This is a genomic window from Polaromonas sp. JS666 (assembly GCF_000013865.1).
GTDB lineage: Bacteria > Pseudomonadota > Gammaproteobacteria > Burkholderiales > Burkholderiaceae_C > Polaromonas.
Genome location: NC_007949.1, coordinates 1 through 57,671 on the forward strand (window position 1 = coordinate 1; position 57,671 = coordinate 57,671).

The 57,671-nt window shown below is 57.6% G+C and carries 45 protein-coding genes (1 of these 45 running past the window's edge); 18 read left to right on the plus strand and 27 right to left on the minus strand.

Annotated elements, in window-relative coordinates; genetic code table 11:
* Positions 1 to 802: 802 nt before the first annotated feature.
* Together BPRO_RS24585 and BPRO_RS24590 are read left to right on the plus strand one after the other, a co-directional pair.
* Entirely contained in the window at positions 803 to 1,030 is a 228-nt protein-coding gene (locus BPRO_RS24585) for a hypothetical protein (RefSeq protein WP_041390359.1), read from the plus strand.
* Positions 1,031 to 1,225: 195 nt separating this feature from the next.
* Positions 1,226 to 1,774, plus strand: coding sequence for a hypothetical protein (locus BPRO_RS24590; protein WP_011485769.1), 549 nt, complete (start codon positions 1,226 to 1,228; stop codon positions 1,772 to 1,774).
* A gap of 58 nt (positions 1,775 to 1,832) precedes the next feature.
* Here BPRO_RS24590 and BPRO_RS24595 read toward each other — a convergent pair whose 3' ends face one another.
* Positions 1,833 to 2,609, minus strand: coding sequence for a hypothetical protein (locus tag BPRO_RS24595; protein WP_011485770.1), 777 nt, complete (start codon positions 2,607 to 2,609; stop codon positions 1,833 to 1,835).
* Positions 2,610 to 3,078: 469 nt separating this feature from the next.
* On the opposite strand from BPRO_RS24595, the gene BPRO_RS24600 reads away from it, so the two are divergent.
* From BPRO_RS24600 to BPRO_RS24610, 3 genes are all read left to right on the plus strand, one after another.
* Positions 3,079 to 3,357 (plus strand): hypothetical protein, encoded by a 279-nt coding sequence (locus BPRO_RS24600; protein WP_011485771.1) that lies wholly within the window; start codon positions 3,079 to 3,081, stop codon positions 3,355 to 3,357.
* On the plus strand, positions 3,347 to 3,634 hold the full coding sequence (locus tag BPRO_RS24605; RefSeq protein ID WP_011485772.1) for a hypothetical protein: 288 nt from the start codon (positions 3,347 to 3,349) through the stop codon (positions 3,632 to 3,634). Before BPRO_RS24600 ends, BPRO_RS24605 begins: the two co-directional genes overlap by 11 nt.
* Before the next feature lie 69 nt (positions 3,635 to 3,703).
* A complete protein-coding gene (locus BPRO_RS24610; RefSeq protein ID WP_157045991.1) occupies positions 3,704 to 4,123 on the plus strand; it encodes a hypothetical protein in 420 nt (139 codons plus the stop codon).
* 1,957 nt (positions 4,124 to 6,080) lie between these two features.
* On the opposite strand, the gene BPRO_RS30965 is transcribed toward BPRO_RS24610, so the two are convergent.
* Positions 6,081 to 6,155 carry a hypothetical protein gene (locus tag BPRO_RS30965; protein ID WP_369794724.1) on the minus strand — a complete coding sequence of 25 codons (75 nt, stop codon included), beginning with the start codon at positions 6,153 to 6,155 and terminating at the stop codon, positions 6,081 to 6,083.
* Between the two features lie 2,126 nt (positions 6,156 to 8,281).
* Here BPRO_RS30965 and BPRO_RS30970 point away from each other — a divergent pair.
* A complete protein-coding gene (locus BPRO_RS30970) occupies positions 8,282 to 9,478 on the plus strand; it encodes a helicase-related protein (RefSeq protein WP_369794725.1) in 1,197 nt (398 codons plus the stop codon).
* A 417-nt stretch (positions 9,479 to 9,895) separates the two neighbouring features.
* On the plus strand, positions 9,896 to 10,534 hold the full coding sequence (locus BPRO_RS24620) for a helix-turn-helix transcriptional regulator (protein WP_041390361.1): 639 nt from the start codon (positions 9,896 to 9,898) through the stop codon (positions 10,532 to 10,534).
* Between the two features lie 88 nt (positions 10,535 to 10,622).
* On the opposite strand, the gene BPRO_RS28825 is transcribed toward BPRO_RS24620, so the two are convergent.
* The 12 genes from BPRO_RS28825 to BPRO_RS24685 all read right to left on the minus strand — a co-directional run bounded on the left by BPRO_RS28825 (position 10,623) and on the right by BPRO_RS24685 (position 24,945).
* Positions 10,623 to 11,491 (minus strand): IS5 family transposase gene (locus BPRO_RS28825; RefSeq protein ID WP_086003132.1). Its coding sequence is split into 2 segments (ribosomal slippage): positions 10,623 to 11,071 and positions 11,071 to 11,491, totalling 870 coding nucleotides; the frame shifts between segments, so codons are not numbered across the junction.
* Between the two features lie 135 nt (positions 11,492 to 11,626).
* A complete protein-coding gene (locus BPRO_RS24635) occupies positions 11,627 to 12,829 on the minus strand; it encodes a hypothetical protein (RefSeq protein WP_011485776.1) in 1,203 nt (400 codons plus the stop codon).
* Between the two features lie 11 nt (positions 12,830 to 12,840).
* Positions 12,841 to 13,170 (minus strand): hypothetical protein, encoded by a 330-nt coding sequence (locus BPRO_RS30220; protein ID WP_369794722.1) that lies wholly within the window; start codon positions 13,168 to 13,170, stop codon positions 12,841 to 12,843.
* 11 nt (positions 13,171 to 13,181) lie between these two features.
* On the minus strand, positions 13,182 to 14,453 hold the full coding sequence (locus tag BPRO_RS24645) for a cytochrome P450 (RefSeq protein WP_232291600.1): 1,272 nt from the start codon (positions 14,451 to 14,453) through the stop codon (positions 13,182 to 13,184).
* A 113-nt stretch (positions 14,454 to 14,566) separates the two neighbouring features.
* Positions 14,567 to 15,787: a hypothetical protein gene (locus BPRO_RS24650; RefSeq protein WP_011485779.1), complete on the minus strand. Its 1,221-nt coding sequence runs from the start codon at positions 15,785 to 15,787 to the stop codon at positions 14,567 to 14,569.
* Positions 15,784 to 17,091 (minus strand): glycosyltransferase, encoded by a 1,308-nt coding sequence (locus BPRO_RS24655; RefSeq protein ID WP_011485780.1) that lies wholly within the window; start codon positions 17,089 to 17,091, stop codon positions 15,784 to 15,786. Before BPRO_RS24655 ends, BPRO_RS24650 begins: the two co-directional genes overlap by 4 nt.
* Before the next feature lie 17 nt (positions 17,092 to 17,108).
* On the minus strand, positions 17,109 to 18,176 hold the full coding sequence (locus BPRO_RS24660) for a capsular polysaccharide biosynthesis protein (protein WP_011485781.1): 1,068 nt from the start codon (positions 18,174 to 18,176) through the stop codon (positions 17,109 to 17,111).
* Entirely contained in the window at positions 18,173 to 19,333 is a 1,161-nt protein-coding gene (locus tag BPRO_RS24665; RefSeq protein WP_011485782.1) for a glycosyltransferase family 4 protein, read from the minus strand. The genes BPRO_RS24660 and BPRO_RS24665 overlap by 4 nt, the downstream gene beginning before the upstream one ends.
* Before the next feature lie 261 nt (positions 19,334 to 19,594).
* The gene (locus BPRO_RS24670) at positions 19,595 to 20,824 is read right to left on the minus strand and encodes a glycosyltransferase (protein ID WP_011485783.1); all 1,230 of its coding nucleotides are present in this window, start codon (positions 20,822 to 20,824) and stop codon (positions 19,595 to 19,597) included.
* The gene (locus BPRO_RS24675) at positions 20,821 to 22,152 is read right to left on the minus strand and encodes a TolC family outer membrane protein (RefSeq protein ID WP_157045992.1); all 1,332 of its coding nucleotides are present in this window, start codon (positions 22,150 to 22,152) and stop codon (positions 20,821 to 20,823) included. Before BPRO_RS24675 ends, BPRO_RS24670 begins: the two co-directional genes overlap by 4 nt.
* The gene (locus BPRO_RS24680; protein WP_011485785.1) at positions 22,142 to 23,191 is read right to left on the minus strand and encodes an HlyD family efflux transporter periplasmic adaptor subunit; all 1,050 of its coding nucleotides are present in this window, start codon (positions 23,189 to 23,191) and stop codon (positions 22,142 to 22,144) included. The genes BPRO_RS24675 and BPRO_RS24680 overlap by 11 nt, the downstream gene beginning before the upstream one ends.
* The gene (locus tag BPRO_RS24685; protein ID WP_011485786.1) at positions 23,188 to 24,945 is read right to left on the minus strand and encodes a type I secretion system permease/ATPase; all 1,758 of its coding nucleotides are present in this window, start codon (positions 24,943 to 24,945) and stop codon (positions 23,188 to 23,190) included. The genes BPRO_RS24680 and BPRO_RS24685 overlap by 4 nt, the downstream gene beginning before the upstream one ends.
* Positions 24,946 to 25,139: 194 nt before the next feature.
* Between BPRO_RS24685 and BPRO_RS30615 the strand changes: the two genes are divergently transcribed.
* The 5 genes from BPRO_RS30615 (at position 25,140) to BPRO_RS30975 (ending at position 36,354) form a co-directional block, all read left to right on the plus strand.
* On the plus strand, positions 25,140 to 31,433 hold the full coding sequence (locus BPRO_RS30615) for a calcium-binding protein (protein WP_011485787.1): 6,294 nt from the start codon (positions 25,140 to 25,142) through the stop codon (positions 31,431 to 31,433).
* A gap of 57 nt (positions 31,434 to 31,490) precedes the next feature.
* On the plus strand, positions 31,491 to 32,330 hold the full coding sequence (locus BPRO_RS24695; protein ID WP_011485788.1) for a glycoside hydrolase family protein: 840 nt from the start codon (positions 31,491 to 31,493) through the stop codon (positions 32,328 to 32,330).
* Positions 32,331 to 32,548: 218 nt separating this feature from the next.
* A complete protein-coding gene (locus BPRO_RS29835) occupies positions 32,549 to 34,024 on the plus strand; it encodes a class I SAM-dependent methyltransferase (RefSeq protein ID WP_049764301.1) in 1,476 nt (491 codons plus the stop codon).
* Positions 34,008 to 35,894 (plus strand): polysaccharide pyruvyl transferase family protein, encoded by a 1,887-nt coding sequence (locus BPRO_RS28170; protein ID WP_049764302.1) that lies wholly within the window; start codon positions 34,008 to 34,010, stop codon positions 35,892 to 35,894. The genes BPRO_RS29835 and BPRO_RS28170 overlap by 17 nt, the downstream gene beginning before the upstream one ends.
* A 196-nt stretch (positions 35,895 to 36,090) precedes the next feature.
* Entirely contained in the window at positions 36,091 to 36,354 is a 264-nt protein-coding gene (locus BPRO_RS30975; protein WP_011485791.1) for a tetratricopeptide repeat protein, read from the plus strand.
* 256 nt (positions 36,355 to 36,610) lie between these two features.
* On the opposite strand, the gene BPRO_RS29840 is transcribed toward BPRO_RS30975, so the two are convergent.
* The 13 genes from BPRO_RS29840 to BPRO_RS24785 form a co-directional block, all read right to left on the minus strand.
* A complete protein-coding gene (locus BPRO_RS29840) occupies positions 36,611 to 37,735 on the minus strand; it encodes a hypothetical protein (RefSeq protein WP_157045995.1) in 1,125 nt (374 codons plus the stop codon).
* 31 nt (positions 37,736 to 37,766) lie between these two features.
* On the minus strand, positions 37,767 to 38,927 hold the full coding sequence (locus BPRO_RS24725) for a GSCFA domain-containing protein (RefSeq protein WP_011485793.1): 1,161 nt from the start codon (positions 38,925 to 38,927) through the stop codon (positions 37,767 to 37,769).
* Between the two features lie 104 nt (positions 38,928 to 39,031).
* Entirely contained in the window at positions 39,032 to 40,336 is a 1,305-nt protein-coding gene (locus tag BPRO_RS24730) for a glycosyltransferase family 4 protein (protein WP_041390378.1), read from the minus strand.
* Positions 40,337 to 40,365: 29 nt separating this feature from the next.
* Positions 40,366 to 42,885, minus strand: a complete 2,520-nt coding sequence (locus BPRO_RS24735) for a polysaccharide pyruvyl transferase family protein (RefSeq protein WP_232291607.1) — start codon at positions 42,883 to 42,885, stop codon at positions 40,366 to 40,368.
* Between the two features lie 39 nt (positions 42,886 to 42,924).
* The gene (locus tag BPRO_RS24740) at positions 42,925 to 44,736 is read right to left on the minus strand and encodes a polysaccharide biosynthesis/export family protein (RefSeq protein WP_011485796.1); all 1,812 of its coding nucleotides are present in this window, start codon (positions 44,734 to 44,736) and stop codon (positions 42,925 to 42,927) included.
* A gap of 3 nt (positions 44,737 to 44,739) precedes the next feature.
* Complete coding sequence (locus BPRO_RS24745; protein ID WP_232291601.1) at positions 44,740 to 45,906, minus strand: chain-length determining protein; 1,167 nt, start codon at positions 45,904 to 45,906, stop codon at positions 44,740 to 44,742.
* Positions 45,896 to 46,588 (minus strand): ABC transporter ATP-binding protein, encoded by a 693-nt coding sequence (locus tag BPRO_RS24750; protein WP_011485798.1) that lies wholly within the window; start codon positions 46,586 to 46,588, stop codon positions 45,896 to 45,898. The genes BPRO_RS24745 and BPRO_RS24750 overlap by 11 nt, the downstream gene beginning before the upstream one ends.
* Before the next feature lie 5 nt (positions 46,589 to 46,593).
* Positions 46,594 to 47,340, minus strand: coding sequence for an ABC transporter permease (locus tag BPRO_RS24755; RefSeq protein WP_049764303.1), 747 nt, complete (start codon positions 47,338 to 47,340; stop codon positions 46,594 to 46,596).
* A gap of 179 nt (positions 47,341 to 47,519) precedes the next feature.
* Positions 47,520 to 48,932, minus strand: coding sequence for a mannose-1-phosphate guanylyltransferase/mannose-6-phosphate isomerase (locus BPRO_RS24760; protein WP_011485800.1), 1,413 nt, complete (start codon positions 48,930 to 48,932; stop codon positions 47,520 to 47,522).
* Positions 48,933 to 48,965: 33 nt separating this feature from the next.
* Positions 48,966 to 50,282 carry a capsular biosynthesis protein gene (locus BPRO_RS24765; protein ID WP_011485801.1) on the minus strand — a complete coding sequence of 439 codons (1,317 nt, stop codon included), beginning with the start codon at positions 50,280 to 50,282 and terminating at the stop codon, positions 48,966 to 48,968.
* 93 nt (positions 50,283 to 50,375) lie between these two features.
* Positions 50,376 to 51,243 (minus strand): IS5 family transposase gene (locus BPRO_RS28835; RefSeq protein ID WP_086003133.1). Its coding sequence is split into 2 segments (ribosomal slippage): positions 50,376 to 50,823 and positions 50,822 to 51,243, totalling 870 coding nucleotides; the frame shifts between segments, so codons are not numbered across the junction.
* 192 nt (positions 51,244 to 51,435) lie between these two features.
* Positions 51,436 to 52,020, minus strand: coding sequence for a thioredoxin fold domain-containing protein (locus BPRO_RS24780; protein ID WP_157045997.1), 585 nt, complete (start codon positions 52,018 to 52,020; stop codon positions 51,436 to 51,438).
* Positions 52,021 to 52,187: 167 nt separating this feature from the next.
* The gene (locus BPRO_RS24785; protein WP_011485804.1) at positions 52,188 to 53,528 is read right to left on the minus strand and encodes a hypothetical protein; all 1,341 of its coding nucleotides are present in this window, start codon (positions 53,526 to 53,528) and stop codon (positions 52,188 to 52,190) included.
* A gap of 634 nt (positions 53,529 to 54,162) precedes the next feature.
* Between BPRO_RS24785 and BPRO_RS24790 the strand changes: the two genes are divergently transcribed.
* The 6 genes from BPRO_RS24790 to BPRO_RS24810 form a co-directional block, all read left to right on the plus strand.
* A complete protein-coding gene (locus BPRO_RS24790) occupies positions 54,163 to 54,795 on the plus strand; it encodes a hypothetical protein (protein WP_011485805.1) in 633 nt (210 codons plus the stop codon).
* A gap of 109 nt (positions 54,796 to 54,904) precedes the next feature.
* Positions 54,905 to 56,020, plus strand: coding sequence for a hypothetical protein (locus BPRO_RS24795; protein ID WP_041390387.1), 1,116 nt, complete (start codon positions 54,905 to 54,907; stop codon positions 56,018 to 56,020).
* 308 nt (positions 56,021 to 56,328) lie between these two features.
* Positions 56,329 to 56,598, plus strand: a complete 270-nt coding sequence (locus BPRO_RS29845) for a hypothetical protein (protein WP_041390389.1) — start codon at positions 56,329 to 56,331, stop codon at positions 56,596 to 56,598.
* Between the two features lie 133 nt (positions 56,599 to 56,731).
* Entirely contained in the window at positions 56,732 to 56,860 is a 129-nt protein-coding gene (locus tag BPRO_RS30750; RefSeq protein WP_255349058.1) for a hypothetical protein, read from the plus strand.
* A gap of 124 nt (positions 56,861 to 56,984) precedes the next feature.
* The gene (locus tag BPRO_RS24805) at positions 56,985 to 57,524 is read left to right on the plus strand and encodes a hypothetical protein (RefSeq protein WP_011485808.1); all 540 of its coding nucleotides are present in this window, start codon (positions 56,985 to 56,987) and stop codon (positions 57,522 to 57,524) included.
* Positions 57,521 to 57,671, plus strand: the 5' portion of a protein-coding gene (locus BPRO_RS24810) for a hypothetical protein (protein ID WP_011485809.1). It continues 122 nt past the right edge of the window; only the first 151 of its 273 coding nucleotides appear in the window; it begins with the start codon at positions 57,521 to 57,523; its stop codon lies beyond the right edge, outside the window. Before BPRO_RS24805 ends, BPRO_RS24810 begins: the two co-directional genes overlap by 4 nt.

Genomic DNA, 57,671 nt, shown 5'->3' on the forward strand with positions numbered 1-57,671 from the left:
ACTTATCAGGTCACTGACAAACGGCGAATAGCTAAGCTGCGCCGAAGAGTTTCTGTAACCGAAAACGTCTTGCAACGAAGCTGCCATTGCAGCCTTTAGTGCCTCCAGATTTTCGCGGTCGGCTATGGGACGGCCTCCCTCTTCTGGGCGCCAGGGGCGTGCCAAACGCCGCTGCCCGCCTGCAGGGCGTGAGAATAGAGCAGCTCCTTGTCGTCTATGGCCTCGGCGTCCATCGTCGCCCCTAAGCCTTGCAACGTCCTTAAGTGAAATGCCGCCGCGGTCGGAGCGACCTCAATGCCGTCTTCGGGTACCGTGAATCCAAGACAGGCTAAGATTTGAACAGGGGTAAGTTTCATTGGAATTCCATTCTTGCGGCCCTGGCATAGGACTGCGCGATTTCCTTGTTTGGTGCGATTTTGGCCAGTAGCCTATTTTGCAGTTGATTTAGCGCAAGGGAAGGGGCCCAAGAATTTAAAGTATCGAGCGCCCTGAAAAATGTTGACTCGATCGCGAAGTCGAGCTGCCTGCCGACGGCCAACCTCAAAATCTATAAGCCCGCTTCCGAGCACGTCGGCCAGGGCGTTTTGGGGGCTACGCAATGTTCCACCTGAGTCGCAACACCCTGAGTTAGCTCCAGAAAGTCGCGAACAACGGGCGCACATTTATTGACTAGAAGCTACATTCCGGCAACAATAGAACCGCTTTGCCACCTTGGCGATTCGCGCACTCCATGTGCGCCTTCAACAACCTTGACGGTTACTTCCGTCAAGGCGGTACCTGTCAATTCCTCTTAGGAGTTGGTATGAGTATCATTTCTTGGTTCGCCTTTGTAGCTGCTGCATTGCTGCTCATAGGCATCGTTAAAGGCTCGGCCTCCTCTGGGGGAGGGGCATATGACGAAAACGATCCAAATCAGTTTGTGAAAGATGAGCTAGACCCTAGCAATCCGAACAATCTGATGCTTCGAAATCATCATCACGATGATGGCGAAGACCTTCACATCCATGCGATACGTACCACTGAGGATTAATTCTTCAGCACTGTTGCATGGGTGGAAATTTGACCCTGTTTTGTGTGAAAGCAAAGCAAGTCATTTACTCGGCCGCGAGGCCATTTCATTGCCACCCTCTTGGTGGCGCACGTCAGGCTATCGCTTGGCGAATTTCAACCCGCGGGGAATACTTCCCCTCGGGGTCGCTTCCTGCATTTTTCCTGGAGAATTGTTATGGAAGCGAAAAATAAACTGCGTATGTCCGAAGTTGTGATCAACGTTCTCGCTGTGATCAGCCTCGTGATGGTATTTGGGTATGCCCCCGGTGCTCATGCTCAGTCGGGCAATGTGTACGGTAGCAACCAGGTACAGGCCATGTCCTCTGCCGAAGAAGGCGTGGTACTGCAGGTCTCCCTCAAGAGAGCTGAAGCCTCTTGGCAAGCTCGTACTGGTGGAGCAACTGGTGGCGGTTTGGTGGGCGCTCTCCTTGGCAATAGTCTGGGGGGTAACTATCAAACAAAAGCGCTCTTTGGTGCACTCGGTGCACTTGGTGGTGGATTTGCTGGGGAGCGTATGGCGAACGCCGTGGGCGCCAGCGATGCGCAGGAAATTGTGATTGGGATACGTGATCCTCGTTCCAATTCTCTTACCCGTGTAGTGACTGTGGTTCAACCAGCGCCATTTGATGCAGTAGCACCAGATGACAACGTGCTGATTGTGAATACGAATGGCACCATTCGTGTGATCAAGCGGACCTACAACTCAGCGTTTGTTCAACGGTAATTGAACAAAAAAGGCCGCAAGCATTGCTTGCGGCCTTTTTCTTTTGGACGAATCCTAATCAATCGATACTTGGTTTCGCCAATTCGGAGGCGACATACAGCTCCAGGCTAACTGAGACCTTCAGTGCCCGCGCTTTCTGAATGATCGCGTCGGCCTTTTTCCCCCCCTTCAATTCGAAGACCACCAGCTGGTCGGTGCTCTCCAGCAAGGCGTTCAAGACTGACGCTGACGAGCGCAACTTTGGCTGGCCAACGTATTTGACCGGAATGTAGTGAGACAGAGCCCAGTCGTGAACTCGCCACGCTGTTTGGCTATTGCAGAGTGAGACAAGAGTCCAGCTCGGTTTGTTCTGTACAACTTTGCTGAGCTTCTTCCCGACTATGCCATCCGGCGCTGTCAACGCACCAAAGGTCGCTATACGTGGCCCTTGTCCCCAGGCCTGAAATCGCAAAACGCAGTCAGTGAGAAAACTCGCCGGCGTTTTGAGGCCTGACAGATGGGAAACCAGTGCATCACCAGGTAAGCCAACCAAATTGAGATCTGGTCGGTCAAGACTCAGAAATCCGAGGCCCGCCACAAGAGCGGAATGGCGTACCAAGCTCCAGTCCGAGCGCCATGCGGCTTGCCGGGCCCTGGCAAACTTGCGGGCCTCCTTTGCCGATGGGCAGTGCAGTACCGCATCACGCAGGTCTGGTCGCGCCGGCATGAACTTGGCGCTCTCAAACCAGTGCGCTATGGATAGGTAGTGGTGTTGCACACGATTCTTGGTCCCAGGGATGGGCACCCACGGGCCGAAAAAGGAGGCTTTGAGCAGGTCAATGTCAGGGATTCCCATCCGGACGATGTTACGGGTTCCAGATGTTGAGGCTGATCGCTTTACGCCCTAAAAAGCGTGCGTTGCCCGGTTTACATCGTGCTAAAGGTCCGACATCTGCTGCCCTATTGGTCGGCCAGTGAAGCGCACACCTTCTCCGAAGGTCGCATCCAACCGCTGCCGGAATTTTCGCTTGGGTGGATGATGCGAATGAGAGCTTGCCAGCCTCTTTTTCTTGTTACGCTGGCCAGAATTACGGTAAACTTCATCCACTAGGTCTTCTGACCTTTTGCTGGCGCAATGCCAGCCTTTAATTCTGGCCAAGCCAGGAGACTTCTAGCAGAAGTCTCAACAACCCGAAGTCCATCCTGGACTCAGATCACGCAAGTGGCCTGCCTCGGGTAACCAACCACCCCAAATAGACCCATTGGCCCGACAGCCTTTGCTCGGTCGCATTTGGCGTATTCACAAGCGCTGCGAAAGGCACGACATGAAATTGGACTGCTTTGAGGTCGTCTATTCGGTGGCCAATGAGTTATTCCTCAAGGGCGAGTCGTTGGTATGCGAGCGTGATGGATCCACCGTTGTCGTTCGTCACATCGAGACTGCAGAGCAGGAAATCGAGGTGATGTACCTGACTGCTGGAACTCACAACCATCAGACCAAGCGATTCAACGCAAGTAACTACCAAACCAGTGGGCTCGCACAGATGCAAGTAGCAAGCAGCTACCTGCCGCTGCTCACACAGGGAGAAAACAATGGCAAATAGCCTATTTCAGATTGAAAGAAGTAGGAAGGTCGAGATCACGATTCCTGGGTATGACCCGGTGCTCGAGACACAAAAGCTCGGCAAGCGATTCAAGCGGCTTCGTGACAGGCAAAAGAGCAAAGAGGCTCTGGCCGTCAAAAAACAGCAGGAGGCCCTGCGTACGGAGTTGAAGGAACAGGAGGCCGCCCTTGATGAGCTCAATAAAGGCGCGGGCCTGGCACAGGCTGTGCCCGAGCAGAGTCGGCAAGGTGACACAGAAGACAACTTGTTTGAGTAGGCGGCAATTCGCCGCAAGCAAACAAAGCTCCCATACCCCGGGATGAAAGTCGGGACTGGAGTCTAAATCATGGATAAAGGAAGAATGAGAGCCAACCATTTGAACTTCGGGCCGGCATCCGCACGGAGAGACCCGCCAGTTCAAGAACCATTTGGCGCAATGATCGCCAAGGGCAACGCAGTCGATGTCACCGTCCTTGCGGGGAGCCACTTCCCTCAAGACCGTGTAGCCATCGAAGCGTCAGTCTACGAACAGCACGTAGCCTGGCCCAACAGCGCCATGCGCCAGCACATGATCTACCTGGAAGAAATTGCACGCCTGAACGAACTTCTACGAGCAGCTTCTGACGTTACACGTCACGAGTCACCCGCAGAGTTTGTTCACCGCGGCGTGGCCTGTGATGCCAGGATCGACAAAGACGTTCGGCACAGCTTTGTGTTGGAACGGTTTGACCTTCCTGCGTTCACAGGCTGGCTAATTCGCCAGTAGGAATCTTTAAACACGGGCCCCTCGATGAGGGGCCTTTCTCAAGGGCTTCAATAGTCTTTGCGAAAGGTCGATAGGCCAAAAAAATCGAAAGGGAGTCTCTGACTTCCACGATGCGTAGCGACGGGCTAGCCCTGTTGGCTGCGCCTTAACATTTTTCCACCAAGCGGGGACACGCAAATCCCCGCAAGGGGAAATGCGTGCTCCTTCAATTCCCTACTGAATTGGAGTAACACGATGGGTAATACCCAAATTGCAAACAATGCCAAACAGGCTTCGGTCTGGTTGGACGGTTTCAGCATCAATGACTTCATGGCACCGTCTGCAAAGACGGAGATTGCAGAGGTCACCAGTGCAGTAGCCACCGTTGTCTTTGAAATGGAAGCCAGCATCACTGCCGGCGCAAGTTTCACCTCTGAGGAAGCAAACGAGCAATCGTTTGGCATGGATGAAATCCAGGAATGGGTTTCCACATCCAACAATCTGTCTGACTGGACTGACCGCAAGGTTGCCTGGCCACTGATTGATCCTGAAGACTATTCAGCGGAAGCATCGGCAGAAGCACGGATCGCTGACAACCTCATGGCTGTTAGATTGCTCCGTGAGCTGCAGAGCACCAGGCGGGAAGTCACTGATGAAGATCGCACCACGCTGTTGAAATACTGCGGATGGGGCGGGTTGGCCCGGCTGTTCACACCAGACGGATCGAAACGTCACAGTCTGGCAGACCAACGCGACGAACTGGAATCGCTCACAAGCGAAAAAGAGTTCACAGGGATGCGTTCTTCGATTACTTCGGCCTACTTCACAGACCCGGCCGTGGTGACAGCACTCTGGCAAATTGTTCGGCACCTTGGATTCCAGGGCGGCCGGATTCTGGAGCCAACCGCTGGCGTTGGCCACTTTCTCGCAGGCATGCCCTCGGAACTGGCCATGAAATCGGATGTGACTGCGGTTGAACTGGACACAATCAGTGCCGGAATGCTGGAGGCCTCGTTTGGCCCCCTCGGTGTTCAGGTGCACGCAAGCGCGCTTGAAAAAGCCCGTTTGCCGGTTGCGTTCTATGACCTGGTGATAGGCAATGTTCCCTTTGGGGACCATCGCAGCCTGGATACAACTACGGCCGACTATGCAAATTGGTCGATTCACAATTGGGCGATCGGCAAGTCAGTCGACCTGGTTCGTCCGGGCGGATTGATCGTTCTGATCACTTCACGTCACAGCCTCGACAGCAAAACCGATAGCCACCGCAAGTGGTTGTCGGCGCATGCTGAACTGGTCGGATCCTACCGTTTGCCGACAATGGCCTTTAAAAGCCAGGCGAACACGGAAGCCGTGACAGACATCCTAGTGCTCAAGCGTCGGGAAACACCTGACTACCGAGCCGGCGGATGGGTCGATCTGGGCAAAGCAACACCAGAGATGATCAAAGCGGGCCAGGAACTGACCACGGTCGGCCGCGCGTATGGCAACCGTATTGAGCGTGACCGCTCGATCAACAGCTACTACGTGCGGAATCCTGAAAACGTGTTGGGCAGGTTGGTGTTTGAATCAACCCAGTTCGGTGAGTCAATGAACCCTGTGTTCAACGGCACTCCGGCTGATCTACAGGAGCTGCTGCAAAAGCGGATTGAGAGTCTCCCTGCCAACGTCTATACGGCGAAGGCGGACGATTCGACGTCCACCAGCCGCACAGCAATGCAGCGCTACGAAATGGATAACTACGTGGCGCCTGGATCGATGGTCGTGAAGGACGGACGGATCTGTGTCTCTGAGGGCGATGAGCTCTTGGATATTGATTCCCTGTACACCGGAACTGCGCGCAAGCGTGTTCTGGGAATGATCGAGGTGAAGAAGCACGCTGAGGCTGTGATTGAGTTCCAGGCAAAGTCGCAAGACGATGTGAAGCTGCAGCAGTTGCAGACAGTGTTGAACGGCACCTATGACGCCTACGTAGCGTCTATGGGGTATTTGAGCACCAGCGCGAATTCAAGGCTGATGCGATCAGACCCTTCATGGCCGTTGATGTTGGCACTGGAAATGTGGGATGACGAAGATCAGAAGGCCGTCAAGGCTGACATATTCTTCAAACGTACCGTCGGTCACCGCAAGGTTCCGGACCGGGTTGACAACGTCAAGGACGCAATGTTGATCAGTTTGGCGGAGTTCGGGAAGATCGTTCTCAAGGATCTTGCAACGCGCACTGGCATGCCGGTGATGCAGGTTGTGAAGGAATTGGGAGCACAGGCGATTGCATTCCGTGACCCGGAGCTGGGTCGTTGGGTGCCAGCGGATGAATATCTGTCAGGGCATATCCGCGACAAGATTGCAGCAGCGAAAGCCGCTGGACCGGCCTACGCTGAGAACGTGCCGGCACTGGAAGCCGTGCTGCCCAAGGATCTAGGTCCTTCGGAAGTCGAAGCTCGGATGGGTGCACCGTGGATTCCGGTGGACGTGATTGAACAGTTCGCGTGTGAGCTGGTTACTGCCAAAGACGATGCCATTACGGTGGAGTTTGAAGCGCAGTCTGCGACGTGGAGTGTGAAACACACGGGCTGGAAGATTGAGTCGGTGGGCGATCGGGTGTTGCAGACATCGCAATGGGGAACGGCCAAGCGCTGCGCCCTAACGCTGGTGGAAGCGGCCTTGAACCAGCAACCGCCGAACATCACCTATGAAGTCGATGGCCGCCGCGTTGTAGACCGGATGGCAACATTGGCCGCCAGAGAGAAGTGGCAGGCAATTCGGGATCATTTCCGAAAATGGGTCTACCAAGATCCCGCCCGCCGGGACAGGTTGCTGCGCATCTACAACGATGCCTTTAACCAGATCGTCAATCGAAAGTTTGACGGTTCGCATTTGATGCTGCCTGGGATGTCGTCTGCGGTGGTGCCTTACAGCCACCAGAAAGATGCCATATGGCGTGTGGTGGTCAATGGGAATACCTTGCTGGCGCATTGCGTTGGTGCGGGAAAGACATTGGTCATGTGCGCTGCGTCGATGGAACTCCGTCGATTGGGAAAAGCGGTGAAGCCGGTGCACGTGGTTCAGAATTCGTGCCTCGACCAATATTCGGCCGAGTTTGTTCGTCTGTACCCGCAAGCTCGGGTGCTGATGGCAAGCAAGGACGATCTACACGGTGATAACCGCAGAACCTTTGCAGCGCGCGTAGCGACAGGGGACTTTGATGCTGTGGTCCTCACGCAGTCAACCTTCGAGAGATTGATGCTGTCGCCAGATGTTCAGCAAGAGTTCATCCGCAAGATGCTTGCTGAAGCGCGTGTAGCGGAAAGTATGGCCAGCGATACAGGTGCAAAGCGGTCTCTTAAAGAGATCGAAAAGCGCATGAAAGACTTGGAAGCGCGATTGGAACGGCTGGCAGCAGCCGGGAAGAAAGATGCAGAGAATGTGTGGTTCGATGAACTGGGAATTGACTATTCGTTCATTGACGAAAGTCATTCGTACAAAAATTTGGCGAGGATCTCAAAGATGCCCCGCATTGCCGGCCTGCCGAATGTTTCGTCACAACGGGCGTTCGACGTCTTCATGAAGACGCGAGTCATCATGGAGAAGCATGGAGGCAGAGAGGAAGGCGTCGTGATGGCGACTGCTACGCCGATCAGCAACAGCCTGGCTGAGCTGCACACGTTTCAGGTTTTCCTGCAGCCGAAGACGCTCAAGAAGTTCGGCTTGTACGAATTTGATGCATGGAGCGCAAGCTACGGCGAGAGCGTGACAGGCATTGAGTTGGCACCTGATGGTGGAGGATATCGCCTGAACACCAGGTACAGCCGTTTTGTGAATCTACCCGAGCTAATGGGGATTTTTCGTGGGGTTGCAGACATTCGCACCAAGCGGATGTTGAATCTCCCAACTCCTCAGATCGAGGGCGGAAAAGCACAGACCATGGTTGCGAAACCCAGCGAGGAATTGCTGGCTATCGTGGCGGGGCTGGTAGAGCGCGCCGAGAAGATTCGCGCGGGATCAGTTAGACCAGATGAAGACAACATGCTCAGCGTTACCAATGACGGCCGCAAGGCGGCATTGGATGTTCGGCTCTTGGACGGCTTCTTGCCGTTCGATCCAACAGGGAAGCTTGCGCTGGCTGCTGACAACATGGTGCGCGTTTGGAAACAGGCGCATGCCATCAAGGGAACGCAGATGGTGTTTTCCGATCTGGGAACACCGAACAGCAAGAACTTCAATGTCTACGATGAGGTCAGACGACTTCTGATTGACAAAGGGGTTCCATCCGAGGAAATCGAGTTCATTCACGACCACGGCAGCGACAAGGCGAAAGCCAAGTTGTTCAAGCGGGTAAGGGATGGCTCGGTGCGGTTCCTGTTGGGCTCTACGTCCAAGATGGGGACTGGCACCAACGTGCAGAAGCGCTTGAAGGCAGTCCACCAGCTGGATGCCCCATGGGTGCCATCTGCAGTGGAACAGCGTGACGGCCGTGCGGATCGTCAGGGCAACCTGAACGAAACAATCGAGTTATGGCGCTATGTCACAGAAAAAAGCTTTGACGCCTACAGCTGGAACCTGCTGACAGTCAAGGCCAACTTCATCGAACAGGTGATGACGGCCGAGGCTGGACTGCGGACCGTAGAGGATATTTCGATGTCAGCGTTGAGCTACGCGGAGATCAAGGCAATCGCCAGTGGTAACCCACTGGTGATGGAGAAAGCCACGATTGACGCTGATGTGCAGAAGTTTTCGCTTCTGCGATCGCAATGGGAAGATGAGCGTTGGGCCCTGGGCCGTCGCGAGTCGAACCTTGTGAGCCGCTTGGCGTACATCGATAAGAACATGGCCAGCATGGAGGTGGAGGCAAAGCTCGCTGAAAAGGCACTTGCTTCAAACCTTGTGTTTGAGCCTGCGACATCGATCGGTGATAAGGCAGTTGATTCGCTGGGCAATGGTGCTCAAGGATTGGCAGGATCCTTCAGGGCGCACTCCCACAGGGGGTCAACTGGAGGTGAGGCAGTGGTGCTCGGAAAGTTTGGCGGTTTTACCGTCCAATACTCGAAGGTCCTCGCTGATCCTAACCTGTACTTGGTGGGACCGATTTCAGGCGCAGCGATGCGTGTGGATCGGCCGCATATCAATGACCTGGAAGGGGTGGGTCTGGCAGTTGTCAGCACTCTCGAACGGATTGTTGAAACACCAGGTGTGCTGCGAAATGAGTATGGCGAAAGGTCGAATGAACTTGCCACGACACGCAGACTGATGGTCCAGGATTTTGATCACGCGGGAAAGTTGGATGCTTTGCTCCAGCGTCAACGTGAGATTGAATCTGAGCTGGACCTTGATAAGGACGCAGAGGGATGCCAGAACATGGCTACTGAAGCGGTTTAACGCTACGCCCCCCGAGCCATTGGTTCAGGGGGCGTTTTTTTTGGTCGCGATTGCCTTGGTTGATAATTAGAGGTCCAAACTTGCGATGCGGAAAAGCTGGGCGCATCGCTTGTAAACGGGTTTGATGGCCTGAAAGTTGGTAATTGTTGGTATCTGAACAATTGCCGCTGCTTAGTTGTTGGAGTAAGGCGATTGTCAGATAAGGTTCATTTTTGGTTGTTCGTTGCAATCGCTCAAGTCGATATGTATTTTGTTAAAAGTGGCGGTTACCCGACATCCGCGACCTTAAAGGACGCAGTGATGATGCCCCCTTGTGGAGCATTTGGGTCACTTCAATTTCGTGAAAAGGGTGAGGCATAGATGCGCTCAGCTCCTTGTTCTGTGGTGAGTAGCGCTTCGTTCACGCAAAGTACGGCATTGAAAGAGATCCTGTACACCGATCCCAGTGAGTTCCTTGACGGCATGATGGTCGGATGGGCTAAGCGTGGCATTCGGGCGATTGCCATGATTGGGCCAGATCCGGTTTGTCACGAAAAAAGGGCGACTCTGCTCGTCCGTCCTGTGAGCTATCGGACAGCAGCCGACATATTGGCAGCCAGTGACGCTTATGGGGCTACCTGGAGTGATAGTGACGCTCCCGGTGTGGCCTGGGTTGATGCAACACGCAATGAACCCTGGCTGGTGCCATGGGTTGAAGCTGGATGCCTTGGCATCGTGCGTGTGGGCATGGAGATGCCCGGAGACAAGCAGATCGAGGTATTCGCTGCCAGCTGGAATAAGTTGAGCCGCCCGGTGGTGGCGGAGTTTGTTCTGGACTTAGTTGCAGTATGGCCTCAGATCAAAAGGTATGTTTTACCGCCCTTGTCCGGACTGACCGCTCAGCAGGTGAAGGTTCTGAATCTTTCACTCCATGGCCTCTCTGCCCGCGAATGTGCCGCGTCTCTGGGGGTGACGGAGCGCACGGTGAATTTCCATTTGGCTACCATTCAGGAAAAATTTGGTACCCAGAATAAGCAGGAGAGCATTTCCAAGGCGATCTGGCTTGGGGCAATTTGATTGAGAATTTTGAGATTTCCCCGGGCAAAGTGCTGGTATGGCCCTCACCCCTGCGCCGTCGCCGGCAGGGGCTTGTTCAACTTAGAACCTATCCGTAAATTATGTTGACCTTCAACGGCACTTTGCGGAACGCGATGATGGCAGCGGCTATGTGGTTCAGCGCGACGAAGCTGCGTTCGAGCTTCTCGTATCGCACGAGCAGCTTGCGAAAGCGGTTGAACCAGCTGTGGCAGACCTCGACCACCCAGCGCCGCGCCTTCCTGGTCGGGTCGCGCCGCTTGGCATCGGCCTCCTTGGCGCGATCAACGACATGAGCAATGTAGCCGTGCGACTCGATGATCTCCAGGGCAGGCCGGCCACGGTATCCGGCATCGGCGCACAGGTGCTTGCTGCGCCGCGTGCTGGGCGTCTTGCGTTTGACCATGATGGCCTGCAGCACGGCATCGAGTTGCGTCACGTCATGCTCATTGGCCCCGGTCACGACGAGCGACAACGGGACGCCACGGCCGTCCACCAGCAGGTGGCGTTTGCTCCCTTTTTTTTCCCCCGATCGGTCGGGTTGCGTCCGACCGCCTCTTGCGGCAAGGGCGCCTTGAACATGGCCCCATCGATGCTCTGCCATCGCCAAGCGATGCCTTCCATCTGGTCGTACTCGGCAAGCCCGGCTTTCCAGATGGCCTCGAACACGCCCGCGGCCTCCCACTCCAGGAATCGCTTGTGCACCGCGCTGGCACTGCCAAAGCGTTCCTTGGGCAGCGCCTTCCATTGGCAGCCCGTGCGCAAAACATATACGACTGCCTCGAACACTTGCCGTGCCGGCTTGGGTGGCCGCCCCGCGCCCGCCTTGCGCAGGTACGCCTTGTCCGCGCTGCGCTCGCGCACCGGGATCAACGGCTCGACGCGCCGCCAAAATTCATCGGTCACCACCCACGATTCGACTCGCTTGCGTGTCGCCATTCCTTCGCCCTGGCGCCGTGTTAGCTACGGCTCGGAGCAGCAATATACTATTGACGGATAATTTCTAAAACATCCCGGAATAATCGGCGAGTGTCCTTTCCCACTTTCAGGAGCACCCCGCTTCGGTAGAACAACCTACCGAAAAGGCCGTAGACCGGTGTATCCCGCAATGCTTGCAACGGCCGCAAATCTTTTTTTGAGAGTAACCGGACCCGCGGTGATTTCAAAGTAGTTGTAGTCATCATGCTTTTCAGTGGCATGCAGGTACTGAAAATGCATTAAATTCTTGTTTCGCTTAAGTTTTTCGTAAATTACCGGATCGAACAACGCAGCAAAGCGTGGATTCAAAATTTTTAGATTGACGCCATGGGCCTGGCGCCTTGGAATGCCACAAGCTGTCACAGGATCCGTCAAGGCAAAACAGCATCCGTCAGGCGGTGCGGAGAAATCTGTCCAGGTCAGGCCATCCCCGGCGTCAAGTATCTGCAATTCTTCCCTGAACTGGTAAGCCATCGGCAAGAGTCCGAGCAAGGGAATACATTGCCCCAGGGTTAGCAAGGAAACTGCGGTTCGGCCGCGAAGTAGATCCGGTGAAAGTTTCAAAGCGCGGGCCAAAATGATTGTCGCCATGATCGCTCCGGAGCTATGGCCAACGACGAGCACCTCGTCATCCTGCTGGGACTGGATGCGCTCCACCAAACGCTGGGCGAGTTCGTCGAGCCGGACTTCCAGATCCGGCACTTCCCCGCGCGCTTGCCTGGCAGTAAACGCGTAGCTACGCATCATCCAGTACATGCTATAGCGCGCTTCAAGCTTTCGGCCACCCGTCCACAAGGCACCAGCGACAAGGCCGGCAACGATCATGCCAGCGGCGGTATGCTCCAGCGCACTAGCCGATACCCATGCAATAAAAATCGTCAGCAGCGGAATGCCCAGGAGCATCGCACACACCAACAGGAAAGGTACGAACAAGGCAACAGCGAATGGCCAGGAAAGGCAGAACATCTTCCACAAAGTGCCGTGCCGCACATAGAAAATCGTCGTGGCGATCGCATCCCACCATATTGTCCAAGTGGTTTTTGGCCAGTGACGGCGCACCACATCGTCCCAGCTCATGAACTCGTAATGCGTCTGCACGTGTTGCTCGCCGAAACCTGCCTGGACGGACCAGGCTGCCGAGCCTGATGTTTGCTGGCGACGGCGAGGCCCAACTTCCAGGTGCCAGCCATCCTGCCTGCTTTTCCGGGTGCCTTGGTCCCGATAAAGGGCGTGGTAGTGACTCGCCCCCTTAGGATCGAACCCACTCACATAAAACACACAGCGCTTCGAAACAGTCATGGTTCAGCGCCCTAAAAAATTGTCTTCTTGTGCAGCCCTTTCTGCTGCACCAAGTCAACCACCGGTTGCTCTCGCCTGTTGGCCCTCTGGCAATGATTTTTCTGAAACAAGTCGGTCAGCCATATCACCCCCCTGGCCCAGCGGCGATGACGCTCCCGCCACGCGTGAGAAGAGACGCTCTCCCACGCGTACCCATTAAATACAGAGGCATTCACAAAGTGGTCAAGCGCACGGACTCCCGGCCGGCCCCGATCGGTTCGTCCCAAGAAGCCCACCCAGACAATGATCAGATATCCCACCACAGCCAGCGGCACGATACCCGTCATCATGACAAAACCCATGAGTCGTTCTTTCACTGATCTTCCCGTTTAAAAATCCGAAGCCGCACCCCATTGTCGGAGCGAATGGTCAGCCGACCCACCGGCATGGGTGTGTGCCCCGTCACAGTTTCCAGGCGAAATGCGCGTATCAGGCTGGCCAGAATCAACGTTGCCTCTTGCAGCGCAAACGCAGCGCCCAAACACACCCGGGGCCCCATGCCAAACGGCAGATAGGACTGCCTGATTGACTCCCGGCTAGCGTCGTCGTCGAACCGATCCGGGTTGAACGCATCCGGATCACTCCATCGCTCACGGTGTCGATGAATCAACCACGGTGAAATCATCACCGAAGCCCCCTTGGGAACCATCTTGTCTCGCATCGGGCAGGTCTGGGCCGACTCGCGCGCCATAAACCCTACCGGCGGAAACAGGCGCAGGGTTTCCCGAAACACATTGCGCGTCAGTACCAACGCCTTCATGTCCCGCTGCTCAGGAGTGCGCTGGCCAAACACGCGGCACGTCTCCTGATGCACGCGCTCCTGCACCTCCGGCACTGCCGACAGCAGGTAGACCGCCCACGTCAGTGCACTGGCCGATGTCTCGTGTCCGGCCAAGAACAGCACGGCCACCTGGTCCACCAACTCGTCGAACGAAAACGGCTCGCCTGTTTTTCTATCACGCGACGTCATCAAGGCTGACAAGATATCGTTTTTACCCAAGTCGTCACCGCGCAGCCAAGCCTCGTGACGCGAACGAATCAGTTTCTCCAGCAACCGGCGGATGTCGGACGCGGCGCGGCGGCTTTGCCACACATTCCAGGGCCAGACCAACCAGCGAACGCCGTACATTGAGGGCAACATCAACTTGGGAGCCAATGCCTGAAACCGCGCAAACGCATCAAATACCTTATGGGCATCGTCACCGCTCAATGGTTCAGAAAAAATCGTGCGGTAGATTATGTCTGCCGTCACATGTGTCAGCTCGACCTCAATGTTGAGCTCACTACCTCTCTGGGCGGCCTCAGTCAATCGTTCAACCAGGTCGTCTGCGGCAGCGCGCATGACGGGAAATGCTACGTCGAGCTTGGCCTGCGCGAAGGCCGGGTTCATCATCTCGCGCTGGCGCTGCCATTGGTCACCGTTAGTCGTTAGTATGCTGTCGCCGAGCAAAGGCCGAAGGGCATCGGCCAGCAGCGGACTTTTGGGAAACTGATCCGGCTGCCCGGACAACATGCGCCTGACCAATGCCGGGTCGTTCACCATATACAAGTCCACGCCCGGCAGATGCACTTCTCCCATCTGCATGCTGTAGCTTCGCGCGTACAAAGCGTCTATCCAGGAGTTTCTGGCACTTCTGAAAAGAGCCCAGACGGAAGAACGCTTCTCTCTGGGTTTTGGGTAACCGGGGCAGAAATGGCTCAATGCGTACTCCCTCGGCTCAAGCTCCGGCATAGGTGCCATGGCCCCGCCGTCATCAAAAAATAGTCGTATTCCCCCACCTTGGGCGAGGCCATCAGGTATTGCAAATGCAGGTGGCGCTTGTTCTTCCTGAGCCAGGTATATTCCTCAGCATCGAACAAGGTGTGAAACCTCGGGGACCGCATGGTGGGCATCACCGGGCGTCGTCCCGCAGGCCCGACACGGCAAATTTCAAGCGGATCGACCAGCGCGAAGCTTCCCCAATCGGTCGGCGAAGAATAATCCACCCAGCACAGATCGGCGGCAGCAGCCAGTACCGCCAGCTCACCACGGAACCGATGTGCCCTGGGCATCAATCCGAGTAACGGAATGCACTGGCCCAAGGTAAGGAACGACAAACGACAGGCAGCCGACGCGTCGCCTTCGCATTTCTTTACAACCCTGGCCATAATGCTGGCGGCCAGCATGCTGCCAACGCTGTAACCCACCAGCAGCACTTCGTCGGCGTCCTTGCGCCGCAAGCACTCATACACGCGTGACGCCATCGCATCCAGACGTTTTTCCAATTCTGGCAGTTGCCCACGCGCCCAAAGATCCACAAAGCGATAGATGCGCAGCAGCCAGGATGTATGCAGCTTGCGCTCAATCCGCAGCGCGCCCCACCAGGCGCCAGCACACACCAGCGCCGCCAGGCCCCATGCCAGTGCCCCTGTCTTGCCCGGTGCCCAATCGCTTGCCAGGCCAACGCGGAACGTCAGCTGCGCCACCAGTTGGCCCAGCAATATCCCGACGATCAAAGCAAGCACCCACAGCAGCGCCGGATAAGCCAGCGCAATCAGGGTGCGGCGGCTTTGCCGCCACACCCTGAGCAACCCCAGCCCACAAGACCCAGCCGCCACATAAGCGAGTACAGCTCCCCATGCCACCGCTGCAACACCCCGCGGCCAATGGGCCCGCACCAAGTCGTCCCACGCCAGGAACTCGATCGTCGTTTCCACCGGCTCAATCGGATCCGATATGTCGCCGCGCCATTTCGCACACCACCGCTGCACATCAGGGTCTTCCGTTCGCTCCCGGCGACCAACGTCACAGGCATATCCTGAAGTCTTCCCCTGACGACCAGCACCTTCAGCATACAGACGGTGGTAATACGAAGCGCCCTTGGGGTCAAACCCGCTCACAAAAAACACGTGGCGCCGACGAACGACTGGCTGGGTCATGCCAGTTGCTCCAACCACTGGCAGACTTCGTCCAGCCCAGGTGCAGGCGTCAGCCGACCCGCCCATTGCAGGCAGGCTTGTTGTACCGCCGCGCTGCTCAGCAGTCTGTCGATGCCGGCTGCCAGCTCATGGGACGTAACCGGGTCCGCCTTCAGGCTCAGCCCAACCCCCAGCTGTTCCAGTCGCATGGCGTTGTCAAATTGGTCATATGCCTGTGGCCACACCAGTTGCGCAAGGCCCGCACGCAAAGCCTGCGCACAGGTACCTACACCGCCATGGTGCACGATGGCCCTGGCTCTGGGCAACAGGGAGCCAAACGGATGGTAAGGAGCCGCCCAAACATAGTCCGGCAGCTTTTTCGCGGCCAACGCTCCCAAGTGTCCAAGCAGCACGCCGCGCACCCCCAAGCGCTGACAGGCTTCGATGGCACTCCTGAAAAAGCCCTCGCCCGCCTGCTGGGCTGAGCCCGGCATGAACACCACAGGCGCGGGGCCGGTATCCAAAAACCGCTTGAGGCCCGCGTCCAAAGCCGTCGGCCCATTCAAGGCTCCAGCGGCTCCCTCAACGATGTCGTCATAGATCGGGAAAGTGCCGCGCATCACCTGCGCGGGCCAATCGGGTGGAGTAGGCGCAAACCATTTCGGAAACAAGGTCAGCCCACCAAGGGGTGAATGCATCCATCGGTCAAACACCGCACCGGCCGCTGGCCCCATGGGCGGCAGGGCTAGCTCCCGGCGCAAGGACTCCAGCGCCGGCTTGACCAATGGGTCGAGTTTGGCCTTGTCCAGCAACTTCCAGACACCCTGACGCACCCATAGCGGCACCACAGGAGGCACATGCCATTTCGCTATCGTCAAAGGATCTTGCACAGTTCTTAGCAGGGTGGCCGACGTGTAGGCCGTCACAAGCTGGATTCCCAATTTTTCTTGCGCCACACGCGCCCCCATGGCCAGGGGGCTGGCTACCACCAGGGGCCCCTTCTTGCCACTGGCAGCTCCGCTGGAAGGCTGACACAAACCATGCAGCACGGCATACGTGGGCCGCAACGCCGGGCGCAACAGGTAGCGCCACATCACGCCAAGGCCGTCTATCGGGTGCCACAGCTTGGGATGAGCGAGCATCTTCCGGTACTCCTCTTCGGTACCCACGGGCACAAAAGCTAGCCCGGCTCGCACCGCCTCCTCGCGAAACACCGGGTTGCTCAACAGCATGGCCTGATGCCCCCGTGCCTGCAACGCCCGGCCAAGCCCAAGCATGGGGTGCACGTCGCCCCGGCTGCCAAAAGTGACCAACAGTACTTTCATGTCACGCGCCTGCCTTCTCAGGGCCTGGCCAGCAATGGCCGCAGCAGACGGCGCCACCACGGTAACTGACCCTGGGTCTGGCCCCGCCAAGCCACAAGTTCCAGCAGGGCCTGCTCCGGCGTGCAGCGCCTGCGGGATTGACCGCCGACATACACCGGGTAAAGCAGCAGCGCACCCGCCACCAGTTCATCCAGCGTCAGGCGCCGGGTTCGTCGGGGGTGAGGGTGTATATCTTGCGTCAGTCCCCACCCTGCGTAAAACGGCTGGCCGTAGCAAAAAACAGCCTTATGGCGCAACAATGCCTCAAACCCGGTGAGCGATGTCATCACATGCACCTCATCCACCAGAGGAAACAGCTGTGCAGGAGAGCCTTGCGTCAGCACCTCGTCGGCCCACTGGCCAGCCCGGTCTTCCCTGGCCCCACTGCGGCGCAGCCCAGCTACCACGTCCGGGTGCGGCTTGTAAACCACCCAGGCGTCCGGCCGGGTTTGCCGTACCGTTTGCAGCAACGCCATATTGGTTCGCACATCCAGCGCACCGGTGGCAATTGACGCGTCGCTCTCAACCTGGCCAACCACCAGCACTACCTGGCCCCTCACATCTGGCCGTTGCCATAATGCGCCGCTCAGGTTGTACTTGCTCAGACCTGACTGCACCACCTGCTGTCGGAAGGCCTTCGCACGCTCTACCAGCGACGGACTGATCGATGCAGTTTGCAGTAAGCTTTCCAGGTCATTGGGTGTGCGTGCGTCGTAATAAATTCCCAGCGTATCCACCACCCAGGAGACAGGGCGGATCAAGTCGGCACCCAATCCAACAGAGCGCAAAAATCCGTCCTCGAGCCGCACCACGCGCACATCTCCCGGCATCCCCACTGGCACGGCAGCACTGCCCCACAGCAGCAGGTCCGCCCCCTCAGGCACGTCAGCGCCCCGGGACACAAAGCGCACGTCAGGTCGCCCAGCAAAGTCGCGCACCAGCGCCCGCTTGCGCCAGGAAAAACCATGGGCCGCCACGACCGGCCGCCACGCAACACCAGCATCGCACGCGGTGGCGGAACGATCAACGGGGAGCCCGGGCGTCATGCCACACTCTCCAGCAAACGTTCCGCCTGGGTGAAGTGGTCTTTCCAGGTCGGTACCCTGAAGCCCTGTAGCCGCTGCAACTGCGCCTGGCGCCTCGTGCCGGAGGTTGCCGCATAGTCCAGCACCACCTGCATCCAGCCGAGGCCGTCAAGCGGACTCAGAAAGTCCGGAATGTCGCCCGCGATTTCCCGAAAGACCGGCAAATCGCTTGCCACTACCGGCGTGCCCAACAGCAAGGCTTCAACCAGCGGCATCCCGTAGCCCTCCACGAACGACGGAAACAGCAAGGCACGCGCGTGCCGAAGGTAACAAGCCAGTTCAGCGTCCGGACAGGCGGCGATCTCATGCACAAACGGCCGAACGGTTTCGCAGCGCTCCAGCATGTCCACCACGTTCTCGCACTCCCAGCCGCGCTGGCCGATCACGACCAGGTGCGGGCAAGCACCGCCCAAACGCTGCACCAACTCGCGCCAAACCTTGAGCAGCAGCAGGTGGTTCTTGCGCGGCTCGATCGTGCCCAGGACCACAAAGTAAGGTCGGTTGAGCGGCGACTCAACGCCACGGCTCCCATTCAAAGGGGCGGGCGCCAGGGGTGCCACCACGGCGGGTGGCATCGGCAAGCCGCGACTGTCGGCAAATATTTTCAACGCATCGAGCGTGAACTGTGAATTTCCGATCAAGCCAGCCCCGGTGCGCAGCATGGCCGTCATCCGCTCTATATGAGCGGATCGCTCCCCCTCGCGGCAATATTCGGCATGGCTGATCGGAATCAGGTCGTGCACAAAATAAACCGGCTTTTGCCGCGTTGCATGAACCCATGCGGCAAACCCGGGCATCTCTATACCCGAATGTCCAAGGTAAAAGCCTGGCTTGCCAGCAGCATCCTGCGATGGCCATGGCGGCACACAGGCCCTGGCGATGGCCCAGTTCACCTGACGCGCAAAGCCAGGCAGCGGGGCCAGCAGCAGCGAGAACAATTCCTGGGACGCCTTGTAGGGAAGAATGCGCCGCCAAGTGCCTTTTTGAACGACAGCCTGCGCACGACCACCCCAGTGCTGCACATAGGCCAGGCAAACCCGGTCAACCCCCGTGGGCAGACGCCCTTGCGACGCGCGGCCCAACAAGCGACTGATGTCGATGAGAATATCAGCCCTCACACGCCGACCAAGTCTTACTGCGTCACATTACGAACAGCGATTACTGGAAACACCACAGACCCAACGATGTTCAGAAACCCACCAGTGCAGTAATTCCCCAATATGCTCAAAGCGACACTCCCTTTTGTAACTTTTGTATTCTACGGGCGCTCAAGCACCAGCCACCTGTAGCGGCGACCGGATTCACCACAACACCACACTCACCGGAAAGCAACGCGCGATAAATCAGTTTTCGCAAAGGAGTGACACACCAACCTCAGCTCAGCCGGCGTTGGTCACAAATCGCAGCTGTGCCGGCAGGCAATGGCGTTGCAAGTCGTACTTATCGGTAATGGTCTGCCGTGCAGCCTGACGCAAAGGGGCGAGCGCCGGCCCCTGCGCCAGCGCCTGCGCCACTGTTTCAGCCAGGTCCCCTGGGTCAAAAAAGTCGGTCAGCAGACCGTTTCGGCCGTGCTCGATCAATTCCTCCACCGGCGCGGTGCGCGAGCCTATGACCAGGGCGCCTATGCTCATCGCCTCCATCAGCGACCACGACAGCACAAACGGGTAGCTCAAGTACACATGGGCTGCCGACACCTGCAGCAGCTGCGTGAGCACCTCATGCGGCAGCGTTCCAACAAAATGGACCCGCTGGCGATCCAGCTGCGGCGCAACCTCATCCAGGAAAATCTGCTTCCAGCTGCCTCCGGCCGCAGGCGCGGAGCCATAGCTCACACCGTCCCCGCCCACCAGCACCACCCGCGCCCGCGGGCGCAGCCGCAATAGCGCGGGGAGCGCCCGCATGAAGGTGTGATACCCCCGGTAAGGCTCCAGTTGCCGGGCCACAAAAGTCACCACTTCGTCGCCCGGGCGCAGCGTCAGCCCGCTCACGCCCAGCCGCACCGAGGCTTGCGGGTCTGGACGAAAGCGGTCGGTATCGATGCCATCGTGGATCACCTTGATCCGGTCCTGACTCCAGGCCGGGTGCTGGCCACGCTGAAACTCGGTTGGCGACAGCGCGGCATCGGCCGCATGCAGGGCATGCAGCAGGTGCGTGTTTTTGATCCGCGTCGCCTGCGAGGCTTCTAGCGTGACGCGTGAAAACTCAGGGTCAAACGCCACATCCCCGCCCGCCGCGCCATAAAAGTACTCGGCATACACCAGCAGCCGCGCCTTGGGAAACACATCTTTCACGTACCAGGCTTCGCCCCAGCCGGGGTGGGCAAACACCACATCCGGCACAAAACCCTGAGCCGCGAGCGCTGCCAGGCAGCGCGCCGCCGACTGCCCGCGCACCATCTTGCCGTATAACTCCCGCAGGGCGGCGGGCGTCTGGCCTGTCACGGCGCCGGGCTGCGGCTCGGGCTGGTACAACAGGTGCCGCACGCCCGGTAGCGGGGTCTTGGCCGGGTTAACGCCAAGCGCCACCACAGTGTGCCCCTGCGCGGCCAACGCGGGGGCAAGGTGCCTGAACTGGCCCGGAAAATTCTGATGAATGAAGAGGATGTTCATTTCAGTTGCTGGTCAATCAGCAGCAGGTCCGACACGTCCAGCACGCCGGCGGCGGCGCGCAAGCGGAACCAGGCCTTGAAGTAATTGAAGCGCGCCTGCGTCAGCTCCTGCTGCACTGTGAACCGCTGCGTCTGCGCATTCAGCACGTCGAGCGTCACACGAATGCCCCCCTTCACGCTCTGTCGCGTGGCCTGGACCTGCAGGGTGGCGGCGTCAAGTGCCTCGGAGTAGGCGCTGACTTTCTGCGCCTGGCTGAGCAGGACTCGGTACTGCTTGCGCAACTCAGTGAGCACGGTTTCACGGGCGTCGTCCAGCATGGCTTGAGCCGAACCCATGGCCGCCGCCGCCTGCCGGGCTTGCGACGCGTTACGCCCATTGTCAAACACCGGCATGTTGAGTTGCACCCCAACGGAGCGCTGAAAACTGGATTGATTGACCGTGTTGATCGAGTCCGAGTCCGCCCGGGACACGCTGGCTACCGCATCCAGCCGCGGCCGCCATACCGCGTCACTGCGGTCCAGCACCTCACGCGCGGCCTGTAGGGCGTGGCGGCGCACCTCAATGGTCGGGTTGCGCGCCAGAGCCAGAAGCTCCCAGGCTGCCAGGTCGGCGGGCTGCAGCGGCAGACGGGTGAACATCGCGTCCAACTTGCGGGGCTCCGGACGAACGGTCGGGCCCAGCATCATGACCAGGCGACCGATTGCATCCTCGCGGACGTCACGAGCCTCGAGCAGTCGGGCCTCGGCCACCGCCAGCCGTGAGCGAGCCTCCAACTCATCGGTCACCGTACCTTCGCCCCGCGCACGCATGTTTTGAGCGCTGCGCAATTGTTCGCCCAGGGCAGCAACCTCGGCCGTTGCCGTGGCCAGCAGCTCGTCGGCCAGCGGAACGTTTGTGTAGGCCTCCAGCAGGCGCACCATCAACTGGCTGGTTTGATCGGCCAGCGCCGCTTCGCCCTGTCGAGAGCGGGCCTCCCCCTCGCGACCGCGTGCCCGCAACTCCGCGTTGTACAACGGTTGTCGCAGCTGTAGCAGCAAGTTACTGCTTTGGTAGCTCGTCGTGCGTGACGCCGTGCCCACTGACTGGTCCAGCTGGTTCTGCGCCAGCGACGCCCCCAGCGACACCTCGGGGCCGAGCGCAGCTCTCCCGTAAACACCATATTCCCTGCTGGCTTCAAAGTCCCGCAAGGCGGACTGGTATTTGGGGTCGTAGGCACGCGCCGCATCGAGTGCAGCCGTCAGGCTCAAACCGCCCGCCAGCCCACCCTGAGCGAAGCACATCAACGCGACCGTCGCCAGCGTTCGACGCACGAAGCCTTTAATTCTCACGCAAGCCGCCGTGGAAACGGTCCAGCAAAGGTTTGAAAAGGTAGTTCATCAAGGTGCGCTCGCCGGTCTTGATAAACAGCTCCACCGGCATTCCTGGGCGCAGCGACAGTCCCGTGAGCATCGCCATGCCTTCGGGCGTGACTTCCGCCTTCAGCTTGAAGTAAGGCGTGCCCGACCGCTCGTCCACAAAGCGGTCTGGCGACACCAGGGTGACATGGGCAGGAATATGCGGCGTGCTGGCCTGGTTGAAAGCCGTAAACATCAGCTCCACACCCAGCCCCGGCGCGACACGGTCAATCAGGTGCGTCGGTACCTGGCCTTCCACCACCAGGGCAACGCCCTGCGGCACGATCTCGAACAACTTGTGCCCAGGCCCGATCACCGCACCCGGGTTGAAAACAGTCAGGCCCTGCACGACGCCGGCTGCGGTCGTCTTCACGGCGGCGTTGGCAATCTCGAATTCGTAGGCCACCAGGCGCTGCTGAATTTCGTTGATCTGCCGCTCCGCGCGTCCCAGGTTACCCTCATCCTCAGCCATGCCGCCCTGCAGTTGCGCGGCCTGGCGCTGCAATTCCAGCAAACGGTTGCGGGGCACAAAACCGTCACGCACCAAGTCGTCCAGGCCACCGATCTGCTGCCCCAGCAACCGCGCTTGCAGCACTTTGGACTCCCGCGAGGCCCGCAGGCCACGAATCTGCATCTGCAGGCCCAGCACCGTCTCCCGCGAGGCATTCAAGTTGGCCGTGGCCTGGGTCGTGTTCAGGCGGGCCACCAGCTGACCTTCAGTCACGGTATCGCCTTCCTTCACCAGCATCTGGTCCACAATGCCGCCGGTCGGGTGCTGCACGCTCTTGCGGTTACCGTCGGAAATCACCGTGCCGCTCACCGGAACGCCCTTATCGAGCGGCGCAATCGAGGCCCATAGCAAAAACCCTCCCACACCAAGCAGCACCACCAGCCAACCAAGCCTGGTGTACCCTGCCACCGGGCGCTGCGATGGCGTCAAATCGTGCATGTGGTTGCCAGTGTCACGGCTCATGCGCTGACGGCGGCAAGCGGGCGCGCAGACACTTTCGCGTCACCAGCCTTGTCAGCTGATTCACGGGCAGCCTGGGCGAGCGCCTGTAGCACACCATCGCGCGGGCCGAACAACTGCACCACGCCGTCGCGCAACACCAGCAGCTTGCTGGTGGTTTTGAGAATCTGGCCCCTGTGCGCCACCAGCACGACCGTACTGCCGGCCTCGCGCATGCGTGCAATCGCCTGAACCAGCGCATTTTCGCCCGCGTCGTCCAGGTTGGAGTTGGGCTCGTCCAGGACCAGCAAGGCCGGCTGCCCGTACAAGGCACGCGCCAGCCCGATGCGCTGCTTCTGCCCTCCCGACAGGCCCGCGCCCCCATCACCCAGGGGCGTGTCGTAGCCCTGCGGCAACTTCAGGATCAGCTCATGCACGCCCGCCAGTTGGGCGGCCTCAATTACCTGCGGGCCGTTCACCTCACCAAACCGGGCAATGTTTTCGCTAATCGTGCCGGCAAACAGCTCAATATCTTGCGGCAAGTAACCCACCGACGGACCGAGCTCTTGCTTGTTCCAGAGGTACACGTCGGCTCCATCCAGCCGCACCTTGCCGGCCGAGGCCGGCCACACACCCACCAGCAGCCGCGCCAGGGTGGACTTGCCCGAGGCGCTCGGCCCCACCACGCCCAGCACGTCTCCCCGGACCAGCTCAAAACTGACATTGCGCAGCACCGGCACTTGCGCGCCCGGAGGTGCGGCGGTTACGGATTCCAGCGTCAGTCGGCCTCGTGGCGCCGGCAGCGCCATGCCCGTCGGCTGCTCCGGGTAAGTGGCCAGCAGCGTCGCCATGCGGCCGTAGGCGCTTTTAACGGCGCTCCATTGGCGCCATGCGCCGATCAACTGCTCCACCGGACTCAAGGCGCGGCCGACGAGAATGGACGCCGCGATCATCATGCCCGCCGAAATGCTTCCCTCGATCACCAGCAAGGCACCCAGACCCAACACCAGCGACTGCTGCCCCGTGCGAACAAATCGCGTAAATGCGGCAATCACCGCCGCCCGCTGGCTGGCGTCCGACTGCAGGCGCACGAAGCGCTGGTGCAATTCATACCAGCGGCGCTGTAGCCCCGGCAGCATGCCCATGGCCTGAATCACCTCCGCGTTTCGCAGGCTGTTGGTAGCCAGGTTGCCCGACGCCACGGCCGCACTGCTGGCGTCTGCCATCAGGCCGCGCGTGGCCGCTTCGTTCACCCAGGCCAACGTCACCAGCAGCAACGTGCCCGCCAGCGCAAACAAGCCCAGCGTTGTGTTGAAAATGAAAATCAGCACCAGGTAGATCGGAAACCACGGGGCGTCAAAAAAGGCAAACAGGCTGTTGCCGGTCACAAATTGGCGTAGCGTGGTCAGGTCCTGAATCGACTGCCCCGCGTTGCCCCCCGCCTGGCGCAAGTTGTGTTCGAACGCCGCGGTATGCAGCCGGCGGCTCAGTTGGGCATCCATGCGCTCCCCGAGACGTATCACCACCAGGCTACGCACATACTCCAGCGCCCCCGAGAAAACATACAGGCCCAAAACAATGCCCGTCAGCATCAACAGCGTATATTCATTGCGGCTTGGCAATACACGGTCATACACTTGTAACATATAGACCGACGGCACCAGGAATAGCAGGTTGACCACCATGCTAAAGAACCCCACTGAACGAATTGCCCCGGCATAGCTGGTCAAAACCGCTCGTATCTCGTTGCGCGGTGCTACCGCTGTGTTTTGACCCATAGCACACATTCTATACAGCGGGATAGCGACGGCCTGGGCAATATTCACTGCCGCATCGCGGCTCCAAATAACCCTAAGTTGCGCTGGAATTCTATGTATACTAATTTTTACATAAGTAACTTTTGATGGGTTGCTGACTTCCGCGGCCACCGGTGGGCGCCGCATTTTTCAATTCACGATTGAGGATACGGCACATGGCAACAATCAACGGCACCAGCGGAAACGACGATCTGATAGGTACTGCGAGTGACGACACCATCAATGGCCTTGCTGGCAATGACACGTTAATCGGCGGGGCGGGCAATGACAGTCTGGATGGGGGGCTCGGCACCCAAGACTGGGCAAATTATTCGGACGCAATAGCCCCTGTGACCGTTAACCTGGCCACCGGCGCCGCCATAGGAGGCTCCGGAAACGATACGTTGACCGGTCTGGAAAATATTTTCGGATCGGCTTTTAATGACAGCCTGACAGGCGATGCGAACTCCAATGCCCTGCGTGGCGAGGTAGGCGACGACACTCTGGACGGGGACGCGGGGGACGACTACCTCACCGGCGGCGCCGGCAATGACAGCCTGACAGGCGGTATCGGCAACGACACAGCCGACTACTTCTACAGCAACGCAGTGGCAGGAATCAATGCGAGCCTGGCCACTGGTGTCGTGACGGGTGGAGATGGCAGCGACACCCTTACAGGCATTGAGAATATCAACGGCACAAACTTCAGCGATAACATTGTGGGCGATAGCAACGCCAACGTCCTTCAGGGCCAGGGCGGCGACGACACGCTCAACGGTGGCGGCGGCAACGACACCCTGCTCGGCGGTGCCGGCGCAGACGTCATCACAGGCGGCGCTGGCGACGACAGCCTGGACGGCGGCCTGCAGACCGATGCCATCAACTTCAGCGACTACAACACGCTGAACTACAACGGCACCACCAGCGCGCTCACCATCAACACCGCAGCCGGCACAGCCTCCAGCAGCACCGACGGCAATGACACCTTTGTCAACTTCTACCGGATTCGGGGCGGCTCCGGCAACGACACCATCACCGGCGACTCCGCTTTGCACTTCGAGCAGTTTGAAGGCGGCGCCGGCAATGACTCGCTTGACGGCGGCGCCATCACCGACACGCTCAACGGCACCAACGTCAACCGCTTGACCTACCAGAACGCCACGGCCGGCGTCACTGTCGATTTGCTGGCCGGCACAGCCGTCACCACCAACAGCACCCTGGCCGGAAACTCCGGCACCGACACCCTGGCCAACTTCAACCAGGTGCGCGGCTCCAGTTTCAACGACACCCTGCTGGGCAGCAACACCACGGCGTTGACCGAGCAGTTTGAAGGCGGGCTGGGTGACGACTACATCGATGGCCTCGGCGGCTTTGACATCGTGCGATTTGTAAATTCTGCCTCTGGCGTCACCGCCAGCCTGGCGGATGGCGCGGCCACCGGTGCGGGGACTGACACCTTCGTCAACGTCGAGGGGCTGTTTGGCTCCGATTTCAACGACTCCCTGACGGGCGGCCTGGCCGCCAACGGCGTCACCGTCTCCGACGGGCTCCTCGAAGTCTTCCGCGGCGGCGCCGGCAACGACACCATCGACGGTGGCCAGGGCTACGACCGGGTTCACTACGACACCAGCACGTCCGGCGTCACCGTCACCCTCAACGACACCGCCGACGGCAGCGCCAGCGACGGCCTGGGCGGCACCGACGTGCTGCGCAGTATTGAAGGCGTGCGCGGCTCCGATTTCAATGACATCATCATCGGCAACTCGGGCAATAACAAGCTCGAAGGCCTGGGTGGAAATGACTCCTTGCTAGGTGGTGCCGGCGCAGATACCTTGCTAGGTGGTGCCGGCAATGATTGGTTGGTCGGTGGGGGCGGGAATGATTTTATCGATGGCGGGACCGGGAGTGACCTTGCGTACTTTGAGGATGCAGCTTCGGGGGTAGTGATTGACCTTTCGACCGGAGTTGTTTCAAACAATGGTGAAGGGCAAGTCGAGACAATCATCAATGTTGAGAACCTACACGGCTCCCACTTCAACGATGTGATCCAGCTGTCTTCTGTCGGTGGCTATGTATTTGGGCGCGCAGGCAATGACAGCCTGACTGGTGGTGTTGGGAACGACAACTTTATTGGAGGAAGTAGCAACGACACCGTCAACGGTGGTGGTGGCGTCGATTTTGTGGATTTCTTTGATGATGGGTTTGACAGCGCTGGTTCCGGCATTCAAGGAGCTTTCGTAAACCTAGCAGTTGGGACAGCCACAGACAGCTGGGGTGGCACCGATACGTTGAGCAACATCGAAAATGTTGGTGGCTCCGCCTTTGGCGACACCATCACTGGTGACGATGCCAACAACTTCCTGGACGGCCGGGCCGGCAACGACACCCTGCTTGGCGATGCCGGTGCAGACACCATCACAGGCGGCGCGGGCGACGACAGCCTGGACGGCGGCCTGCAGATCGATGCCCTCAACTACAGCGACTACAACACGCTGAGCTACAACGGCACCACCGGTGCGCTCACCATCAATACCGCAGCCGGCACGGCCTCCAGCAGCACCGACGGCAATGACACCTTTGCCAATTTCTACCGAATTCGGGGCGGCTCCGGCAACGACACCATCACCGGCGACTCCGCTTTGCACTTCGAGCAGTTTGAAGGCGGCGCCGGCAATGACTCGCTTGACGGCGGCGCCATCACCGACACGCTCAACGTCAACCGCTTGACCTACCAGAACGCCACGGCCGGTGTCACTGTCGATTTGCTGGCCGGCACGGCCGTCACCACCAACAGCACCTTGGCCGGAAACTCCGGCACCGACACCCTGGCCAACTTCAACCAGGTGCGCGGCTCCAATTTCAACGACACCTTGCTGGGCAGCAACACCACGGCATTGACCGAGCAGTTTGAAGGCGGGCTGGGTGACGACAGCATCGACGGCCGCGGCGGCTTTGACCTCGTGCGCTTCAACTCCTCCAGCGTCGCTGGCGTCACCGCCAGCCTGGCGACTGGCACGGCCACCGGTGCGGGGAATGACACCTTCGTCAACGTCGAAGGTCTGATTGGCTCCGACTTCAACGACTCCCTGACGGGCGGCCTGGCCGCCAACGGCGTCACCGTCTCCGACGGGCTCCTCGAAGTCTTCCGCGGCGGCGCCGGCAACGACACCATCGATGGCGGCCAGGGCTACGACCGGGTTCACTACGACAGCAGCACGTCCGGCGTCACCGTCACCCTCAACGACACCGCCGACGGCAGCGCCAGCGACGGCCTGGGCGGCACCGACGTGCTGCGCAATATTGAGGGCGTGCGCGGCTCCGACTTCAGCGATAGCATCACTGGCGACGCAGGCAATAACAGGCTCGAAGGCCTGGGTGGAAATGACACGCTCAATGGCGGCGACGGCAACGACACGCTCGACGGCGGCGCGGGCGATGACACGTTGCTGGGTGGTGCTGGCGCAGACACCCTGATTGGAGGCGCAGGCAACGACCTCATTGATGGTGGCCTGGTGCTGGACCGCATCAATGGCACCGATTACAACTTTGTCGACTACGTTTCTGCAACGGCAGGCGTCAACATCAGTCTCTCCGGCATTACCGGCGACGGCAGCACTGGCAGCGGCGCAGCTACTGGTGACGCTTCGGTTGGAGTCGACACCCTGATGAACGTCAACCAGATACGGGGCTCAAACTTCAATGACACCATTACCGGCAGCACCGCGCTGATCTTCGAGCAGTTTGAAGGCGGTGCCGGCAACGATATCCTTGACGGCGGTGCCATCACCGATACGCTTAACGGTGACAACGACAACCGCGTTACCTACCACAATGCCACCGGCGCTGGCGTCGCGGTTGATTTCATCGCCGGCACAGCCGTTGGTGCAGCAGGCAGCAATATCGGTAGCGATACCCTTGCCAATTTCAACCACGTACGCGGCAGCAACTTTGACGACACCTTGCTCGGCTCCGATCGAACCGATCTTACAGAGCAGTTTGAAGGCCGAGCCGGCAACGACACCATCGACGGTCGGGGTGGTTTTGACATCGTTCGCTACGGCAGTGCCACCGCTGGTGTCACGGTCAACCTGGTCACGGGCACAGCCACTGGTGCGGGCGTCGGCACCGACACATTGCTCAACATTGAAGGTGTGCGTGGCTCGGCGTTTGATGACGTTCTGACCGGTGGTAACGCTGCCAATGGTGTAACGATCGGTGATGGACTGAGCGAAGTTTTCCGTGGCGAGGCTGGCAACGACACCATCGATGGCGGCCAGGGTTACGACCGAGTCGACTACACCAGCAGCACGGCCGGTGTTACCGTAACCCTCAATGACACCGCCGACGGCTCTGCCAATGACGGCCTGGGCGGCACGGACATGCTGCGCAATATTGAGGGCGTACGCGGCTCCGCTTTCAACGACTCGCTGACAGGCAGCGACACGGCGGCCTTTGAATCTTTCGAGGGGCGCGAAGGCGACGACACCATCAATGGCATGGGCGGCGTTGACCGGGCGGACTATCAAAACTCCAGGGCCGGGGTAACGGTCAACCTGGCCAACAACACCGCCAGCGATGATGGTTACGGCGGAACAGATACGCTACTCAACATCGAGAACGTGCGCGGTTCACGCGACTTTAATGACTCAATCACTGGCAGCGCAGCAGATAACCGGCTGGAAGGTCTCGGCGGCAACGACACCCTCGATGGTGGCAATGGCAACGACACACTAATCGGTGGCTTCGGCAACGATAGCCTGGTTGGCGGCGCTGGCATTGATACGGCCACCTACGCAGATGCCAGCGGCGCTGTGGTGGTAAGCATCAGCGGCACCGGGAGTGCAAGCGGCGGCTCAGGTAACGACACACTGTCAGGGATCGAGAACCTCATCGGCAGCGCCTATAACGACACGCTCACAGGCAACACATCTGCCAACCGTATTGAAGGCGGCGCTGGGAATGACAGCTTGAATGGCGGCACTGGCGCCGACACCCTGCTAGGGGGTGCTGGTGATGACCAGTACACCATAGACAACCTGGGCGACGTGGTCATCGAAGACGCGTCGGCTGGAACGGACACCATCGTGAGCAGCGTGGATTACGTGCTGGGCGTTAACCAGGAGAATCTGCGTCTTACGGCTGCAGTAGGCGGCAACGGCACGGGCAACAACCTGGCCAATCTGATTTTGGCCTCAGCAGGAGACAACATTCTGGATGGCAGTACGGGTAACGATACCGTTTCCTACGCTTACAGTGGTGCCGGTGTTACTGCCAGCCTCACCAGCCGCACTGCGACCGGTGGCTCCGGCAACGACAGCGTCACCAACTTCGAGAACATCATCGGCTCGAACTACGCCGACAGCCTGATCGGCAACACGCTGGCCAACCGACTCGAAGGCGCGGGAGGTGCCGACAGCCTCAATGGCGGCACAGGCGCTGACACCCTGATTGGTGGCAGCGGCTCCGACCAGTTCTACGTCGAAAATGTCGGCGACATCGTCATCGAGACCGGCTCGGATGCCCTGAGTGGCACCGACATCGTTTTTGCCGCCATCAGTTACGCCCTCACTGCCAACGTCGAAAACCTGCGCATCAACACCACTGGCAACGTCAACGCAACCGGCAATGAACTGGACAATGTGCTGTTTGCCGGTGCCGGCAACAACACTCTCGACGGTGGCGATGGCATTGATACCGCCAACTATGGGTTCACTAGTGGCGGAGTCAATGTCAGCCTGGCCATCGCATCGGCCCAGGCAACCGGCAACTCCGGCAGCGACACGCTGCTCAATATCGAAAACCTGACCGGCTCCAACTACAACGACACCCTGCAAGGCAACTCTGCCGACAACGTGATCGAAGGCGGGGTTGGCATTGACACCCTGACCTACGCGGCGGCATCCGCTGCTGTCAACGCGAGCCTGTCCACCAAGACCGCCAGCGGAGGCGAAGGCAATGACACCATTCTGCGCATAGAGAACCTGATTGGCTCGGCTTTCAACGATCTGCTGACCGGCAGCAGCGTGGCCAACATGCTTGATGGGGGCGAGGGCAACGATACCCTGAACGGCTCTAGCGGAAACGACACACTGAGCGGAGGCGGCGGGAATGATCGACTGCTCGGCGGGGCGGGTCAGGACAGTGTGTCCGGCGGTAGCGGAGCAGACACCTTTGACTTCAACGCCTTGGCCGAAACGGGCATTACGTCACTGACCTGGGACAGCATCAGCGACTTCAGCGCTGCCGCAGGAGACAAGATTGACCTGTCCACGCTGGATGCCAATACGGCACTGGCAGGCAATCAAGCCTTCAGCTTTATTGGCACTGCCAATTTTTCCGCTGCCGGGCAAGTGCGTTATGATGCCGCCGCCGGCATGGTCTACGGCAGCGTCGATGCAGACGCAGATGCAGAATTCGCCATTCAACTCGTCGGAGCGCCTGCTATTGTTTCAGCTGACCTGATCCTTTGATCAAACCAGCCTCAACGAGATGCAATTGATTCCCCAATGAGATTCGAATCAAAGCATATGGTCGCCCATAAGCGACCGACACGGGCGTTGTTTTGGACATTAGTGCTTGTCATTACTGTGGCTTGCGGATTGGCTCAAGCAGGCCCAAAGAAAGGAGTGGCTATCGGCCAGGTCACGGATCGGAGTGGGATCAAGTTGGCGAGTCTGCACGTAGGCTGGTACTACAACTGGACACTACGGCCAAGTTCGCTGTCGTCGCGCCATTGCTTCGTCCCCATGTACTGGGGGAAGCGCGGACAACTCGCCACTTTGAAGCAAACGCAGCCCGAATGGTCACCTATGCTACTTGTCTACAACGAGCCTGACTTCGCTCGGCAGTCCAACCGCACAGTCGATGAGGTTTTGCAGGAGTGGCCAGACCTATTGCAATTCACGGAGCGTATCAGTGCACCCGCGGCGGGTAGGCCTTTCGATCCCTGGATGCGCGAGTTCATGACGCGTGCTAAAGACGCAGGGACCCGTCTCGACGTGCTACCTGTGCACTGGTACGGTGCGCCCGACAGCAAGAAGTTCCTAGCCTTCCTCGACAAACTGCATGCTTTATATGGCTTACCGATGTGGATTACCGAGTTTGCTGTTGCAGACTGGCACTCCAGCAAATATGGGTCTACAAACCGCTTCACGCAGGTAGACGTCGTTCGCTTCATCGAAGAGGTTCTACCCGAACTCGAAAACCGCGAATACGTCCAACGCTATGCATGGCTTGTAGCGGATACGACCAAAGAGTCGTTGCGACCGTCGCTGCTATTCGACTCTAGCGGACGTTTGACTACGGTGGGCCAAGCCTACGCGGCTTTCGGCGCATCTGAAGGGTGCGGCAATGTGCGTGAGCCATGAAATGCATTGTTTCACTAGAACTCGTACCGCGGTAGAGTGGCACTGACTGATTCTGGAAGCACCGATGCCAAGTTCTGTTTGAACTTTGGCGAGCTGGGTACGATGTACGAACTCCGTTGGCAAGTCAGGTGATTTCCAGAAAAATTCGTTCGCCTGTAGAGTTAACACATCTTGAATATTTACCGGTGGTGCCAGCTCCTCTGTGTGTAAAGTGAGACATGGCAAAAATAATAAAATCACCGCACGATGATCGTCTTACCCAGGATGAGCGCTGTTTTCCGAAGCGGAGCGAAGAGATAGATCGTGCTTGCATTGAGTCTGAGGCACCCCTCCTGGATCGCATAGAAGAGACGCTGTCGGCAAGTGGATACAGCCCGAGTGCGCTTAACCAATGGCTAGATGCCGCTCATGCGGCGGGCGCGCTTGTGGCCGATCACCATTTAGTAAAGCCGCTGCTGGCCAGCGCGCGCAGATCGCCAGCATTTCACGAAAAATTGCGACGTAAGGCGATTCAGTGGGAAGTTGGCTGGCTACTGTCCGACCTGCGACTTATTCAGATCGCATCCAATCCGTCGAAGTTTAGTTTGGTAGGACACCATCTAGCATGGCTCAAGAAACGCGCACTTTTGGAGGAAGCTACACAGTTTCTCGTACAGGTTGCGCAGATCGAAGTTTTCGATCAGACCGACATAGCGTCGTTGCGCCGACTGCTGGTGAGAGAGGCCAACTGGCAATCGCTGGTTGGACTTTTACAGCGAGAGTTGAAATCGACGCCTGACGCGACAAATCTCCTGCTGGAACTGGCTATGGCAACCGAGCAGCTTGGTGATGACAAGACAGCCGCGCAGCTTTTCAGCCAGGTACGTGAACTCATGATGCATGATAAAACGGTAGCGCCATTGACATCAAATCAGCATCGGGTAACCCTGCACTGGATTCAACGTGGACCGGATGTTTCGCTAGCCAATCGCATCGACGCCTTGTCCAAGGGCCGTCAACCGCCACGCTTCGCCCCCTTGATTAACCATCTCGCAGCGCGTACACAACGCCTTGGCGCGAGCGATATATGGTCGGGCTATAAGACCCGCGACCTCAAGTCATCAAGTCGGCGACGCCTGCCCAACGACATACGGGTTAGTAGTCGCGCAGCCACTTTTGAGGCTGCATTGGCGCGAATGGTGGTACCCGGGCTGGTTGTGGAAATTGGTTCGGGATTCGGGGTGTCAGGCATGTATTGGCTCAGCGCTCTTGATGAAATGGGCGCGGGCCGTTTCATCTCTTTCGAGCCCAACCTGCTATGGCACGGCGTGGCCGCCCAAAATTACAGTTTCGTCTCGGCTCGAGGCCAGACCGTGCAGGGCACCTTTGAAGAGAATGCTTACGGCACAATACCCTGCAGTGCGGTGGATATCCTCTCGATTGATGCCATCCACACCCCCGAGGCGGTGTCGCGCCAAATTTCGCTGGCATTGCCGTTACTACGAGACGACTCGTGGGTGTTGATCGACGACATCAGGTTCTCGTCACAAATGTACGATTATTGGCGACGGCTAGCGCAATCCCCATCGGTAATGAGTTTTGAAATCGACACTCGCGTCGGCGTGCTGAGAGGGCTGCCCCGCGTAGGGCTGACGCAACAACAATTACATATAATTACTGATGCCTACAAATTCCAACATGCCGATCGTGATTAGTTTTTACAGCGGCGACAGGTACTATTACGACGCTGCTGACAATCTGCGAGCCGACTGTGAGAAGTTTGGCCTTGACTGTGACATCGTGGAACTGGAGAAGAAGCCCGAAGAAACCTGGCTGGATCTATGCCGCAAGAAGGTACCCTTCTACTTGGCGATGCAGCGCAAGCACAAGCGTCCGCTGCTGTGGATAGATGTTGACTGTCGCCTGTTACAGCGGCCCGACTTCCTCGAAGGCTTGCGCTGCGACATGGCTGGGTATTTACGCGGATTCAAATACATCAAGGGCTTCGACCCCATGTCTTTCGCGCGCTTCTTTCAGCCGTCAATACTCCTTTTCAACCACACACCTCGCGCTTGCGCCTTCGTAGAGCTGATGGCTCGGCTTGAAGAGGAAAGCACGGTGCCGGGAACTGACGATTACTTCCTGCAGGAGGCCTGGGAAAAATTCGAGGACCAACTTTCGTTATTTCTGCTCCCACCTGCGACCATTAGCTTCGACTGGCCCGCCCTCGGAGAACAAACATTCTATTTTGGCCGAAGTGGTAACGTAGCCGAGTTCAAGGGCAAGGCCCAGCAACACGACGTTGACCTCTACACACCGACGCGACGCAAGGCGGTGTTTCTCAGAGAAGCACTGGAGCTGGGTAAGGCCAAAAAACCGATGGAGGCGCTGCAGATGCTGCGCAAGGCGTTCCACATTGATCCCACCGATGAAGCACTCGCGTACCGCATGGCGCGCCTGCTCCGCCGCGAGGGAAAGCTTAAGGCTGCTTTGCTGTTTCTTCGGCGTTTCCAAGGAGGCAATAGCGGAGTAAATCACGCTCGACGTTTTCTGGCAGATTCCGAGCTTGAAGCAGGCAACGTCGAGCGCGCAAACGAGCTTGTGCGCGACCTGGTGGCCCGCGGATCGGCGCAAGACATTGCGTGGGCACAAAGCAGACTGCTGCGCATCGGACTTGAGCAGCGAGCATCAGCTACTCAATTGCAATCAGCACAACGCCCGGCACTCTGGTGGATGGAGTCGCCATACCCAGGCAACTTCGGCGATATCCTCAACCCCTACATCGTCGAGAAACTGAGCGGCAAGCCACCGCGCCTTGTTCCCAAGGGAAAGGGCATGCTCGCCATCGGCTCCATCATCAAGTTCGCGGTTGAAGGCACTGCCGTTTGGGGATCAGGAACACCCCGAATGAGCGACCGCCTCAATCCAAAGGCGGACTACCGTGCGGTGCGCGGACCTTTGACGCGGCAGCTGGCACTTGAGTCTGGCGGTACATGCCCAGAGGTATACGGCGACGTGGCCTGGTTTCTGCCGCGTTTGTATCAGCCTAATCCAGCAGCGCGACGCTACAAGCTCGGGCTTATCCGCCACTTTGCCAATGACGAAGATCTAGGCGTTGGCGAAGGGGTCAAAATAATCTCGGTCATTCGCTCTGGGTACGAGGGTATCGAACAGTTCATCGACGAACTGCACGAGTGCGAATGCATTTTGACCACCTCTCTGCATGGCCTGATTGTGAGCCACGCCTACGGTATTCCGGCACGTTGGTGCGAGGTGCCTGATTCTTTGGCAGGCCTGCCTGGCGACGGCACCAAGTTTTACGACTACATGCTTTCGGTCGGTATGGACCAGGAGCCCCCGCTCGCGCTACCGCGTGGAAGTGTCGTTGGTGTGGAATTGGTGTCTGAGGCGCAGCGCTTGCCGATTCGGCAAATCGATCTTGAGGCGTTAAGTGCAGCAGCGCCATTCGAGATAGTCTACCCTTGGCGTGACTGCGAAGCGGCCCGCCAACACATGTTGACACCGCTAGACAACAAGCTGACGGTCAGCCGGCGGGCTTCCACAGATGCGGCAACAATTCCGTAGGGTGAATTTCGCGGTCTTGCAGGTGAGACAGGGAATCACTATTGACGAACCTGTCGCTCAGGCTCCTGGGCGATATTTCGGCCTTGAATCAGCTTTTGGCAAAGCTTGATAGCTACCGGAAGCCGTACTCGTTTATCAGAATGCTTTTTTAAATGCGCCTCAAATCAAGCCCAGTTGGATCACCTCGGGTCTTGCATTGGCGCGATGCCTGCGTAGGGAGAATAAGATCGACCAGGCGCTCTCAACCGTCGATACGGTTTTGGCTGCGAAGCCGGACAGTGCTCCAGCCTGGAAGCTCAAAGCGAATTGCCTGAACGACATCAAGCAGTATGAAGGAGCCCTGGATGCGTGCCGTAAAGCACTGGCGTTGTCGCGTGAAGATGACTCTTTAAAGCGACTCATCGTCAAGTTGGAGGAGCGACTATCGAGCTCCGTCCTCCGATCAGACTTGATCGGCTGAAGCGCTTTCTGTTGGATCCGTTGGGGGGGTTTCTGCCAATTTTTGATAGGCCATCAATGAAATGGGAGTGGCGATCAACGCGGGCGGAGTCTTGGTCGATCTTGGCACCCAAGCAAAGACTCCCGAACTTCTTGAAATTTTCCAGCACCAGCCTAAGTGCTTAATGCGGTATATCCTGTCAGCGCCGATGATCCCCCGCGTGATGGAGGACGGGACCCGTGCGTCAATCCGCCGGGGATTCCGCTACACGTGAGCATCATTCACGCCAGTACGCACGATTAAGTGTGGTGCCCCAGTCCACAGCAGCTTGACCGTTCGGTCGAGCGACCGGCTTCGAGAAGTCGTTGCACGCAGTCATCACCCAGTCCTCAAAATCACCCTTCTCTATGCGTTGTTGTTCGAGGTAGATATCCTGATTGGAGCGTACGCTGCGCACTTCAAACTCGCCGTTGACCCGAACGGGTAACGTCGCGGGTGGCGAGCATCTGCCGGAATTTCGCAGATTGCTCGCCATATCAGTTGCCGGCTTCTTGTTCCGCGGATGTATCCAATCTTTTCGTGCCCATTTCTCCCATCTTACAAAGCCAAATTCCCGAGTCCAATACGTCCGTTCAACCTGTTCCGCTTTGCCCGGGCTTAGTCCGGAGACAGACGCACGGGAATAGTGGCTGGACACAATAGCGCCCAGACTCATCCCATTGGTAAACTTCATCTCAGATGGAAACCAGTAGGTGAATGAACGATTGAAGCGACTAGGGCATGCGCCTACGCCGTCTTTTGGGGTCGAAAGTACAAGCTTTGACTCTGCAGTTACATAGCCGGCCTTACCATCGGCACTGCCAATGATCCAGCCTCTGAAGAAGCGCCGCGAATCATTGAGGTGGTTGCGACAAAGAGGTGTTACCCAGTGCGCTTCGGTTACCGGGCTCCAGCTTCCGAGGATGAACGCATACTGGTTATCGACCCATTGAATCGATGCCCCCTCTTGCTGAGCATCGAAATCACCGAAGCGCTGGGAAGCTACGCCTTCTTTCCCGCATTCGGGTGCACGTCCCTTGTCATAACTGCTGATAATGCGCGTCACCTTGTTGATCACGACGGGCAAATTTTCTTTTGCCACGTTGCCAAGGCGGGCGTCACAACCCTTGCCCAGGCCAACGTGATTGTGCAGCGAATACGGAGAAACTTCGCCCGCCCTGATATCGCGCTGTCGAGTACACGACGCATTGCCGGGAAAAATGCCCGCAAGCGGGCGGTCCTGGCTGTCAACACAGACATTCATGATCATGAAATCAAGGATCGGCGGTGACTGCGCAGATCGATCCTGCGCCAATGCGCTTGTGGCAGCAAGAACGAGAACAGCTGTTGAGGAATACCTCATGATCGGTAGGCCACTATTTCAGCGATTGCACTCACTCGTTTTCAATGGCGGCCAATTTGGTTCGGCGCCGCGCAGCGATCCTCTCCGCGACGCGCTTGGCAACGCGATCCGCAAGACGCTCATCCTTGGTTAACTTACGCGCCGCAGTTTTTTTGATGGCATCGATAGGTGTCAGCCCCTGCGGGTGAGATACGGCCTCATGGCCTCCGCGCGCCACTTTCCTGTCGAGCTCCAGAGCGCGCTTGTACGCTTTTTCGAGCGCCGACGCATCCATTTTGGATTGGCAAAAATGTGTCTCGAACACTTTCATGTTGAAATCGAGCACATGAGGGTAAACATGGCGACGGTCCTCTGTCCACTGGTTGTCAAAGGCATACATCACAACGTCATAACTTGGAAAGTAATAAATATTGGAATCCGTCGGTTGCACTTCACGCATCACTTCGTCAACAGCCACCCGCAAGACCGCTTTCGACACCGCATTGGCGGCAATGCAGGTTTCAGGACGAAATGTGGCAGTTAGCGGAATCGGCGACACGGTGATCACAATTTTGGCGTCCGGCCGAAACCGCCTGATCAGGCTATGTATCTCCAAGAGGTTGCGCTTGTTTTCTTCGACGGTGGAAATCCGAAATTTATGACGCTCAGCGTCGTATCTGTCTTGTGGCACTGCCCGCCAGAACACCTCACCCGTGGGTTCGTCGTACCATATCTCCGACAATCCTAAGGTGATGACAAAAACATCGGCTTCGTCAAAAAGAGCTTTGGTTTCGAGTCGGATTTCCTCGTCATAGCCAAACTCTTCAGCCTCATAGCCATGCCAAAAAGTGCCTTCCGGCACGTAATTCAGCCAAGCCCACTTGAACTGCTGGAGAATGGCAAACGTGTTGACAATCCCATCGCCCATGCTGGTGACGTATGAGCGGCCCTCGCGCTTGGTCAAAACGTTATAGCCCCGCTTGTGCAAATAGTTACTGATATTGGAGGCAAAACAGGAGCCGAAGGCAACCAGGGGTGTTGCCTTATCCACAAACGCCTCCTTGGGCATCCAGCCATGAGTCATATACCTTGCCACAGCACGATCCGTGTCAAGAGACCGGTCGGTAGGATAGAAATTAGTTGTTTTACCGCGAAAGAAAGTCGCGCTGGTCTTACGAATTTGGCCGTCCTGCTCGATCAAAATAGTTGCCACAAAATACTCCTTACTTAGAGAGACGCCAAAAACGGTAGGCTTGTCAAGCCTAGTCTGGACCGTGTTGGTTGAAAATGAGAAGTTTGAATTCGCCAATCTACGCGTCAACGCACCATCAACTGCTTGTATAAAGCACCAAGCCGTTTTTCATATGCGGCTTCATTGAATTTCTGAGCCTGCCGCAACCCCTTGGCAACTAATTCATCCCTCAATCCCTCGTTGCTATCGATCGCACGAATCGCTTCCGCCATGGCGCGCGTATCGTACGGGTCAATCAGCAAGGCCGCGTCCTCGGTGACTTCAGGAATCGAACTGACGTTGGAACTCACCACCGGCGTTCCCAGCAACATAGACTCGAGGACGGGCAAACCAAATCCCTCGTAAATTGACGGGAAAAGAACGGCCTTTGCGCCGCGGATCAGGCTGACCAACAACGGGAAAGGCGCGTATTCAAGTTGGACCACACGCCGTCTAACCCGGGTTTCAGCGCCGACCTTTACAAGCGACCGGATGTGATCGTCATACAGCAGGCGCAGCTCCTCTTCGGATTTCCAGGCCTGCGCGCCAACAATCACCAACTGGGTCTCGACACCGCTGCCGAGATAAGCCTCGATCATCCGGCCAATATTCTTTTTAGGTTCAATCGAGCCGAAGAAAAGCAGGTAGTTTTTGTATTGCAGGCCAAATGTTCCCTCCACCTCGTTGCGGACAATATCAACCGGCTTGTTCTTGTATTTGTCCGGAATCGTGACGGCCTGATAGGTATTGGTAATGCGGCTTTCATCGACACCGAGCAGGTTGACGATATCCCTTTTGGACGTCTCCGAAACAGTCACGATGTGGTCTGCCGACTTGCAAATCTTTTTGACGAGCTGGTAGTAGCGGCGCTTGTTGTCGAGCGTGGTGTAAGGCAGCCTGAGCGGCACCAGGTCGTGCAGGGTGTAGATATTTTTTGTGCCGTTCATCTTCACCGGTATCGGATAAGTCCAGTGAAAGATATCCGGCGGCTGCGCGCTTTTGACCTGCGTCATCATTTTGAGCAAGGAGAACTTGGAGTTCGCTTTCTTAAACAGATCGAGTGAATTCCACAGCGTGTCGTAATGCGGCATTTTCGACTTGAGTCCGTCGTAAACCACCACTCCGCTCATCGGAATTTCACTGGCAAGCTCCGAAAACGGGTTGAAGATGGAGTTCATGGCCCTGCGCAACGCAAGCAAGCGGGTTTCCGCATAGGCACGGGTATCGAAAAAAGAGATCTCCTGAATCATTTTTTCGGTCCACGGATTAACTCGCCCACCGTACAGGACACCAACGTCATAGTTCAATGCACCCAGAGAATACGAAAGGTTTCGCGCATAGGTCGCCACCCCCGTGCCTTTTTCAAGACTCAGGTTCATCCCGTCGATCATGATTCGGGGTTTTGTATTTCTTGTCATATTCAAAATTTAATGGCGCGGACAGGCTCGAGATTGGGACATGCTTCGCGAAGCGGGTCGTAAGCAAGCGGCAAGGGAAATGCATCGATCAACGGCTGCAGGTCAACACCATTGATCGGTTGCCATTCCCTGTCTATGGATTCGATGATGCTGCCCCAATCGCTGGCGCTGTCGCGGCGCTGCGTGTAAGTCAGAAATGACTTCACACCGGCTGCTTTATAAAACTCGTAGATGCGCGGATCGGTCGCGCATTCGGCTTCGGTTGATATCTTTATCAAGCCTGTCGGTTTGCCCGGAATATGCCGAAAGTTCACGGCTGGAATCCTGTAGGTCTCGCCGATCACGACGCCGTGGAAGCTTTGGGACAGGATTCTTTTGCACGAGAGAATCAACCGGAGTTTCGCGACTATGCCCTGCCAGGTTGGCTCATGCCAGGTGTTGATCACCTTCACGCGATCACTCCATTCCGGCGGAACGATGTAGCGCATCGAGTCGGCCTTGGGCGGCGAATCAGGGCTAAACCCGTCGATATCCTGGATGTGAGGTATTACGCCCAGTTCGTATTTCTTCTCGATCGGCTCGTCAAAAATCGACGGCAACAGCCAAACAGGATCGCCGTAACATTCCGGAACGGAAACACCGAATCCAGCAAGGTGAGAGGCGCTGATCGGTCCGCGTAGCGCACGGACGTCGTACTCGGTGACCTTGACATGATCGGCCAGCGCACCGCCACGAATCGAAACACCTGGTCCCCACATAACCGCCTTGCCGCCCTTGATCGTATGCGCAATGCTGCCGACGGCGACGAGTTTTTCACCTGGCGCATCAAAATTTGTGTGCTGAACCGGCAGGCCAGACAGCGCACCGACCACCACGGCGCTCAGCGAGTCGCCAAGATTGGCAAAGCCGTGGCTCTCGGGTGACGATGCAGCCCAGCACAGGCGCACTTGCGCCTGCCCGTCGATAAGTTCGATCAGTTCGGAGGGGGGGGCGGGAAGATGCTCCGTATTCGTCATTTTTCTCTGGTGCAATTGATTTAATGTCTCCGTCACAACGTTTTGATGAAGTGCCGCCAGCTGGGCAAGTTGCCGCACGGCTTCAGGCGATGCAACATAACCCGCTCGCTGCTGCGCCATTGCGCTCATCAGCATGAGTGGACCTTCTGTTTCATGCGGGTCTGTCGCGTCATCGATCAGGCAAAACGACCGGTCAGAGGTAAGCGATTGAGCAAGGCGATGTTTTTTTCCGTTGCGCCGGTCTGCGACAACAAAAGGGACCCGACAGAGCATGGCCAACACCATCGCATGAAAGCGCGTGGTGATCAGCAGGTTGTAGCCCTTGAGCATATAGCAGAGACGCTCGATCGATTTGTCCCGACAGTCCAGGATAGACACGGAATGTCCGGCCAGATCGAGTTCCGTCCGCAAACGAGATGTGTGGGAAACATCGTCGTCCGAAAAAATTAGCACCTGGAAGTCATAGCCGCCGGTCATCTCAACGCCAGAGTCGCGGCACAACAGGTCAGACAACTGTTTCAGCCGCTCATAGTCGTACCATTCGCCGCACAAAGCAACGCGCATAGCGCCGGCTTGCACCGGAGCGGGAACCACGGAGGCCAGCTTCCAGAGATCAAAGACCAGGTCCTGCGCCGCGACGACGCGCTGCACGCCACTGGATCTCAACAAATCAGCGGTGCCCAGATCCCGCGTCGTGGCAAGCTGGCAAAGTCGTAGAGCGGCCAGCCAGAAGGTGCTGACAGCCACAGGCATTTTCACAAGGGGCAAACCTTGCTGGTCACCAACACCGACAAGCCAGAACGCGGCACCGTGGTCTTTAGCAATGAACGCAAATTTGAGGTAATTGACCAGGTTCCGGTATTCGGCGCGCCCTTCACGGTCGGCATAAACAATTCCGCCCGGCCCTGCAACAATCACGTCGAACCCACTGCAGGCTAGCGGGTCAATGTCGGCGTCGGCGAAAGCCACATCAGCAATACCCGTCTGCTCCAGCAAGTCCCCCAGGCGGTCCGCCAACAGGTCGTCACCGACATTACCCATGCGCGACGCGCCGACGACAAGAATCTTCAGTGTCACGGTGCGCTGATTGACCGCCGGAGGGGCTGTACGCCACGATATTGCGTGGATGCGGCTTGTCACGCATCCGAGTTTGCGCGCTGCGACCAGGTGCCACCAGGATTGCAAGTGCAATTCGCTTGCTGGCGTCGGCAGTCTCACTGGCAGTTGATGCCCGACAGAGCCGATCACAAAAACTTCGTTGGCCCACCAATAGGACGGCCCAGGTGCGCTGAACAGCCAGGGCGCGAGCCGGTGGATATCGTCCTTGGATGCGCAGAAAAAAAATGCCTGGCCTTCCATCGCCCAGCTGAATTCAAGCGGCCAAAGCTCGGTAACAAAAGCCTCGAGCCCGGCCGAGCCCAGGACGACTGTGCCTTCGCCTCGCACCGATTCGAGCACGTTGATTGCGTCTGTCCAGAAAGAGTCGACCGGCATTTTAGGAGTCACGACAACCAAGGCACTTCTGTGGAGGAATACCCATGCCTACTACAGCCCAAGCACCACTTTGGCACTTAGCGCTGTCTGGAAGATGATCTGCATCATGTCCTTCCAGAATTGGCGCTGCTTTTCATCCACCTTTGGCAGCACCAGAACCTGGTCGCCGGCATGCACAAATAAGCTCTCTGGTACTTTCTTACTATCGACTTGCTCATAACTACCGTCGGTCCTTGCGATTACGATTCTTGAGTTATCTGCGGTCTGCGTGTAACCACCAGCACGATCAATATAACCACTGAGATTGAGACCTGATTCGTAGGCGATGGCATTCGGGAACAGCACTTCACCGCTGATCAATACGAGGCCGTCTCGGGTTGGAACACGAACAATATCGCCATTCTCCAATAACAGTTCATCGCGCTTGCTGGTCTGCGCTATAACTACCTGCCCAAGCGGATCGATCTTTTTTGCCCTGTCCACCCACTGCAGGGTAAGTTCAGCTTCATCTTTGCGCAGTTTTGCCTCATCGCTGCTACCACTACGAGCCGTCAACAATGCGGCCTCGAGACTGCGCAGCGAGGTGGCCAGCATCTGGCGCTGCCGTTCCTTGACCGAAAGGCGGAACAGCTGAACACTCTCACTCTCCGATCTCTCGTTTAATTTGATCTGGCTCATCAAGCCTCCCAGGCGCGTGCCATAAGGCAGCACATACTCCTGCGGACTCAAATGTTCACCCTCGACGCGCACGCTGATGGTGCCCTGCTTTTTATCTGCGGTAAATTCGATTTCGTCACCATTCTCAAGCATCACGCCGCTGGCTGTCTCGATCGGGAAGTATTCGGTGTTCTTCGAATTACCGCTGTTGCGTACTACCCGCACATGGGTCGCAAACGCGCGCGGCTTTGAGAGTGCAATTAGCTCGGACACCTTGATATTTCTTCCTGACGCGCGTGCGAACTCAAAACGTTTTGCGTTTTCCGCGAGCCCGTTAACTTTAATCGTCGCTTGGCGCGATTGGACAAAAATTACGTCGCCATCGCTGAGCTGGATCATTGGCAAACGGCCTTCTAGAAGGAAGTCGTAAAGATTGACCGCGACGCGTAACTGGTTGCCCCGCCTCACCTCCACAGCTAGAAATGAGCCGCGCTCGGGATCGATGCCGCCAGCTTGGTCAAGATAACGTAGCAGGCTATCCATGCTGGTGCCTGCATACAGACCGGGACGATAAACATTGCCACCAACAAAGACCCTTACCGGCTGGGCGGCCACAAGGCTTGCATAACTGTTGACGTTGGCGCGGAATATTCTCCGGACAGCCGAGTCAACAACACGCTGGAGATCGGCATTTCGAACGCCCCGAACCTGAACCGGGCCAACATGTGGCAAAAAAATATTGCCTTGGGGATCGACCGGGAGCTGGGCATCAAATTCAAAGGCTCCCCAAAGACGAACCTGGAGTGTGTCTCCCGCCGCAACAAGATAGTCGGGGTTGAAGTACGACGACCCTTGATAGGCAAATGCGCCGGTAAATAACTGGGTGCCAAAAACATCGCTCGCCTGGTTGGCCCGATAGTCCTGGGCCTGCGGAGCCTGCGCTGCGCCACCCTGTTCGGTTGTATAGCCCGGCGGCCGCAGCATGGAAGGCTGCGCTGATGGGGATTGCGACGTCGCCTGGGGTGTTGTGGACGACTCTGTACGCAACGGCTGTTGCGGTGCGACGGTCGCCGGAGGCTGCGGTTGTTGCGATGCGGCGGGGGAGGCGAATTGTGCAAACACCGAAGCCGACAAAGCAAAGGCCAGCCCGACGCAAAACTGCGGAATGAGTGACCGCAACAAAACAATACGTGATCGCGTCTTCATAGCTTAGTCCTGGTGATCTCGAATGATGGCGATGAAAAGACTGGAGATTCCAAGCAGCATGAGCAGGCCTATCGCAACAATCAGAATGTTATAGATTCTCTGCGGTTCAACCGGGTATTCGGCCAAAGTGGGAGATTGCAGGATCGACAGCTTTTTAAGCATGCGTACTGCTTCGAGACGACCTCTTTCAAGCGCGACGAGCGACGTCCTGTAAACATCTTGTGCAAAAGCAACTTCCGCCTCAAGACGCTGGAATTCCTCGATGTTTCGATTCAATGTATTGCCAGCAGGCGAGGCCAATCGACCTTGATCCAGTGCCGCCTGACGCTCGAGTGCAGCGATCTGGAGATTGATTTGCGCAACATCCGGGGCATCTGGACTGAGATAGCCGAGCATGCCAGCCCTGCGTGCCTTGAGATCAGATATTTGCCCTTCAAAGCGGGCGGCAATGGCGGTCAGGCTCTCCGCCTTTGACGCGGGCGAGATCATGCCAGTTGAGTTCTGGTAGTTGATGAGCGCCCTGCGTGATACGACGGCTCTTTGGCTGCTTTGAGCGACCTGTTGCTCCAGAAAAATCACCTGCTCTCTGGCCAACTGGTGGGCCATGTTGTTCAGAAATGCTTCGCCTTCCTGCATCAAGGCAGCCGCGATTTTTTGCGCAGTCGCAGCGTCGTAGGCTTGGGCGCGAATGACCAGGACACCGGCCTGATCGTCCATCTCGATGCTGGTCCGGCTCAGGTAGTGCTGGTAAAACCTTTCCTGGGATGCGTCAGCCGACCAGAGCCGGGAAAGCGGATCTCTTTGCCTGTCGCTGTAATGCGCACGCAAATTGAGGCGCCCATGGAGCTTGTTCAACATATCTACGGAACGCAAATGATCCCGAAGAAGAAGGAGATCATGATTGTTGCGCCCTCCGGTGATCAGGCTGCTGAAATCGACGGTTGTGCTGCTTTGCAGATCGGTTTTGTCGACGACTACATGCGCTTCGCTGATATAGCGGTCTGAAGCAATCAATCCCCAATAAAACGCGGCAACCAAAAAAACTAACAACGCGGCCAGCAAGCTTCGGCGACCCGACGAGCGCTTCCAACCCGACCAAGCCAGAGATGGCAGACGACTAAAAAAGTTTTGGGGGCCAAGTCCTACGTCCGACGGCACTTCACTCATCATTAACCACTGTCGTGTCCATTTTGTTTCCAACTTCCTTGAAATCCCTGAGGGCGTCGTCGATTTTTTCGTACCATTTGGCCCCACCATCGTCAAGCCAGATGCAACTCTCGCAGTGCTTTTTCAGTGTGGCAATGCCATTCGATGCCAGAATCAGCCCGCCTTTGTTTGTTTTCTCGATGAATTTGGCTGCTGCTTTTTTGCGAAATTCTCCCAGTCCAGCCGCCGTCGTACCGTCTGAAATATAAATGTCAAAGTCAAACGCCAGGGAAAGTGCCATTTGCAATTTAGCGCGCATGCCGCCTGAGTAGGACCCGACGGGACCGTTAAACGCATCACCGAGCTCGGAAAAGCTTTCGATAAATGCCAGCCGCTCGCGATGCTCATCCACATGGCAAAAAAGCCTGCAAACAAAAATTGCATTCTGGCGACCGGTCATGCTGCCCTGGAGTCCTGTGCCTTTGCCTACCAGCCAGGAAACAGTAGAGTTTCGGATGATGACACCCCGGCTGGGCTTGTCCATTCCGCCGATCAAGTTTAAGAACGTAGTTTTTCCAGCACCCAGCGTACCGATCACGCCTATATTGCGTTTAGCCGGAAGCATGAGTGAAACGTCTTGAAGAACCCACGGCCCGACACCCCTGCGCGACTGGTATCGTTTGGAAACATTTTTGAATTCGATCATGGTGCTTATCGGACTCCAAGACGGTCTTCAAAACGGCGTTGCAGCACAAGTCCCGTCAACAAAGCTCCCGCTGTCCACCATGCGAGATAACCGGCGCTCACGCCTTCGACGAGGTGATAGCCCGGGAAAAAGGCACTCCGCGCCAGCTCAAGCCCGTGAACAATCGGGTTGTACAAAAGAACCTCCCGAAACTTCGGAGGAATGTTGACTGGTGAAAAAAGTACGCCGGACAAAAAATAGAGTGGCGTGAACGCCAGCCCGACGACCTTTCCAACCTCGGGAGAGAGGGTATTAACGACGGACAGGATCAGCCCCAAGCCCGCGCCCATCAGCCAAAGCATTCCGTACGCTTCAATGAGCTTCAGCGGGTCATCAGGCAAAACGTGAAACCCGAACAGCGATGCGCCTGTGAGCAGAACAAAGGTCACGAATGCCAACAGCAGGCCCTCAACCACGGCGCGCACGAGTACTGTGTCTACAGGCAGAACCTGCCTGTAGGCGAGCAGCGCCGTATTGGCCGAAACAGCCTGGGCACTGCGCAAGGCCGTACCCGTAAATTGTTTAAAGCCCATCACCCCGATCGCCAGAAACAACGCGAACTCTACGCCTGAAACATTGCGTTCCCGGATAGTGGAGAACAGGACCATTGCAAAAACAACGTGCGCCAAAGGGTCCACCAGCAACCAAAACCAGGCTGCACGCTGCGTCAAAAGACGGCTCAATATCTCACGGATGAAGAGCGCGTGCCACACGGCTAACGTAACTTGTAGCCCACTCCGATGATCAAGAGGGCGAATAGGCGAGTTCAAATATGCCCCCGAAAATAATGATTACATTGTCTTCGTGACATCGCTGTAGGTTTTGCAGACAAGGAACGACAAATGGCCGTCCCTGCATATTTTTTAGCTACCCAATTCATTCTTTAACGGGGTTAAACGCGTCCGTAGTCATCTTCGAATCTCACTATATCGTCCTCGCCAAGGTACGCACCGCTCTGCACTTCGATCATCACCAGATCAATCACACCGGGATTAATGAGGCGATGTTTATGGCCGGCGGGAATGTAGGTGGACTGGTTGGTCAGCAGCAAGATGTCTTGCTCGCCGTTAACAATGCTGGCCGTTCCGCTCACAACAATCCAATGCTCGCTTCGGTGGTGGTGCATTTGCAGGCTGAGAGCCGCACCAGGCTTTACCTCAATACGCTTAATCTTGAATTGCGGCCCTTCTTCGAGCACGGTATAGGTACCCCAAGGGCGGTGCACGGTACGGTGCACTTTGTGCGCATCGTGCCCGAGTGTTTTGAGTTGCGCGTAAATCTGTTTGACGTTCTGGCTGGAGTGGCGGTTAGCGACCAGCAAGGCGTCAGGGGTGTCGATGATGATGAGATCAGCCACCCCCACAGTACCTACCAACCGGTCTTGGCTTTGAATGTAGCAGTCTGTTGTGTCGTGCATCAGCGCGTGGCCCTGCACCCGGTTGCCGCACCCGTCGGCCTCCGACAGTTCACCCACGGCTGTCCATGACCCGATATCGCTCCAGCCCAATGCGCAGGGCACCATGGAGATGCGCCGGGTTTTCTCCATGACGGCGTAATCAATTGAGTCGTCAGGCACCTCTGCAAAACTTTCTGCGTCGAGCTCGGTCTGCTGCAGGCCCTTGCCAGTGGCGGTGCGCGACTGCTCAAGACACTTTCGCGCGGCAGCCAGAATTCGCGGGCAGTGCTGCTCCAGTTCGGCAAGCATCGCCCCTGCAGTAAAGCAGAACATGCCCGAATTCCACCAATAGCGGCCGCTGGCCAGATATTGACGGGCGGTTTCGAGGTCGGGCTTCTCGACAAAGCGCTTGACGTCGTGGCCCTCGGCCTCGATATAGCCAAAGCCTGTCTCTGGGCCTTCAGGCCTGATGCCAAAGGTCACAACACGGCCCTGCTCGGCCAAGGCCCTTGCCTGAACCACGGCATCGGCAAAGGCCGCTTGGTCGGCGATCAGATGATCGGCGGGCAGCACCAGCAGCACAGCACCGTCTCCATGAGTGCGCTGCACCTGCAAGGCTGCGGCGGCAACGGCGGCGGCGGTGTTGCGACCGAATGGTTCAAGCAAAAAACTGGTAAGCAAGCCTCGTGGATTGACCGGGCGATACTCGTCTTCTGTCTTGAAGAAGAGTTCGCGGTTGGTCACCGTCAGGATTTCCTTGACCCCAGGCAAGTGGGCGCCACGCTGAAAGGCTTTTTGCAGCAGGCTCTGCCCGTCCGCCAGGCGCATGAAGGGTTTGGGGTGCAACTCGCGCGACACAGGCCAGAGCCGGGAGCCGGCGCCGCCGCAGAGAATGACAGGAATAAGCATGGGAAACTCAAAGAAAGACGAACAGGCGTTGGGTCAAGGGTGACCCCAACGCAGGGGCTCGTCTCTTAAGGCATAGACGCTGGCAGAGGCTTGCGTGAGGTTTTTCATTTGCGCCAGAAATGCCGCAGTGACCACTTTGTCAGCAGGGCGGGCATGGTGCCAAAACTCATCGAGCTCGCCCCAAAAGGTGAGATGCGGCTGCTTGTAAAGTGCCTCGCCCAGTGCCATGAGGGGGGCACCCCGCTCCAGTGCCTGCAAGCCGACGGTGCTATTGATGAGCACCACACCAGCGGACCGCTGGGCCAGGTCGGGCGTGTCGCCCTCTACCATGTGGCGCACACGGCCCGTGATGCCCAGTTCAGCCGCGAGGCTGGAAATGAGGCTCACATGCCCGGGTCCCCCTCGGGAATGAGGGTGTTGGCGAAACACCAGCCAGGAGTCTTTGGGTGCGCGCCACGCAAAGGAGCGCATGACGCGGATGATGAAGGCAGTGTTTTCTGCGAACGGGCTGTGGTGGGTGATTTGGGCGTCGCCATCGTGCTGCAGTGGCACAAGGAAATAGTGCCGACTGCCCTGAAACAACCGGGCTTGAAACCGGCGGTCCACAGACTGATGCAGCCATTTGCGTCGCCACGAGTGCAGCCAATAAGCGGCATATTGGTAGGGGTTGTCGCCGCGGTGGTGCTGATAGTGCGGGAAGTCTGCGCGCGATTTGTACAAGGCCATGTAATGCTGAACCGCATGCCAGGCCATTTTTTGAAAATGCCGCGGCGATATGTCGGGCAGAAGATTATTCGGGCGCCGCTTGGCACGGCCTTCGCTGTTCACCAATGCCACGGGTTGCCAGCAGTAACGCTGCAGCGTTGTGGAATAGCCATTGACACCGCCCAACTCCATGGTCAAGTAGCCTGGGCGAAAGTAGCCTTCTTCCAGAACCACAACAGGCAGGTCTTGAGCACGCGCGACCTCCCTGGCCTTTTCGTGGTAGCGGCGCGATTGGCCAAACAACACGACGCAGTCAATACCCAACCGGTGAATCTGACTTTCGAGAAAGGCGGACCACCCCTCAAGCGTACCCCGGTAGGCGATAGGCTGGAGCAACTTGCAGTCGTGCTGGTCTCCACCCTGGAGGGCAATACGGTGGACTTCAGCGCCACAGGTGTGCAGCCAGCGGGTCAGCCGGTCGTAAAAAGGCCCCACCGGCCCCTGCAGCAGCAAGACTTTTCGGGACTTGGCGAGCTGAATCTGAGCCGGGTTGTACGGTACGTGGCGACGGCCTTCGTCGGGATGTGCCGAAAATTGATTTTCCGCGCGCGGCTCATTCCCAGCTTTTAGCGAAACGACTGACATCAACTCCCTTGCTTTTTGCTTTTGTCTTTTTATTTACACTTATCGAATAATCATAACACCCGGTTACAGCAATGAACTGCTGACATTTAGAGCCTATCCGTAAATTATGTTGATCTTCAACGGCACCTTGCGCAGCGCGATGATGGCGGCGGCTATGTGGTTCAGCGCAACGAAGCTGCGTTTGAGCTTCTCGTATCGCACCAGCAGCTTGCGGAAGCGATTGAACCAGCTGTGGCAGACCTCGACCACCCAACGCCGAGCCTTCTTTGTGGGATCGCGCCGCTTGGCATCGGCCTCCTTGCCACGATCAACGACGTGAGGAATGTAGCCGTGGGACTCGATGATCTCCAACGCGCGCCGGCCTCGGTAACCGGCATCGGCGCACAGATGCTTGCTGCGCCGCGCGCCTGGTGTCTTGCGCTTGACCATGATGGTCTGCAGCACGGCATCGAGTTGCGTCACGTCATGCTCATTGGCTCCGGTCACGACGAGCGACAACGGGACGCCACGGCCGTCCACCAGCAGGTGGCGCTTGCTCCCCTTTTTTCCCCCGATCGGTCGGGTTGCGTCCGACCGCCTCTTGCGCTAATGGAGCCTTGAACATGGCCCCGTCGATACTCTGCCAACGCCAAGCGATGCCTTCCATCTGGTCGTACTCGGCAAGCCCGGCTTTCCAGATGGCCTCGAACACGCCAGCGGCCTCCCACTCCAGGAACCGCTTGTGCACCGCACTGGCACTGCCGAAGCGCTCCTTGGGCAGCGCCTTCCATTGGCAGCCCGTGCGCAACACGTACACGACCGCCTCGAACACTTGTCGTGCTGGCTTGGGTGGCCGCCCAGCTCCCGCCTTGCGCAGGTACTCCTTGTCCGCGCTGCGCTCGCGCACCGGAATCAACGGCTCGACGCGCCGCCAAAATTCATCGGTCACCACCCACGATTCGACTCGCTTGCGTGTCGCCATGCATTCGCCCCGACGCCGTGTGAACTACGGCTCAGGACCAGAGTGTACTATTTACGGATAACTTCTTAATAGAGTTCACAACATACGCTTCATCTTGAATGGAGCGTACTTAATAGAGTTCACAACAGCCGCGTATTCGACGCAAGAATGATGAATGGACAACCGTAGTGGCTTGACCCGCTCCCTGCGAGGTCACTTTTGGACGGAGCTTTTGCCCATGGCGATCTCCTGCTTGATTTCGGATACCGAAGCTTCGCCGTTGATGAATCGACCGCCGAGGAAAGCCATTGCCGGCACAGCGCGCCATGCCGGAAGTTGACGGAGTCTGGCGCGGAGGTTGTCGATCACCTCCGTATTGCAGCTGACTTCCGAGAGGCTGCCCGCGCCGCCGCTCCAGGCGGTTTCGTAGGCCGCAACCCTGTTGGGCGAGCACCAGACTTTTCGGTTGATCTCAGCGCTTTTTGGTCCCAGGCTATTGACCATCAAGACGTATATGGTCACATTGTCCAGGCCTTTCATGGTGTTATGCATCGAACGGCAGTAAGGGCACTGCGGATCAGTAATCAGCACCATGACATCACCGTAACCGGGCTTTCCCTTGACGACTTTGATGGCGCTTGAGAAATCCGCGATCTTCATCACATCGGTTAGCGCGAGCTTTGATTCGCCCATATCAACCTCCGCAGCGTCGCTTGATGCCTGAGCAGATGCTCCAGCCGACGTGAAGCTTAAAACGGCGGCAAGCGCTGCGCTCAGAAAATATTGGGTGATGTTCATTTTTGTCTTTGGTGCGAATGGTACTAGCGGTACTGTAACAATCGAATCGAAACCCAAGCTTCGACTGATCGGGATAAACACAAATTTAGCTCCACCTCAGGACACGCCTCAGGCACATGCATTCTTCTCGGTAACACCAGGGGCTTGTATAGATCGCCATGCGTCCCTCAATGCGTTTGCTCCGCATCGGTACGCACCAGGTCCTGGCGGACATTGATACGGCGCATCGCGTCCCGAACCTGCACGATGACGCTGGCCAGCTGCTCGATGCGCTTGGCTTGTGTCGGCCGCAACGTCTCGTACACGGCGCCTGGCAACTCGCCTACGCGCTGCAACGCTTCGAATTCCTCGTTGAAGTTGCGGTAGATCTTGCGCAGGGTGTTGAGGTTAGTTTTGGTGCTGAGGCCGACGATCTGCAGCATCAATGGGGCCAGTTCATCGCGCATCCGGGCGAACTGGGCCGGCGCAATGCACAAGGTTCCGTACATCGTGGTCAGTTCAGCGTTGCTGCGCAGCAGGTGAGCCAGCAAGGTCGCGCCAAGAAACGTTTTCAGGTCGCGCTCACGCTTGCCAAAATGCTGTGTCCCGTTGTGAGTTCCCCGGGCCACGGCCAGTGCCGCGGACTTTTGCTGGCTCAAGCGATGTTCCGCGCGAGTGATGAGGTTCAATGTCATCATTTCGCCGCGCTGGCGGGGGCTGAGCTTGCGCTTCCCTGCCAAACCAATCTGCTCTGACGCCCATTCACGCAAATGGGCGGGGGTTGCCAGGTCAATGCGGCCGCGAAAAGCCGGGCAGTCCTGTGTCGCGATTCGGAACTCGGCAGCCCAGGCCCACCAGCTGTACTGATTGCTGGGGACAGGTGCCTCGCCAGGACGCAGCCATTGGCCATAAGTGAACCCCTGCAGCTGCAGGGCGATAGTGCGCATGCGTGTGGACGTGCCGCCGGCGCGGTAGCTGTCAAGCAAGCGGGTCTGCCATTTCAGCAAATCAGGGCTGCAGTCTGCGTTCAGGTCGTAAGTGCCGTGGTTGGCATGGTGCTGCCGCAATGTCTGGATGAAAAAGGCGTCATCCATGCGGTGGCCACGGCCGGTTTTATCGGCACGGTACTTCGACAGGTCGATCTTGTGCTTGGCCAACAGGCCGCGGGACTTCTCGCTGAGCTTGTTCTTTTTGTGCATGTTCACCTGGTAGCAGAACCAGTTTCGCAATCCTCGGTAGTAGGAGGAGTCGGGGGGCAGGGTGACGCCGTTTTCGCTGACCCAGTGCGCGGCCCACTCCCATGCGTTGGCGAACTCGGCCGGGACGCCTTGGGAGCTGGTCTGCAAGGCCTTGTTGATGTGCCTGGCCAGCACCGGCGGCAATTCAGCACCAGTTGCGTCCAGATCCAGCGCATGTGCTGCGCGCTCGGCCGGCGGGCGCGCGCTCAGACTGTCAAAGTTTTTCAGCGCCTGGTCCAGGGCGGCGAATGGTTGTGGTGCGGATTTGGCACGCGAGGTAGATGCAGGCATGGGAGCTCTCCAGGGTTTAGTGAATCGACCGTCGATTCCCAAAGCACTGGCAGGCGTGGGCGTGCCAATGCTTTGGGGATCGGCCCAGGGCAGGGCAGACGTCGCGAACGAAAGGGGAAGGTGGCCAGCAGACGTGGCAATGCGCACGCGAGGAGCCGCGGGGCGCACAAGTTCAGAAAGAGATACCGACAGACGCACGAAAGCGCGTCAAGACAGACCAAAGATTCAATGAGGGATCAAGTCCGGACCAGAACGGCACGGATGCAATTGGCGCGATCGTGGAACGCGTTAAATGCTGAGTTGAAGGCGGGCACTGGACCCGCGGACCCTTGCTTGGCGGCCATACGGCCATGGGCAAAAGAACGGGTATGAGTTTACATCAGCCCGGCACAGGAGCGCAACACCCCCTCAATATCAATCGTTCGATCTACACCAAAGCGGCCATTTTAGGCCCGTTTCAAGCACCGCTAATTTTCGACCCTCCCCCACCTTGTTAAGCCTTCCCTTCTTCCTTAATCCCACCTAACACACGGGCCACGGCGCATGCGACAGCGCGAATTCGGCGGTCGAAAAATACCGGCTTATCAAGGGGGCGGGGGGTTGCAGAAATAATGCCATGGTGTAGATTGAACGAATGAATAAACAGCGCCACAACCCCTCCGAGCCGCCTCCGCATCAGCTTGCCGACTGGCTGCACCAGCAGTTTCTGCGCCGTCCAGCGCCGCCGGATTTCCACGGAACAAGCCCCTGGGCTGACTCCAACCTCGCCAGCGCGCTCACGCGCGCCGTTCTGCCGGCCATCGACTTGACGTTCACGCGCCAGGACGTGGAAAGCGCTCGCATAGGCTCCGCGGTGGACCGCCTGATGTCGCTAACCGATACGCCGCAGGCCTGCGCCCGGAACCTGAGCCGCCTGCGCCTGGCATTCAGCGGCTACAACCGGGAACCCCACGAAATCGCCCAAATGCGCGAGATCGCGCACTACTTCCAGGCGATCACCTGCCACTGGCCCTACTGGATGCATTTTTTAAGCCCCCAAGCGGACAACATGGCTACACTGCTGAGCCTGACCTTCACCCCCCTGATCGTCAAAGTGGACGGACAGCGCGTGAACTCGCACATCGAGCTCTCTGAGCCGGCCATTGCAAACTTCCAGAACATGGCCCGCGCCACCATCCACCTGCACAACGCCATGGCCGCGCCCCAGCACATCACCCAAACGATGGGTTCGCAATTGCGCCATGCGCTGTGCATGGTGCTGGCATAGTCTCCGCTGTGGCCACCACCTACCAACTCCCTTCAGAAAACACCGCACGCAAGCGGCAGTGGTTTTTCGCTTCCAACGCGGCGGGCCACTCGGTTACCAAGGAAATGCAGTGAAAACCACGCCTAAATCAACTCCTCCCGCCGGCGTCCTGCCTTCCGAGCAGGCATTTCATGTTTGGGCAAATGTCCAGAAGGCCCTTGGGGAGTTGTCAGACGCCTCCATCGGCAAATACAAACCGCTGTGGATGGCCTGGCTCTCTTGGGGCCTTCAACGTGGCATTCCATGGGATGCCATACAGGTCGAGGACATCCAGACCTTCTTGCAAGGCTCGGCGCCGGGCCAAGGCGTCTCGCGCCGGCGAGCCATCAATCCCGATCGCATGTCCTCCTACACGCGCCAGCGCTACTACCGCCTGCTGAAGGGGGTCTACACCACGGCCAACAAAGTCGAATTGATCAAACACAATCCAGCTCTGGCAATGGATGAGAAGGATCGACCGGCTATTTCAGAGACTGACCGCCTGTCACAGGTGTTGGAGCCGTTCTTGTTCAGGGAACTGGTGAAGCCCGAAAGGATCAAGGAAATCTTTCCGGAAAAAACAAAAGCCAACTGGTGGCATGCACGTGACCGGGCCATCATCGCCGTGCTGGTGGAAACCGGTATCACCGTTACCGAGTTGATCGCCCTGCGCGGAATGGATCTTGTGGAGGCTGCACAGGGTAGGGGAGTTGCCACGCCCAATGTGCAGAAATCCATTTTTGCGACACCCAACGCGGAACTGTTGCTCGATGTCATGCACACCAGTAGCGAAGTCGGCCGAACACTGTCCATCGGCCCCCAACTGGCGCCTCTTGTGCGCGCCTGGCTGGCATGGCGGCATCGCCTCCTGGTGGAGCGCAGTGCTGTCACTGAGCCGTTGAGCCGCCGTGACCAGTTCATGGCCACCCATGGTCTGAATGGCCCACTCTTTGTGGCACTCCGCGCCCGGTCCGGCACGGAAATCTTCCCGCTGATGGACTCCACCAGCGTTTATCACACGGTCAGCCAAGCCCTCAAGCGGCTGCGCCAAATGCAACAACAGGAGAGCCTGACCTACGTTGCCAAAGGGCCAGCTGTAGTGCGCAACAGCGTGATTCGGCGCTGGATTGATGAGTACGGCCCCGAAGAAGCGGCCGCCATGGCTGGACTCAAAAACATTCTTTCGTTGCGACTCAAAGCAACTTGAATCGCATCGGGCGCGGATATTGGCTCGGCGGGCCCGCAGACTCATAACCTCGCGCCGGTTCATTCGCCTTCAGTGCGAGGAACAGTTGCGCCAGCAGCTTTGCAATGAACGCCTGGCAATCGTTCACCAACTGCCTGCGACATTGCCAGAAATCGCACACGGTAAATCAGCCGTGCACAGTAAAATACACCTACTTCGCTTCATGCGATTTGCGTGTCGTGTACACGCCGAAACCAAACCCGACTGGGGCTCTCCAGTTGGGGGACTCCCTGGTTGGTTATTTCCAAATAACTAGAAAGGGAGCAATCATGACCATGAAAGCCATCGTTGATGGCTTAATCAATGCACTCAACAAACGACTGGACAGCGAAGCATGGCTTGAGAATTTTCTCAACTATGCCAACACCTCTTCGACCTTAGGTGCTGTTGTCGCCGGTGCTTTCGGCATAGCTGAAAGCTCGCATATCACTACCGCCATGGCAGTCGTTATGTTCGTGGTTTTCTACAGAATCAGCCTCGTGCTGAGGATACGCCTGGAAGCCTTGAAAGAGCGCAAAGAGCATGAACTTGCCGGATAGATAGTGAAAGCACTCGTTGCCGAACTGGAAAAAGACGCAGGTTCTGCTTAAAATATAAGCAAGAAATCCACAGGGGTGACAACACCTTTTTGGAGCTGTACCATTAAGAAACACAATGATTACAGGAAATACCATGGACCCGATCACCATTGTCCAAATTGCACTTGGCGTAGTGATCGTTGTGGGGATTTTTTTCAGCGTTTACGTTGCTCGCAAGAACAGGGTATTGCTGGATGAGAATCAAGACTGGTTGAAACACTAGTCAGCGACCGCAAGGAAAACCATCAGGACAAAGAGGGAGCGTGAGCTCCCTTTTTTCCATCACATTCAACCCATCGGGGCATCTAGCCCCGTAGGGGAAGGTGCCTCCAAATCGGAGAAACACCATGCCCACCACACCTACGGTGGAATTCAAGATGCTCGATGTATCCTCCGCGCATCTTTCCCCCCAAACCCGCCAACGCTTGGAGACATTCGATGTCGAGGGCGTTCTGTTCTACCCTAAAGGCCCCTGGGGCTGGTTCGTGAACGTGCCCGCACGTGAAGACGGATTGGTTGTTGGCGAAGAAGTCCCTACTGACCTCAAAGCTTGCATTCAATTTGCCCAGACCCTGGAGAAAGAGTGGATCATGTTCGACTGCGACGGTACCGTTATTCAAGACCTGCCGAAATTCAATGATAAAGAAGTGCCATGCTGCGCCAATCACCACGCATTGCAGCAGCTCGCGCAGGCCTACGCCCGCCACCTCAGCGTCCGACACAACCGGAAGTTCAAGGCAACGGTCACCAGCAATGGAAAGATCAGCGTCAAAGACGACCTGGAAGACGGCATGTTTGCGCTGCTATCAGCAGAATTCGTGCAAACGATTGTGATGCAGCGCCTGCCTGTCATTGAAATGGACAAGCTCCAGGCAGTGGCTGCATGACTTTGGCAGCAATCAATTCCCTGTCAGTCAATGGACTCTTACTGAGTAGCCTGACACGGGCGCTCTTGATCTCCGATGTCGCGGGCTGCGTCCAGCTGGAAGCCGACGACACCGTGCTGATTAAGGTGCTCTGTCCTACCCAGGAAA

Bases quoted from the DNA above. Each gene is read 5' to 3' on its own strand.
- BPRO_RS24585 (WP_041390359.1), top strand. From the start codon at position 803: ATGAGTATCATTTCTTGGTTCGCCTTTGTAGCTGCTGCATTGCTGCTC.
- BPRO_RS24590 (WP_011485769.1), top strand. From the start codon at position 1,226: ATGGAAGCGAAAAATAAACTGCGTATGTCCGAAGTTGTGATCAACGTT.
- BPRO_RS24595 (WP_011485770.1), bottom strand. From the start codon at position 2,609: ATGGGAATCCCTGACATTGACCTGCTCAAAGCCTCCTTTTTCGGCCCG.
- BPRO_RS24600 (WP_011485771.1), top strand. From the start codon at position 3,079: ATGAAATTGGACTGCTTTGAGGTCGTCTATTCGGTGGCCAATGAGTTA.
- BPRO_RS24605 (WP_011485772.1), top strand. From the start codon at position 3,347: ATGGCAAATAGCCTATTTCAGATTGAAAGAAGTAGGAAGGTCGAGATC.
- BPRO_RS24610 (WP_157045991.1), top strand. From the start codon at position 3,704: ATGGATAAAGGAAGAATGAGAGCCAACCATTTGAACTTCGGGCCGGCA.
- BPRO_RS30970 (WP_369794725.1), top strand. From the start codon at position 8,282: ATGGTGTTTTCCGATCTGGGAACACCGAACAGCAAGAACTTCAATGTC.
- BPRO_RS24635 (WP_011485776.1), bottom strand. From the start codon at position 12,829: ATGACTGTTTCGAAGCGCTGTGTGTTTTATGTGAGTGGGTTCGATCCT.
- BPRO_RS30220 (WP_369794722.1), bottom strand. From the start codon at position 13,170: ATGGGTTTTGTCATGATGACGGGTATCGTGCCGCTGGCTGTGGTGGGA.
- BPRO_RS24645 (WP_232291600.1), bottom strand. From the start codon at position 14,453: ATGCAGATGGGAGAAGTGCATCTGCCGGGCGTGGACTTGTATATGGTG.
- BPRO_RS24650 (WP_011485779.1), bottom strand. From the start codon at position 15,787: ATGACCCAGCCAGTCGTTCGTCGGCGCCACGTGTTTTTTGTGAGCGGG.
- BPRO_RS24655 (WP_011485780.1), bottom strand. From the start codon at position 17,091: ATGAAAGTACTGTTGGTCACTTTTGGCAGCCGGGGCGACGTGCACCCC.
- BPRO_RS24660 (WP_011485781.1), bottom strand. From the start codon at position 18,176: ATGACGCCCGGGCTCCCCGTTGATCGTTCCGCCACCGCGTGCGATGCT.
- BPRO_RS24670 (WP_011485783.1), bottom strand. From the start codon at position 20,824: ATGAACATCCTCTTCATTCATCAGAATTTTCCGGGCCAGTTCAGGCAC.
- BPRO_RS24680 (WP_011485785.1), bottom strand. From the start codon at position 23,191: ATGAGCCGTGACACTGGCAACCACATGCACGATTTGACGCCATCGCAG.
- BPRO_RS24685 (WP_011485786.1), bottom strand. From the start codon at position 24,945: ATGGGTCAAAACACAGCGGTAGCACCGCGCAACGAGATACGAGCGGTT.
- BPRO_RS30615 (WP_011485787.1), top strand. From the start codon at position 25,140: ATGGCAACAATCAACGGCACCAGCGGAAACGACGATCTGATAGGTACT.
- BPRO_RS24695 (WP_011485788.1), top strand. From the start codon at position 31,491: ATGGTCGCCCATAAGCGACCGACACGGGCGTTGTTTTGGACATTAGTG.
- BPRO_RS29835 (WP_049764301.1), top strand. From the start codon at position 32,549: ATGGCAAAAATAATAAAATCACCGCACGATGATCGTCTTACCCAGGAT.
- BPRO_RS28170 (WP_049764302.1), top strand. From the start codon at position 34,008: ATGCCGATCGTGATTAGTTTTTACAGCGGCGACAGGTACTATTACGAC.
- BPRO_RS29840 (WP_157045995.1), bottom strand. From the start codon at position 37,735: ATGAGGTATTCCTCAACAGCTGTTCTCGTTCTTGCTGCCACAAGCGCA.
- BPRO_RS24730 (WP_041390378.1), bottom strand. From the start codon at position 40,336: ATGATCGACGGGATGAACCTGAGTCTTGAAAAAGGCACGGGGGTGGCG.
- BPRO_RS24740 (WP_011485796.1), bottom strand. From the start codon at position 44,736: ATGAAGACGCGATCACGTATTGTTTTGTTGCGGTCACTCATTCCGCAG.
- BPRO_RS24745 (WP_232291601.1), bottom strand. From the start codon at position 45,906: ATGATGAGTGAAGTGCCGTCGGACGTAGGACTTGGCCCCCAAAACTTT.
- BPRO_RS24750 (WP_011485798.1), bottom strand. From the start codon at position 46,588: ATGATCGAATTCAAAAATGTTTCCAAACGATACCAGTCGCGCAGGGGT.
- BPRO_RS24760 (WP_011485800.1), bottom strand. From the start codon at position 48,932: ATGCTTATTCCTGTCATTCTCTGCGGCGGCGCCGGCTCCCGGCTCTGG.
- BPRO_RS24765 (WP_011485801.1), bottom strand. From the start codon at position 50,282: ATGTCAGTCGTTTCGCTAAAAGCTGGGAATGAGCCGCGCGCGGAAAAT.
- BPRO_RS24780 (WP_157045997.1), bottom strand. From the start codon at position 52,020: ATGAACATCACCCAATATTTTCTGAGCGCAGCGCTTGCCGCCGTTTTA.
- BPRO_RS24785 (WP_011485804.1), bottom strand. From the start codon at position 53,528: ATGCCTGCATCTACCTCGCGTGCCAAATCCGCACCACAACCATTCGCC.
- BPRO_RS24790 (WP_011485805.1), top strand. From the start codon at position 54,163: ATGAATAAACAGCGCCACAACCCCTCCGAGCCGCCTCCGCATCAGCTT.
- BPRO_RS29845 (WP_041390389.1), top strand. From the start codon at position 56,329: ATGACCATGAAAGCCATCGTTGATGGCTTAATCAATGCACTCAACAAA.
- BPRO_RS30750 (WP_255349058.1), top strand. From the start codon at position 56,732: ATGGACCCGATCACCATTGTCCAAATTGCACTTGGCGTAGTGATCGTT.
- BPRO_RS24805 (WP_011485808.1), top strand. From the start codon at position 56,985: ATGCCCACCACACCTACGGTGGAATTCAAGATGCTCGATGTATCCTCC.